The following is a 57,671-nucleotide window of genomic DNA, read 5'->3' on the forward strand; positions in this document are numbered from 1 at the left end:
TGAAAGTCTTGCCATGGCAGCAAACAAAAATGATTCACTTTATTTGGTGCCAGCATTTACTGGACTTGGAGCACCATATTGGAATTCTCATGCTAAAGCAGCAATAGTTGGCATGGATAGAACAACTAAGAAAAAAGAACTGGTTCGTGCAGCCCTCGAGTGTATCGCATACCAAATAACTGATATAATAAAAGCCATGGGTCAGGATGCAGGTGATGCTATATCAGAGCTTCGTGTTGACGGAGGCCCAACTAGAAATGGATATTTGATGCAGTTCCAAAGCGATATTTCAGGACTAAATGTTCAGGTCCCTAATCAGGAGGAGCTTTCTGGAATAGGAGCAGCCTACCTGGCAGGAATATCACTTGGCATGTGGTCCGATGAAATTTTTTCAAAGATGAAACGCAACACCTACAGTCCAGTGATGGATGAAAGGCTTGCAAAAGATAAATATGCTGGTTGGAAGGCAGCAGTTGAGAAGGTTTAGATAGGAGACAAAAATGGGGAAACTAGCGTATACAGTTCCAGATTGTAAAAAGGTTAGATATATTATTCATACAGATTGTAAAAACGAGGCAGATGATCAATATACAGTTGCACATTGTCTAATGACTCCGCTTTTGGATGTCAAGGGAATAATAGCAGCACATTTTGATAAGAGCTATGGCAGATATCCTGATGGTGCCACAGCTCAGGCCAGCTATGAGGAGATTTTGAGAGTCCTTGAAGCTATGGATTTGATTGGAGAATATCCAGTAAAGTGTGGAGCACCAACAGCAATGCCTGACGAACAAACCCCTATTGATTCTGATGGAGCCAGATTCATAATTGAAGAGGCAATGAAGGATGACCCAAGACCTTTGTTTATTGGTCTTCAGGGGGCAATCACTGATTTAGCCAGTGCAATTTTAATGGAGCCTAAAATATGTGACAGAATGACAGCAATATGGATAGGCGGTGGTGAGTATCCAAAGGGGGGAGAGGAGTTCAATCTTTCTCAGGATATTGCAGCAGCCAATGTAGTTATGAAATCTTCAATGCCACTTTGGCAGGTGCCTTCAAATATTTACAAGAATTTCGCAGTATCACTGGCTGAGCTCCAGTGTAAAGTAATGCCACATGGCAAGCTTGGTAAATACTTATTTGATGAGCTTACTGAGTTGAATGTTAATTTAGCTGAAATGCTCCCTGATTTTAATTGGCCTCACGGAGAGCTTTGGGGACTAGGTGATGAAGGTGTTGTGGCAGCACTTATGCATGAGGGACAGAGAACAGATTTATATCATGAGATAAATGCACCAGAATTCGATTACGAGACCATGGAATACAAGCTAGATACAAATAATAGAAAGATTCGTGTATACGATAAAATGGATTATAGACTTACTCTTGAGGATTTATTTTGCAAGCTTGCAATATTTGCGCAGTAAATGTCGGAAAATGAACAATTTTGGTCGGACACTTGGGATAATTGTAGTGATACAATTATCCCAATTCTTATATTAGGGGGATTATATCATGCGAGTAATAAATATTGATAGAGAATGGAAATTCAATCATGGTCTGTACGGCGGAATGGCTGCTCTTATGGGAGAAGATAGTTCTAGAGTAGTTAACCTACCACATGATTACATGATAGAAGAAAATGTGGAAAAGAATGCTCCTGCAGGACCAGCAAGTGGATATTTTACAGCTGGAGTAGCGTATTATACTAAAAAGATTCTCATACCTGAGGAATGGAAGGATGAGATAATATATCTTCAATTTGATGGAGTTATGATGAACGCTACCATTGATATTAATGGTGGCAAGGTGGCTTTACAGCACTATGGTTATTCTCCATTCAGCGTTGATATCACTCCTTACCTATATTTTGGAAAAGAAAATAGAGTGACAATTACTGTTAACCCTAGTATGCAGCCAAATAGTAGGTGGTATTCTGGTGCAGGTATTTTTCGTTCAGTAAATCTGGTGCATGTTCCACCTGTACATGTGGCAATTGATGGGATATACGCATATACGAAGTCTATAGACTGGGATGAGGCAGGCAAACCTAGAAGAGCCTTCCTGCAGACAGAGATAACAATTGAGAATAAGACTTTAGAGAATAAGATGGTACAAGTCCAGGTTTGTCTTAAGGATGATAAAACTGGACAAGTAGTTGTGGATAGAAAGAGTAAAATCCAGGTAAATCCAGTAAGCCATGAAACTGCCTATATTCCAATCACTGTAGATGAGCCAACCTTATGGGATTGTGATAATCCTAATTTATACAGGGTGTGTGCCAAAGTAACAGACTTGGGTCAGTTTAGAACTCATCATATACAGATTAATGATGGCACATGTGACGAATCAGATACTATTTTTGGTATTCGCACTATTTCTGCTGATTCCACAAATGGTCTTAGGATTAACAATAAATCGGTAAAGCTTAAGGGTGGATGCCTTCACCATGACAATGGTTTAATAGGAGCTGTTTCGTTATATGATGCTGAATATCGTAAGCTATCTATATTGAAAAAAATAGGATTTAATGCAGTTCGAACTACACACAATCCACCATCTAAGGCATTTATGGAGGCATGCGATAGAATCGGAATATATGTATTTTCCGAGGCTTTTGATGCTTGGGGAATTATGAAGCAGCCAGGGGATTACAATATGTTTTTTGAAAATGATTGGCAAAAGGATTTGTCTGCATTTATCAAAAGAGATAGATGTCATCCGTCAGTAATAATATGGTCTGTGGGAAATGAAATCCCTGAACGAGGAGGATTAGGTAACGGATATACGTTAGCCACTAAGCTTGTAAACTATCTAAGAAATCTAGATGCTAGTAGACCTATTTCTAATGGTATTTGTTCTTACTGGAGTGGGCTTGATGATGAGCTGACAGAGGAGGATATGAAAAAGCTTCGTACAATGCTAGGAGGCGAAGCTGGTGTTCAAAATGTAGATATGGGTGCTGAGGATTTATCATGGGAAAATTATTCTGAGGCATTCACAAATGGTCTTGACATTGTTGGCTACAACTATATGGAGGATAAATATAAAAGAGATCATGAGCTTTATCCTGAGCGTGTAATTCTTGGTTCAGAGAATTATCCAAAGGAAATCGGCAAACGATGGCCAATGGTTGAATCTACAGACTATGTGATAGGTGATTTCACATGGACCGCCTTTGATTATATTGGAGAGGCAGGCATAGGAAAAACTGTTTTTGTGGAGGAGAATGACCCAAGGATAAAAGCAGGTCCTTTTGCCCTTATGTCCCATTCATCAGAATTTCCATGGAGACTAGCCAATGATGCTGATGTGGATATAAATGGTAATATTCTTCCACAGGGATACTATAGACGTGTGGTTTGGGGGTCGAAAGAAACACATTTATTTGCATATGACCCAAAAACCTACGGAAAGACAGAAATTGTTAGTATGTGGGGATTTACCGATGTTTCAGCTAACTGGAATTGGAAAGGCTTTGAAGGTAAGCCGATAAAGCTGTTAGTATTTAGCAATGGTGATGAAGTAGAATTAGTCGTAAATGGAAATTCAATAGGTAGGAAAAAGCAGGGAGAAGCCCTTGCAGTTGAGGATTTACCACTTAGCTTTATCTTTGAAACAGTGTATACTCCAGGAGAGGTGGTTGCCATCAGCTATAAGGATGGAAAGGAAATCTCCAGAGATACTATTGCAACAACAGGAGAGGCAGTAACAATTCAGGTAAAACCAGAAAAAGAGGTAATAAAGGCTGACGGAAAGAGCCTGCTTTATGTACCTATAGAGCTAATTGATAATAATGGAGAGCTTGTAACACATCAGGATATTGAGCTTTCTATAGAGGTTTCAGATAATGTGGAGCTTCTCGGTTTTGGCTCATCAAATCCTATCACTGATGAAAACTATAAAATAGGAAAAGCTAAGACCTACAAAGGTCGTGCAATGGCAGTAATTCGCAGTGGTATAACAAAGGGAGAAGCAAATATATCAGTTATTGGAAACGGCTTGAACAAAGCTGAATATACATTTACTATAGACTAATCACCGTTTATATGCGGTTAAGTTGGTTTTGAATTGGAGTTAGGGGTAATGTCTTTACAAAAAAGTGCAAAGTATGCGGTGGTAATAGTTTCCGGTCTAATACTTTTATTTCTGGTTACGTTGATATGCTATGAATTTGTGGATTATCAGAAAAATATAAAGCTAAATGTTGATAACATTATGTATCAATATTCCCAGAAGGCTGCCAAGGATTTAGAAGCGATTAATTCTGAAATGTATGATATCTATTCATATGATGACAACTTCGATTATTTACAGTATTCCGAAGGGGTTGATAGTATGCAGGCGGCCTATGGTCTCAGCGAAAGACTAAAAACCCGACTAACCATGCAGGAACGTTCTAGTGGATATATTTTCTTTTACGATGATTTTGGTCACAAGAACTATTATTTCAGACAGGAAATAAGTGAAGTAGATGATTTAGAAGAATTAAAGGAAATCGCATATGCGGTAGCAACTGCCGATTATACAAATAAAGCTTGGTTTTATAATGATGTAAATGGCAGTACCTATGGAGTTTGTGTATATCGCTCTGGAAATATTGCTCTTTGTGAATACTATCGATTGTCGGATTTGAAAGAAGATATGATAAATGAAATCGGTATTGACGGTGTTCAAATATTCTTCCAACAAAATGACAAGATATTAGGAGAAGAGGGGGTATCATCTGATTTTTCAGAAGTAGATACTAAAACTGATAGTCTGAATGGTTATTATATTTTTCATAAAAGTGTACCAAATTCTGGAGTGGTAATATACGCTGCTATGCCAATTAACTTTTTTACACTGGTAAATGTTCAGTTGATGGTACTTGTGGGATTTACTCTTTTGGTTATTGTACTTGCCATTATTGCTTACAAGAATCTAGAGAGGCAGCTTCTAATGCCTTTAACTCAGTTAATTGGTGAGATGAAAAGGATTGGGGCCGGAGATTTATCAAATAAGATTTTATCCAAATCAAGATTCAGTGAAATACAGACAGTTATTGATACCACTGATAAAATGATTGATGAGATTCAAAAGCAAAAAATGGTAGCATACGAAAATGAATTGGATGCCCAGCGTGCTCATCTTCAGTATTTGTCATTACAGCTGAAACCTCATTTTTATCTAAATGGTTTAAAAACCCTAAATGTCATGGCAATGAATAAGGATACTAGAAAGATACAGGATGTTATCATGCATTTATCTACGCATTTACGATACCTTTTAACCCTGGAAAAACAACTGGTGCCACTTCAGTCAGAAATAGACTATGTGAAAAACTATGTAGCTCTTCAGCAGGAAATGACAGATAGAGTAATCAATATTCAGTGGCAGGTAAAGGTGGAGCGTTCAGATTGGCTTGTTCCTAATCTATGCATTCAAACCTTTGTGGAAAATAGTTTTAAATATGCAAAGCTGGGAAACAATAGCAATGAGCTGATTATTTATATTTCTATAAATGAATTGGATGCAGATGAAGAGCAGATTTTAGATTTATACATTCGAGATAATGGAGAGGGGTATCCTACTCAGGTACTTGATATCATAAATGATGAGCCTAAGGAAGGGCTTGAAAATGTAGGTATTAATAATCTTAAAAGAAGATGTAAGCTATTATATGGTAAGAGCTTCGAATGCATTTTTGCAAATGATAATGGAGCTGTGAGCAATTTGTTTTTGCCGTATTTGGAACAAGGGGTTGAGAATAATGAATTTGTTAATTGTTGATGATCAAAGAGTTGTAGCAGATAGTTTAGCTAATAGCTTAAATTATAGGAGTGTAGGCATAGATGAGGTTTATACTGCTTACAGTGCTATGGAAGCTAGACTTGTTATGCTTAATTTTGACATTGATATATTACTTACAGATATTGAGATGCCAGAGGAGGATGGTATTTCATTATTTAGGTGGATGAGAAAAAAGTTTCCCAATATAGTTGGACTGTTTTTGACTAGCCATGCAGATTTCGCCTATGCAAGAGAAGCAATTCAGCTAGGTGGCTTTGACTATATTTTACAGCCTGCTAGATATGAGGATGTGGAGGCTGCTCTTGCTAAGGCAGTTATTGAGGCAAATAAAAAGGTCAGAATTCACAAGCTGGAACAGGCTTCGGAAATCTTGGAGGATCAAAGAGATTCTCTTATGGAATTATTTTTGCTGAAAGCTAAGGCTGGGGAGCATGCTGAAGCTGAAAAAATTTATGTAAAAATGAGAAATACCTTTTTTGATTCCTTTGAAAAGCCAGTGTACCATCCAGTTTTAATCAATATTCTTCGCTTTGAACAAAAAAAGAATAAGTGGAATGAAGCCTTACTAAAGCTGGTATTTAGAAATGTTTTAGAGGAATTGTTAGAGGAATATAGTGTAAAGGTTATCATTACAAAAATGGATTTACAAAACTATATGCTTATTGCAGTTTCTGAAGGCAATGTATTACCGGTGGAGACATGGTGTAAGAGCATAGATAGTTTTGGCAGTTTTATCAATACCAGAATGGATTTCAGGGTAGCAGTTTATCCCAAAAAGCATGAGCTCACTCAGTATTGCAACGACAGCTTTATGGAGCTAAAAAGAAGACGTGATGCTAATACCACAAGCGATTATGGAGTATTCTGGGAAGTGGCGCCAGAGGATTTTGGCGTTGTTGATAATGTGGAGAGGATTCGCAAGGCTGAGGATTATATTAGAGCCAATATCACAAGCGGAATTACTAGGACGGAAGTGGCAGAGTATGTTCACCTGAATGAGGATTATTTCACCAGAGAATTCAAGAAATATACAGGTCATACCTACAAGGATTACGAGGTGATGATCCGTATGGAAATGGCAAAAACAACCCTAACTAAAACCAATTTGCCGGTTAGTATTGTTGCCTCAAAGGCTGGCTTTGATAATTTCTCACATTTTTCAAAATCTTTTAAAAAGTACACGGGCATGACACCACAGGAGTATAAAAAGACTAGTCGGAAAATGACAAATGGAAATCGTAAAAAGAGCGGAAGATAACCGCTCTTTTTTATATGATTATTTCATAAAAATTAAAAGCGTAAAGCTTTTGTAGGGAGGGTTTACATGAATACTACAGTTAGTAAGCTTAAAAGGTATTGGCCACTATATGCTATGTTTCTACCTGGTGGCTTGTATCTTTTGATTAACAATTATATTCCAATGGCGGGAATTATCGTTGCCTTCAAGCAATACAATGTTAGGAATGGTCTATTTGGAAGTGCTTGGATAGGACTTAAAAATTTTAAGTTTTTATTTGCAACACCAGATGCATTTGTGATAACAAGAAATACTATTCTTTATAATTTTGTATTTATTATTTTGAATACCTTGTTTGGAATCATATTTGCAATTTTTATTTGTGATGCTGTTAACAAGAAGCTGAAAAAAACATATCAAAGTGCAATATTGTTCCCATATTTGATGAGTGCAGTTATTTTAGGATATATCGTATTTGCGTTTTGCAGTCAGTCGAATGGTATTTTGAATAGCACTATTCTACCAGCACTTGGAATTGACCCAGTCAATTGGTATTCAGATCCGAATGTATGGCCATTTATATTAATTTTCACCAATACATGGAAGGGTGTTGGCTATGGCTGTTTGATTTATATCTCCGCAATTAATGGTATTGATCCTTCATTGTATGAGGCCGCCTCCCTTGATGGAGCAACAAAATGGCAGCAGATTAAAGCAATAACATTGCCATCACTTATACCAACAATTATTACTCTGACTCTTATGAGTATAGGTAGAATCTTTTACTCAGATTTCGGATTATTCTACCAGGTTCCACGTAACTCTGGAGCTGTATATGCTACTACAAATGTAATTGATACCTATGTTTATAGAGGACTTATGGAACAGTCAAATATTGGCATGTCAGCTGCAGCAGGATTCTATCAGTCGGTAGTTGGATTTGCACTTGTAATAATTGCAAACTGGGTGGTTCGAAAAGTAAGTGAAGAAAATGCTTTATTCTAGGGGGAAATGTAATGCGAGAGAAACCTTTTTCAAAATATCAGGTAATGTCAAACCTGATAATGATCATATGGACAGTACTTATAATATTACCGTTTATATTGCTATTGATGTCATCAATCACTGAAGAAAATACTTTGGTGGCAAATGGATATTCATTTTTCCCAAAGAAATTTTCAATAGCTGCTTATACATATATTTTTCAGTCAGGTGACAAAATTATCAAGTCATATGGAATCAGTATTTTAGTAACCGTTGTGGGTACTTTTGTAAATGTATTACTGTCAGCAATGATGGCATACACATTATCTGTAAAGAAGCTTCCATTTAGAAAAGCATTAAATTTTTATGTATTCTTCACAATGCTTTTCAACGGTGGAATTGTACCATCATATTTGCTTTGGTCATCACTTGGTGTAAAGGATACACTTTGGGCACAGCTACTACCTAACTTTTTAGTTAGTGCCTGGAACGTAATGATGATTAGAACATATTTTACAACAAGTATTCCTGAGTCATTGTACGAGGCAGCAGAAATAGACGGGGCAACACAGTTTCAGATTTTTAGAAAAATAGTACTACCACTTGGCAAACCAATTCTTGTAACAATGGGAACCTTTGCAGGTCTTACATATTGGAATGATTGGACAAATGGACTTTATTACATCACAAGAAACAAGGACATGTACAACGTACAGAATCTTTTGAACCAGATGGTTAGCAATATCCAGTATCTGGCATCTAGTTCAAACAGTAATGTGACAGCGGCGGCTGCCAGCCTTCCATCAACTGCAATACAGATGGCTATCGCATTTGTTGCCATTCTACCAATTATGCTAATCTTCCCATTCTTCCAGAAGTACTACTCAAAAGGATTGACATTAGGAGGGGTTAAAGGATAAGGAGACGGGAGGGCCCCCGAAGGGGAGTTGCCCGTCTCCCACAGCACACCCCATGCCGAAGGCATATACAATGGGTGTGCTTTCACGCAAAATCCCGGGCCGTGCTTTCACGATTGTTATTTACCAAGTAACACTTGGTTTAGTAAAATGATTTATTTAGGAGGAGAAAAAATGAAAAGAAAGTTAGTGAGTGTTTTACTAGTAGCTTCTATGGCAGCTTCGGCACTTGTGGGGTGCGGAAGTAGTAGTTCTGGCGGGGGACAGACTACAGGAGCAGTGAGCGCAGATGGTGTAACAACAACTTCATATGGTGAGTATACAAAGGATGATCCTTATCATTTGGTGTTTGAGTACATCGAATTCTATGAACAGGATGATGCAGCACGTACTGCAGTGCAGGATGCACTTAATGATTATATGATTGAGAACTATCAGATTGAGGTTGAGTTCCTTCCAGTGTCATATGCAGATTATCAGACTACAACACAGCTGATGCTTTCAGGTGGTGATGAGCTTGATGTTATTCCTATTTTTTATTCTTATGCTCCAAGCTGGGTAAACATGGGTGGAATCTATGATATGACAGAGCTTTTGAATACAGATGATGGTGCAAAAATCATCGAGGCACTTGGCAGTGAGGAAACAGCAAAGGTTGGTAGTGTAAATGGTGTATTATTTGGCTTCCCAGCTAACAAGGAATCTGTAGAGCTTGGTGGTCTTTGCATGAGAGCAGATATCTGCGATGAGCTTGGTCTTACAGAAAAGTATAACCTTGATGCAGAAAACTCAGACACATATACAGGTAAATCAATTAGATGGGATGAGGCAGAAGAAATCTTTGCAGCAGTAAAGGAAGCATATCCAAATATGTATCCACTTTATCTCTATAATTCATCTCAGTACAACAGATTCACTGAGTTTGATACATTGGTAGATAGCTTTGGTGTAATTGACCTCAGTGAGGACAGAGAGAACACAACTGTTGTAAACATGTTTGAAACTGAGCAGTACAAAGAGTATGTTACAATGATTGCTGATTGGTATGATAAGGGATACATTTATCCAGATGCAGCAACAGATACTCAGGGTACAGCTACAATGATGAAGGCTGGAAATACATTCTCATATGCTACAGCTATCAAGCCTGGCTTCTTGGCAGAGGCTAATTCAGCAAACGGCTGTGAATGCTATTGCTTATATATCAACCCTTCAGATGATGGATACTTATCAACAACTAATATTTCGTTCTTTGACACAGGTATTGCAAACAACTCAAAGGACCCAGAAATGGCCTTTAAGTTTATCTCAGCTTTATACTCTGATCCAACAGTTTACAATCTATGGCAGTATGGTATTGAGGGCGTAAACTATCAGGTACTTGATGATGGTACAGCATACTTTGTTGATGGCGAGGATGGAAGCAATTATGCATATCACCAGAATTCCGGCTGGTGCTTAGGCAACCAGTTCCAATCATATGTATGGAATGACGGCACAAAGACAGCTGATTATTGGGATTTATTAAAGTCTCATAATGACTGGGCATATTATCCAGCAACATATGGTTTCATGTGGGATAGCTCAGATTACTCTACAGAAGTAACTGCACTTACCAATGCATATGAAACATATAGAGCAACACTTGAGACTGGCTCAGAAGGCTCAGCAAAGGTTCAGGAAACACTTGATGCATTAAATGAGGCTTTATATGCAGCAGGACTTGAAGATGTTATGGCAGCCAAGCAGGAGCAGCTTGACGAGTGGCTTGCTACACAATAAAAAATGTCGGTTAAATAGTAAAAAAAAGAAGTAAGATTGAAACCGCAAAACATTATAATGGCTGTCAGAGTTGTCAATTCTGACAGCCGTTTTTGAAGGAGGAATATAATGGAACAGATTTTTAACCCTTATTTGCCTTTGACAGAGTATGTTCCAGATGGGGAACCACATGAGTTTGATGGCAGAGTTTATATCTATGGTAGTCATGATAAGGCTCAGGGAAAGGTGTATTGTGAGGAGGATTATGTAACATGGTCTGCTCCAGTAGATAACCTTAGAGATTGGAAGTACGAGGGTGTTATTTATAGAAAAGAGCAAGACCCTTCTAATGCTGACGGAAAAATGCAGCTATGGGCACCAGATGTAACTAAGGGACCAGATGGAAGATACTATTTATATTATTGCTATTCGTTCTATCCAGAGATAGGTGTAGCAGTAAGTGATAGTCCAGCAGGACCATTTGAATTTTACGGTCATGTGAAATACCCTAAGAGTCTTCATGATGGAAAGACATTAGATGATCATATGCCTTTTGACCCAGCAGTACTTACAGATGATGATGGAAGAGTATATCTATATTGGGGATTTGCACCAGCATGTGAAAAGGAAATGATTTTGCCTGATTTTTCTGATGAGGAAATCGCTCAAATGCCACCAGAAAAACAGGAAATGATGAAAACTATTAAGAGAATAAAATTTGTTGTAGATTCTCAGGTTGCAGAGCTAGAGTCTGATATGCTAACTCTTAAGGAAGCGCCAAGAAAGCTTATTCCTAGCGGAAAGACATCTGAGGGAACAGGCTTTGAAGGACATGCATTCTTTGAGGCATCCTCTATTAGAAAGATAAAGGGCAAATATTATTTTGTATATAGCAGTCATAAGAGCCATGAGCTTTGCTATGCCGTTTCTGACAAACCAGATAGAGATTTTGTGTATGGCGGTACAATCATTTCAAATGGTAATATTGGTCTCGACGGTAATGATAAGCCTACATATACACTTAGCAATAACCATGGTGGAATAGTAAAGGCCGGTGATGATTACTATATTTTCTATCATAGATGTACAGATGGAAATGAGTTTTCGCGTCAGGGCTGTGCAGAAAAAATCGTTATAGAGGATGATGGAACAATCAAGCAGGTTGAAATGACTAGCTGTGGATTAAATGGCGGAGCGCTCAGGGCTTCTGGAATGTATCCAGCAGGTATAGCCTGCCATATCACTTCTGCTACTACAATGAGTTCCATTGATTTTAATGACCCAATTATGCAAAAACAGACTCGTATGGTTGAACGTCAAAATACAACTTACATTACTGATATCGAGGATGGTACAACTGTCGGATACAAATACTTTGATTTTGATAATGTAAAAGAGGTATTGCTGGAGGTCCGTGGAGAGTTTGGTGGAGTAATTGAGCTTTCGGGAGATTTTGATTTAAAAGAAAAATATGCTTCATCAAGAATCAATATTGATGCTGATAACTGGCAGCTTGTTAGCATTCCTGTTGAGATTAGTGCAAAAAATAAGGCGCTATACATTAGCTTTACAGGTAATGGTAGTCTGGAACTCAAGAGCATCGGCTTTAGATAAAATATGTCGGATATTTAAAAATTTAATCTGTGTAATTAATAATTCCTTGAAGTTATGCTAGATAAAAATAGCATAACCGAAAGGAATTTTTTTATGAAAGCAGTTATTTTTGATTTGGACGGGGTAATTTGTTTTACAGATAAGTATCACTATATTGCATGGAAGAAGTTGGCTGATAAGGAAGGCATCTATTTTGACGAGACGATTAATAATAGACTTCGCGGTGTTTCTAGAATGGATAGTCTTGATATTATCCTTGAAAAGGCTACAAAGAAATATAGCCAGGCTGAAAAGGAAGATATGGCAGCTGAGAAGAATGCCACTTATGTGGAGCTTTTAAAGGAGATGAGTCCTAGTGATTTATCTGATGAGGTTCGTGGTACATTAAATGAACTTCGAAATAGAGGCTACAAGCTTGCAATTGGTTCATCAAGTAAAAATACAAAAATGATTTTAGGACAATTAGGACTTGGTGATTTCTTTGATGCAATTTCAGATGGAACAAATATCACAAAGTCTAAGCCAGACCCAGAAGTATTCTTGAAGGCGGCAGAGTTTATTGGCGAAAGCCCAGCAAATTGCCTTGTAGTAGAGGATGCCAAGGCTGGTATTCAGGCTGCATATGCCGGTGGCTTTGAAAGCGCAGGACTTGGGGAAGCAACAGAGCATCCTAATGTGACATATAAATTAAAGTCATTTAAAGATCTATTGGAGGTATGTAAATAATGGATAATGGACCATCTTTAGAAGAAATCTTTGGTAGTTATATGCCTTATAAAATAACAGATGATACATGGGTACTTAGTTTTATGAACGGTAGTGAGTACATGTATCTCCTTGAGGGCACTGAAAAAGCACTACTCATTGATACAGGCTATGGAGCAGGTAATCTGAGAGCTTGTGTAGAAAAACTGACAGATAAGCCGGTAATGGTTGTGAATACACATTATCACCCAGATCATTCTGCCGGCAATGGGGAGTTTGAAGAGGTAATGCTTTCTGGTGGTTGGGAGATTGATGCTCCATCAGTTAGCACACCAGGATTAATACCATTTGATATATCAAAGTTGCCATATCCTGATTATAAAAAGGTAATAATAAAGGGTGGCGACATTATTGATCTAGGCGATAGAAAAATAACTGTAATTGATGTTAAACCAGCTCATTGTAATTCTAGTTTATTCTTCTATGATGAGGCTAACGGCATGATTTTTGTTGGAGATGAGCTTGAACCAGGTCAGGTAAATCTATTTGATAATTCATATAATCCTGATGCACCATATGATGTGAGAGAGAGGCTGGATAATTTTAAGAGCAACACTGAAAAGGTTTTATCATTGCATGCTAAGTATATTTGCCCAAATCACAATGGAACTCCAATGGCAGAAAGCTATCTTCATGAATTTTTAAATATGGTAGACAATATTTATAATGGCACAGCGACAGTTGAGGACAAGCTAAATCATAAATATATAGAGATGGATCCAAAAGCACCGACTCTTTGTAGAGTTAGAAATGGCAATGCAAGTATTTTTATTAATAAAGAGTTGCTGATGACTGTATACGGCAAATAAATGTCGTAATTCGCAATAAAAAATGACGGCTTTTTCAATTGAAAAAGTTGTCTTTTTTTAGCATAATATAAATGTTCGGAATCGGACAAATTAGTATTGGAGGTTATCGTAAATGCGAATTGAAACTATTAAACTATGGGAAGATAGAGACGATGTTGAGCTTACAGCTTTTTTAAATCTCAATGATCCATTCCTGAAAATCAAGAGAAAGAGACCAGCTATTATTTCTGTTCCAGGTGGTGCATACCAGACCTGCCCTAGACATGGAAATGAAGGAGACCCAGTTGCAATGTCATTTGCAATTGATGGATATCAGGCATTTGTTCTTGAGTATTCTAATGCTACAAAGGCACCTGAGGGAAAAGCATTATTCCCAGCCCAGACTATTGATATGGCAAAGGCAATCCTTACTATCAAGGAGCATGCAAAGGAATGGGATATTGATCCAGAGCAGATTTCTATTGTAGGATTCTCTGCAGGAAGTCACGTATGTGGAATGTATGCAACTACTTACAATACAGAGAATAAGGATTTATTAACAGAAAAATTTGGATGCACAGTAGATGATTTGAGCATCATGTCAGCTCTATGCATCTATGGTCTTCATGATTATGAGCTACAGGAAAAATTCAATGAAGAGCACCCTAACTTCATGTCAGATGGTAAGGGCAACATTCCTATTTTTGGAAGTGCTCATCCAGATAAGGCTACTTTGGATAAATACAGCCCAGTGGTACAGGCAACAACAGCTATGCCACCAATGTTTTTGGCACACGCTCTTGATGATGGCTTAGTTCCAGCAATGCACACCATCAAAATGGCTGAGAGATTACAGGAGCTTGGTGTACCATTCGAGTGCCACCTGTTCCAGTATGGCAACCATGGCTTTGCCCTTGGACGCAATGTTTTCGAGCCATTCAAGGACAGCCTGGAGCATGACGCCTCAGATTGGCTTCCACTTGCGAAGCGATTCTTGCAGCACCAGATTGATGAGACTACACTCGTGAAGGAAGAAAATCCTTTTAAGGATATGCCATTTTAATAATTTATAATAAATTATTGAGTTACATAGTTTAAATAAGCTCGGAGAATTAGAGTCCTTGGAAACTTTGGTTTCTAAGGACTTTTTAAATATAATCATATTTCGCTGTATCACGTCGAAAGTGTTTAATTAGGTCATTATAAGTTTTAATGGCGTCAAAATAACTAAAAATGACGCTATTGGGACTATTGACGACCAAATTAATTAAGTGTATCATAATAAATATCAATTGGGTCATTTTAGTTTTGAATGACCGCGTTAGAATTAGAAAGAGGCTATTGAATGCGTAACTATGATTATAGAGAAAAATGGCAAAAGTTGCTGACTCCTGAGATTGTGAGGAAGCTAACTCTTATTAATGAATATAAGGGGGAGCAAAGGCTATTTATAGAAGCACATAAGGATGAACTAAGAGAGCTTATAGAAATTGCAAAGATTCAAAGTACCGAGGCTTCTAATAGAATTGAGGGAATATTTACAGCAGATGATAGATTAAAAAATCTTGTTCAGGAAAAGACTACTCCAAGAAATAGGGATGAGTCTGAAATAGCAGGATATAGGGATGTACTCAACACAATTCATGAGAGCTATGAATATATTCCTATTAACGCTAATTATTTCCTACAGCTTCATAGGGATTTATATAAGTTTTTGGGAAGTGTTGACGGTGGTGTTTTTAAAACTGGTGACAATATCATCAGAGAAAGAGATGAGGCTGGAAATGTAAAGATTAGATTTGTTCCGGTCCCTGCATGGGAAACTCCAGGTGCTATAGATGAATTGTGCAAGTCATATAGAGATGCTAAACAGGAAGTAGACCCACTGATTTTGCTTTGTATGTTTATCTTGGATTTTTTATGTATTCATCCCTTTAATGACGGCAATGGCAGAATGAGTAGATTATTGACATTACTGCTACTTTATCAATCAGGATTCATTGTTGGAAAGTACATTAGTATTGAGAAGCTGATTGAAGAGTCTAAGGTGACATATTATGAAGCACTACAGGATAGTTCCCAGAATTGGCATGAGAACGACAATGACTATAAGCCATTTGTTAATTATATGCTTGGTGTTATTATCAGTGCATATAAAGAGTTTGAGTCTAGAGTGAAACTTGTTACTAATCCTGATTTTTCTAAGCCGGATAGAATTAGAGAGATTATTAAGAATCATGTTGGCACAATAACAAAAGCAGAACTTTTGGATATGAATCCAGATATAAGTGATACTACAGTTAAGAGAACTCTTACTGATTTAGTTAAGAGCGGAGAGATAAATAAAATCGGCAATGGTCGTTATACAAAATATGTATGGAACGCGGAGGAATAGAAATGATTACAGGCGAATTAAAAAACAAAATAGATGGACTATGGGATATATTTGCTGCAGGTGGGTTGGTTAATCCACTTGAGGTTATAGAGCAGATTACATATTTGATGTTCATCAGAGATTTGGATGATGTCGACAATAAAAAGGAAAAAGAAAGCGCTATGCTGGGGCTTCCTTATAAAAGCATTTTTGCGGATGAAGTAAAAATTGGCGAGCGTTCAATTGATGGAAAGCAGCTCAAGTGGTCTGTATTTCATGATTTCCCAGCGGGCAGAATGTATACAGTAATACAGGAGTGGGTGTTCCCATTTATCAAGAATCTTCATAGCGATAAGGATAGTGCATATTCTAAATATATGGATGATGCCATTTTCAAGCTACCCACACCACTGCTTTTATCCAAAGTTGTTGATTCATTAGATGAGATTTATGCATTGATGAATGTAGCTCAGGCTACTGATATCCGCGGCGATGTATATGAGTATTTGTTAAACAAAATAGCATCAGCTGGTAGAAATGGTCAGTTTAGAACACCTAGACATATTATTAGAATGATGGTCGAGCTAGTGGACCCAAAGGCTGATGATGTGATATGTGACCCTGCTTGTGGTACATCAGGTTTCTTAGTATCTGCAGCTGAGTATTTAAAAGAAAAAAAGAAAGAAGAAATCTTCTTTGATAAAGATAAGAAAGACCACTACATGAATTCTATGTTCAATGGATTTGATATGGACAGAACAATGCTCCGTATTGGTGCTATGAACATGATGACACATGGTATTGATAATCCATTTATTGAATATCGTGATAGTTTGTCAGACCAGAATGCAGACCATGATAAGTATTCACTTATATTAGCAAATCCACCTTTCAAGGGAAGCCTTGATGCTGATGCTGTATCTGGTGACTTGTTAAAGGTTTGTAAGACGAAAAAGACTGAGCTGTTATTCCTTACATTATTCCTTAGAATTCTCAAAGTGGGTGGTAGATGTGCTTGTATCGTACCTGATGGTGTACTATTTGGTTCATCCAAGGCGCACAAGGATATAAGAAAAGTAATTGTTGAGGACAACAGACTTGAGGCTGTTATTTCAATGCCTTCTGGTGTATTTAAACCATACGCAGGAGTTTCTACAGCTATTCTTATATTTACCAAGACTGGACATGGTGGAACAGACAATGTTTGGTTCTATGATATGACAGCAGACGGATATAGCTTGGATGATAAGCGTACTCCTGTAAATGAAAATGACATTCCAGATATTATTGCTCGTTTCAAAAATCTCGAAGCAGAATCAGAAAGAAAACGTACAGACAAGTCATTTATGGTTCCAAAGCAGGATATTGTTAATAATGACTACGACCTTTCTATTAACAAGTACAAGGAAGTGGAATATGAAAAAGTGGAGTATCCACCAACATCAGAAATTATGGCTAATATCCGTGAAATCGAAATGGAAATCGGCAAAGAAATGGATGAGTTAGAAAAATTGTTAGGCTTGTAGTAGGAGTAATGATTAATGGAGAATAAGATACAGTTATTTGAAAATCAGCCAGTAAGAACCGCATGGGTTGAGGAAGAAGAGGAATGGTATTTTTCTGTAGTCGATGTCATTGGTGTTTTGACTGAACAGAAAGATTATGATGCCGCAAAAAACTATTGGAAGGTAACAAAAAAGCGTCTTAAAGATGAGGGAAATCAGTTGGTTACAAATTGTAACCAACTGAAAATGAAATCGCCTAAAGATGGAAAGAGATATAACACTGATGTAGCCAATACAGAGCAGTTGCTTCGTATTATCCAGTCGATTCCTTCAAAAAAAGCAGAACCATTTAAAATGTGGTTAGCACAAGTTGGGCGAGAAAGAATTGAAGAAGTTATTGACCCAGAGCTCACCATTGACAGAGCCTTGGAGACATATGCAAAGAAAGGCTATTCAAAGGAATGGATTAATCAGCGCTTGCAGGCAATTCAGGTCCGAAAAGAGCTTACTGATGAATGGGACAAACGCGGTGTAAGCAAAGGTATCGAATATGCGATATTAACAGATGAGATTACCAAAGCTTGGTCAGGCATGTCTACTCGTCAGTATAAGAATCTAAAGGGGCTGAAGAAAGAAAATCTTCGAGACAATATGTCCACACTTGAATTAGTTCTTAATATGCTAGCTGAGGCAACTACAACAGAAATATCTAAGCAACAGCAGCCAGACACATTTGAAGATAGTAGACAAATTGCAATAGAAGGCGGAGCTATAGCTGGAGAAGCCAGAGAGTCTATTGAGAAAAGAACAGGCAAGCCAGTAATTACAAACAAGAATGCAGAACAGTTACAGGGATTAGTTGCTGACTTGATTGAGAGTGTTGGAATTAGCGAAGAGGAAGGAAAAACAAATTGAGATTTGTAGGGATGATAGATGGCTAAACTAGGTGAATATGCAAGCTTTATAATGGGACAGGCACCAGCTAGTTCAGATTGCAATACTGATGGGGTGGGAACTCCTTTTGTTAAAGCAGGACAATTTGGTAAATCAGTACCAATTATTGATGAATGGACGACTAATCCATTAAAAATGGCAAGCAGCGAAGATGTTTTAATTTGTGTGGTAGGAGCTACAAGTGGAAAACTTAATCGAGGTGTCGATTGTGCTATAGGAAGATCAGTAGCAGCTATACGACCAAATAGAGAGGCAATTAGGGATTACATTTATTATGGACTTCATCCGTGGATACAAAGGCTTAGAGGTGGATCGCAGGGAAGTGCGATAGGTGTTATTACCAAAGATATGCTTGATGTAGTTGAGATGCCTTTTCCGGATGTGAAGCGACAAAAAGAGATAGTTCAAATCTTGAGTTCTATAGAATGTATTATAAAAAAAAGAGAAGTGGAATTAGGGAAATTAGATGAACTCATCAAAGCCCGATTTGTCGAGCTCTTTGGAACTCTAGATAATCCTTCTCAGGAATATGAGAAGGCTACTTTAAAAGAGTTATGTAACAAAATAACTGATGGGAAGCATGGTGGATGTGATCAAGAAGAAGGTACTGATCGTTATTTTGTAGGTGCAAGAGAAATATTTGATGACGAGGTACATTATGAAACTGCACCACAAATAAATATTGAAGAATTTGAAAAGGATTATAAACGTTGCAATGTTGAGATAGGCGATTTTTTGATTGTTAATACTGGAGCAACAATAGGTAAATCTGCCATTGCCTCAGATATTAGAACTGAACATACACTTTTACAAAAGAGTGTTGCGTTGCTCAAAGTAAAGCGGGAAGTATTAAATCCGGTATTTCTAAAATGGTGTTACAGGGTAAATACAAAGATGTATTTGGTCGAAAGCGCTTCAGCTCAACCGAATTTATTGTTATCAAAGATAAATTCAACAGTCATTTATGTGCCAGATATTAGTTTACAAAAACAATTTGCAGATTTTGTAGAACAAGTCGACAAATCAAAAGTTGTGGTGCAGAAGGCATTGGATGAAGCGCAGTTATTGTTTGATAGTCTTATGCAGGAGTATTTTGGGGAGAAGGGAGATTAAGAATGACATTGATAAATGCAATTATTAGTTTAATTGGGGCTGTGATATCTGGTGTGCTAGCTACAATTATAACGATATTTATAAATCATAAGAATGAAATAATGAGAGAAAAGAAAACTGTTGTTGCGGAAATATTTGGATATCGTTTTCTTCTGAATAGACAAAGAGACGCAGAAAAATTTTATGCTGCGCTAAACAGGGTTCCAATAGTATTTCATGATGATGAGGAAGTTCTTCAAGCGTACGAGGAGTTATTAGCAAATTCATTAATAAAAGATTGGAATGAGCGAGGGAAAAAAATGAATGATTCATTGGTGACATTGTTAAAAGCTTTGTGCAAAGCGACAGGTATAAAGTGTAATGATTGGAATGACAGTAAAGTTTTAAATGTATTTGGAGTTTAATATTATAGTTGGTTGCAGGGATGCTGGTAAAGAAAGGATTACCAGTATGGAAGAAAAGATTGTAACTATTTTAAATGAGATGTCGGAGTATCTTTCGATTGCACAAATGAAGAAACTCCAAGAAGTAATGTTGGATGCTTTTTCAGGGAAAATTGCAAAGCAAAAGCAAATATCGAATCAGGAATATTTAAAGTTGTTTTTGGCAGCAAAAACTATAGAAGGTTGCTCGAATCGAACGATTCAATACTATGGGGTTACGATAGAAAAGATGCTCACTATTATAAATCTACCGATTCGTAAGATTACTACAGAGGATATGCGAAGCTACTTGAGGCAATATCAAGAATGGAATGGATGCAGCAAGGTGACGGTTGATAATGTTCGTCGAAACATATCTAGTTTCTTTTCGTGGCTTGAAGAAGAGAATTATATTCTAAAAAGCCCAATGCGTCGGATTCATAAGATAAAAACAAATCTTCAGGTGAAAGAAATAATTACGGATGAGGATATAGAAAGACTTCGCGATTGTTGTAATTGTAAGCGAGATCTTGCAATGATTGATTTGCTCTATTCAACAGGGATGCGTGTCGGAGAATTGGTGAATCTGAATATTTCTGATGTGGATTTTGAAGCCAGAGAGTGTGTTGTTTTTGGAAAGGGTGGAAAAGAGCGGAAGGTGTATTTTGATGCTAAATCAAAGTTGCATTTGCAAGCGTATCTTTCTAGTCGTGTAGATGATAATAAGGCACTATTTGTAACATTAGATGCTCCGCATGATAGGTTGAAAATTAGCGGAGTAGAAATAAGAATGCGTTCCTTGGGGCGAAGTAATAACTTGACGAGAATTCATCCACATAAGTTTCGACGAACAATGGCTACGAGAGCAATTGATAAAGGTATGCCAATAGAGCAGGTGCAAAAAATTTTAGGACATTCACAAATTGACACGACAATGCATTATGCGATGGTGAATCAGAGTAATGTGAAGACTTCACATATGAAGTATATGGGGTGATAGGTAATATGGAAATAAAGACTTCTTACAAATACAAGGCGGAGTTTAAAAAGCTTATATCTGGAGAATGTTGGATAACAGATGATAAAATGATGAATCATTTTGGTAGTATGACGGACCATTGTGATTTGAGGGGGACTAAAAGTTTTTATAGATATAGAAGCTTTAACGAGTATACGCTCGGGGAGATAATTAATCAACAGGTGTATCTTGCAAAACTTTCAGAATATGATGACGCCTATGAAGGAAGATATCTTGTTGATGAGTTTGATTTGAAAAATAATATTAACCAATTTGATGTTGATAGAATTAACAACTTTTACCGTGAAAATGTGAGATGTGCGTGCTTTACAACAAATAATAAGAATATTCCTATGTGGTATTATTATGCAGATAAACATCAAGGTATTTGCATAGAGTACAAATATAGGGATTTCCGGTTGAATGAAGATGCTATCTTTTTACCTATTATTTATCCTAGAAATTATGAAGAACATGATTTTAAGTTTTTACCAAAAATTGAAGAACAATACAAGTTTGGTGCTATAGTTACTTCCTTGGTTAAGAATCGACTTTGGGATTTTGAAAATGAGTGGAGAATTCTAAAGGTAACGGATGAAAAGAACCCATTATATGTACCATTGAAAATGGACAAGATTCATTTGGGGGCAAATGTATCACAAGCTACTAAAGAAGTTATAAAAAATGTAATAGAAAAAAATAATCTGGACATAAAGCTGAAAGAAATGGTTTTAACAACATCAGGATTAGCATCTTTTGATGAAGGTATTATTCCAGAAGACCATAAGACTAGACTTTGATAGTTATTCTTGATGTGCCCAAATTGAGATTTGTAGGGATGATAGATGGAGAAATTACTATTAGAAGATTGCTGTGAAATACTGGATTCTATGCGAGTGCCAATTACCTCTTCAGATAGAGTAGAAGGACCATATCCATATTATGGAGCTAATGGGATTCAGGATCATGTAGCAGACTACATTTTTGACGACGAATTGGTTCTTCTAGCAGAGGATGGAGGTAACTTTGGTTCAAAGGAAAGACCAATTGCTTACCGAGTCTCTGGAAAGTGTTGGGTTAACAATCACGCTCATGTGTTAAAACCTAAAGAAGGGCTAGATGTAGACTATTTGTGCTATTCTTTGATGTTTTATAACGTTGGTGGGATGGTAAATGGAGCTACTAGGCAAAAGCTTACTCAGGCAGCAATGAGGCAGATGTTAATTCCTAAAAGAACGATGGAAGAGCAGAAATATATAGTTGATTTGCTAGTAAAGGTCGTTGCTGTAAAAGAAAAAAGACAACAGGAACTTACTGAATTGGACAACCTCATCAAAGCCCGATTTGTCGAGCTCTTTGGAGATATAAATATTAATGATAAAGGTTGGGATATTGAGCCACTTGGAAACTTATGCACTATTGTTAGAGGCGGATCTCCAAGGCCTATTGAACAATTTTTGGGTGGAGATGTTCCTTGGATTAAGATTGGTGATGCGACTGATGGAGATAACATATATCTAAATTCAACAAAGGAGCATATTATACAAGAAGGAGTAAAGAAAAGTAGATTGGTTAAAGCTGGTAGCTTGATTTTTGCAAACTGTGGAGTATCACTCGGGTTTGCTAGAATCATTACTTTTGACGGATGCATTCATGATGGATGGCTTGCAATGGAAGATATTGATGAAAGACTTGATAAAGTATTTTTGTTACAAACATTAAATCAGATGACAGAACATTTTAGAGCAATAGCTCCAGCTGGAACTCAGCCTAATTTGAATACAGCAATAATGAAAGCGTACAGGCAAGTATTGCCTCCGCTTGAATTACAAAAAGAGTTTATTGCTTTTGCTAAACAAGTCGACAAATCAAAAGTTGTATAATAAATAAATAAATTAAAGGAGAAGGATTGATGGGAGAGATAGTAGAAGAAATTGTTAAAGATGCTGGTGGGGTTATAACAGAAGTTTATAAAGATGGTTTGAGCCAATCTGTAAAACCGATAGGAACGATGCTTAGTTATTTGCCGAGAACCGTAAGATTGGCGCTAGCTAAATGGGAAAAGTGGATTGTAAATGGGGAAGAGAGTTTAAGATTGACTGGTGAAGCGCTTAAAGATAAGGTGGATAAAATACCAGATGAAAAATTGTGTGAACCAGAACCATATGTAGCAGTTCCCGCTATCCAACAAATATCGTATTGTTATGATAGTGCAGATTTAAGAGAAATGTATGCTAATTTATTGGCATCTTCAATGAATATAGATAAGAAGTGGACCGTTCATCCTAGTTTTGTAGATATAATAAAACAAATAACTCCTGACGAAGCTAAGTTATTAAATATATTTCCGAAAGATAGTTTTTCAAGTGTACCCTTAGTGGATGTGAAGATTGTGTTTAGTAAAATGAACGATTTTATTACTTACGCTAAGAATATATTGCCTGATAAATATTATGATATCTGTGATAATCCTGATAATATGCGTGCTTATATAAACAACTTGGAACGACTTAAGATAATACATATACCAGCATGGGTGTCTATTGTGGATAATGATTTCTATAGTGATATTGAGAAAAGTGAACGCATTAAAAAAATTAAAGAACAGGTTGTATTGTCAGATGAACAACATTATGAATTGGTTAAAAGGCTATTTTGTATGACTGATTTTGGAATAGCATTTGTAAAATGTTGTATTGAAGGTTAGTAGGTTTAGAATTATAAAATGTCTTTTTATAGAGGTGACTTAAATGTATACAAATTTTGATTATTTAAGGTTAGAACCTAAATTTTATACATTTGCTGATGTCGCAATCTCGGCTGAGCGCATCATACTTATGGACCCTGAGGCCAGTATCATAAACAGCCGCAGGGCAATGGAGTTTGCGCTTAAATGGATGTATTCAGTTGATAAGGAATTGGAAATGCCTTATCAGGATAATCTTCAAAGCTTGATGAATGCTGAGGAGTATCGTCAGATAATCGGTCAAGATTTGTGGAAACGAATGGATTTTATTCGTAGATGCGGTAATAATGTGGCTCACACTGGGAAGAAGCTCGGGCGAGATGAGGCTATGCTTTGTCTTGAGAATCTTTTCATTTATTTGGATTATATTTCTTATTGTTATTCTGATTTATATGAGGAACGTACATTTAATCCTAAACTTATAGAGGATAGAATAAAAAAGAGTAAAGAGAATCGTGAGCAGGCTGAGGCAACTAAGGCAGAGTTACAGAAGGAAATTGAAAATTCAGCTCAAAAGGATTTGGATTTACAAAAGCTTCGCGAAGAGAATGAATCATTGAAAGAAGCTTTGTCTTCTCGTAGAGCTGAAAAGCAGCACACCTATGTGCCAAAACCTCTTGATTTATCAGAGTATAAAACTAGAAAAATCTATATTGATTCTATGCTTATAGATGCTGGCTGGGTAGAGGGCAAAAACTGGCTCAACGAGGTTGAGCTTGAGGGAATGCCTAATCAGTCTGAGGTGGGATTTGCTGACTATGTACTTTATGATGATTCCCACAAGCCTCTTGCTGTCGTCGAGGCAAAACGAACTTGTGTAGATGTTGCAAAGGGACGTCAGCAGGCTAAGCTCTATGCGGATATTATTGAGAAGGAATCTGGTAGAAGACCAGTTGTATTTTTGACAAATGGTTTTGATACTAGAATTGTTGATAATCAATATCCTGAGCGAAAAGTTGCTCAGATATATTCGAAACGTGATTTGGAGAAACTATATAATCTTCAGTCGATGAAGACTAGTTTAAATCATGTTTCTATAGATAAAAATATAGCAGGTAGATATTATCAGGAGGCAGCCATAAAGGCTGTCTGCGATGCATTTGATAAAAAGAATAGAAGAAAAGCGCTTCTTGTAATGGCAACAGGTTCAGGTAAAACTAGAACAGTAATAGCCCTTTGTAAGGTGCTTTTGGATGCTGGTTGGGTAAAGAATATTCTTTTTTTAGCTGATCGTAATTCGTTAGTAACACAGGCAAAGCGTAGCTTTGTGAATTTGTTACCTGATTTATCATGTACAAATCTTTGTGAGGAAAAAGATAATTACAATTCACATTGTGTATTTTCAACATATCAGACGATGATAGGCTTGATAGATTCAGCAAAGGATGAAGAGGGTAAGTTATTTACATGTGGTCATTTTGATTTAGTGATTTGTGACGAGGCGCATCGCTCAATCTACAACAAATACAAGGATATCTTTACATATTTTGACGCACCATTAGTAGGACTTACTGCTACACCAAAGGATGAGATTGATAAAAATACATATTCGATTTTTGAACTTGAAAATGGTGTTCCTACTTACGGATATGATTTGGCTCAGGCAGTTACAGATAGATATCTTGTAGATTATGTTTCTGTTGAAACAAAGTTTAAATTCATTGAGCAAGGTATTTGTTACGACGAATTGTCTGAAGAAGATAAAGATATTTATGAGAACACTTTTGAGGATGAGAATGGAAATCTTCCAGAAAGAATCAATTCTTCTGCAATTAATACATGGCTGTTTAATGAAGACACTATTCGCCAGGTACTTCATATTGTTATGAGAGACAGTTTGAAAATTGAATATGGAGAGAAGATTGGAAAGACCATTATTTTTGCAAAGAACCATGATCATGCAGAGAAGATTCTTGAAGTATTCAATAAGGAATATCCAAACCTTGCCAAAGGCACTAATGGTCAGGCATTTGCAAAAGTTATTGATAATTATATGACTTATGCCCAGAGTGCCATAGATGAATTCTCTGATGCAAAGAAGTTGCCACAGATTGCTATATCAGTTGATATGCTTGATACAGGTATCGATGTACCTGAGGTTCTTAATCTTGTTTTCTTTAAGAAGGTTATGAGTAAGGCAAAGTTTTGGCAGATGATTGGTCGTGGTACTAGATTATGCCCAGGTCTTATTGATGGTGAGGATAAATCTAAGTTTTACATCTTTGATTTCTGCGGAAACTTTGAGTTTTTCCGAATGGGTGAAGGTCGTCCGACTGCAAATATGATTGCATTACAGGGAGCAGTATTTAATCTGGAATTTCAGATTGCCTATAAGCTTCAAGATATTAACTACCAGGTAGAGAGGTTAATTGCATATAGAGATAAGCTTGTAGAGATGATGACGGGTAAGGTTCGTGAACTAAACCGTGATAATTTTGCAGTACGCCAGCATCTCAAATACGTTGATCTGTATTCTTCGGAAAGTAACTATCAGACACTTTCATATGAAGATACATTGCTGGTTCGAGAGGAATTAGCTCCGCTTATTTTGCCAGATAGTGATGAGGCTTCTGCTGTAAGATTTGATGCTTTGATGTATGGACTAGAATTGGCTCAATTAGCTGGACGCAAATACGGAAGACTAAGGTCTGATTTGATAAAAAAAGTTAGCGGTATAGCATCTGTTGCTAACATTCCTGAGATTCAGGCTCAAAAAGAGTTGATAACTAAGATTCTCAATACAGATTATGTTGATAGAGCAGGCATTGAGGATTTTGAATATATCAGAGAGAATTTAAGAAATCTGATGAAATATATGCCTCATAATAAGCTTCGTTACGATACCGATTTTACAGATGATATTTTAGATGTTAATTGGAATGAGTCCGAACTTGATAATGACGAATTGAAAAACTACAAAGCAAAAGCAGAGCATTATATTCGTCAGCATCAGGATAATATTGTAATTGCGAAACTAAAGACTAATCAACCACTCACAGTATTGGATATCACCGCCTTGGAGGATATTCTTTGGAAAGAGGTGGGAACCAAGGAAGATTATGAGCATGAGTATGGACAAAAACCACTAGGTGAATTTGTTCGTAGTATTGTGGGGCTCGATATGAATGCTGCTAAGGAAGCATTCTCAGAGTTTTTAGATGAGACGAATTACGATAGTAGACAGATTTATTTCGTAAATCAGATTGTGGAATATATAGTACATAATGGAATGCTTACGGATTTATCTGTTCTTCAGGAGTCGCCATTTACAGACCAGGGAAGTGTTGTGGATATCTTTACAGATTTGTCAGTTTGGGCGTCTATAAGAAAAATAATTGATAAGATTAACGCAAATGCGGTAGCGTAGTATATTGTTGTAGAGATTATTTAAGGCTAGCCTCAATTGGGGCTAGCCTTTTGAATTATGACAATTCGTTTGCCATTCTATAAACTCTTGTTGCGTTCTGCTGTATCTGCTTGCGTGAGATGGAGCCGTCCTTGATGCCTGAAAGGATGCCTTCGTAATCAGATTCGCAGCCCGGCATGAATAGATCGCCACCAGCTTTTACAACCTCTGGTGCAATAGCTCCACGGTATTTGTTGTCAGCGCCTGAAAACATGTCGATTACCCAGTCAGTCATTACAATTCCTTTAAATCCGTACTCGCATCTAAGTACGTCTTCGATTAAACCTCTATGCTCTGAAGTATGAATTCCATTTAAAAGATTGTATGAAGTCATAACAGCCTTTGGCTGAGATTTTCTAACACAGATTCCAAATCCCTTTAAGTAGATTTCACGCATAGCACGCTCTGAAACATGGCTGTTGCTATTGTAACGATTAGTCTCAGCATTGTTTGCAGCGTAGTGCTTGATTGTTGTGCCACAGCCCTTATGCTGCTGAACACCCTCTGTAATTGCTGCAGCAAACATACCGGCAACGAATGGGTCCTCTGAGTAGTACTCGAAATTACGACCACAAAGAATGCTTCTGTGGATGTTGAGAGCAGGAGCAAGCCAAAGCTGAACATGGAAGCGCTCCATTTCATCACCAACAATATCTCCATATGATTTTGCTAATTCGTAGTTAAAGCTCTGAGCAATAGCTGTACCAATTGGAATAGCTGTTGCATATTGGTACTGGATTTCAACGTCTGTTGGAGCTGCCTTTATAGCTGCGGCAAGACTAGCTTTTTCCTCGTCGCTCATGTAATCAATCATACTTTGTGGCAATCCACCACCAACACCATGGGCTACTCCTTCCTCATCACGATAGAATTTCTGAGATAGTCTAAGTCCAGCAGGACCGTCAGCCATTACAATGCTCTTGATACCCTTTGAAGTTAGTTTTGTTGTAGTTTCACCAGCGGCACCTGCAACAGCAAAGCCAGCATTTCCGATGATAGATAATCCCTCTGCTGAAGGAGCAAATGCACCAGTGTTAATAAGAGCTAAATCTTCGTCTGTGAGGTTTGTAACTACATCATCAACAGGATAATCAACATCATATGCGACTGTAGTAGTGTTAAAATCGCTGGCTGATAGTGTAATAGTATTATCTGTTTTATATTCTGGTCTGGCTGTGGTTGGTACATAATCCTTAAAGCCAGAATCTCCTAGACAGTTGCGAGTCTTAATAGTGCAAACATTTTCAGAAAGAGTTACTGTTGCAACTGGAGTAACATTATCACTGCTGTTGCCTACGAGAACATAGTAATCACCCTTATCGAGAATGTATGCAGCCTCAGCTTCATCATATGAAGCCAAATCAGAAAGCTTGAAGCTAGCTGAAACAACCTGGCTTTCACCTGGTGCAAGTAGGTCTGTTTTTACAAAAGCTGCAAGATCCTTAAATGGTTTGTCGAGTTTTCCATTAGGGCATGAAACATAGATTTGTACAACCTCTTTGCCAGTCATATTACCTGCGTTTGAAACTTTCGTATTTACGGTAATTTCCTGACCATTGTTTGTGACACTCTCGTTTTCTAATGAGAATGTTGTATAGCTAAGTCCATAGCCAAATGGGAACATAGGCTTTTTCTCAGAAACTGTATCGAAATATCTGTAGCCGACATAGATACCTTCCTTGTAATTTACATCGTCCTTGTCGCCAAAATCGCCGATTTTGCTGTAATCATCAGATGTTGCCCATGTAGTGGTAAGCTTACCAGATGGATTAGTTTTTCCGAGAATGATATTTGCAAGAGTAGTACCAGTAACAACACCAAGCTGAGAGAGGAGAAGAATGTTTTCAACCTCAGCTACAGGAGATAAATCAACAGGTCCGCCTACGTTTAAAACAAGAATGAATTTATCAAATTTCTTGTTTAAAGCAAGAATATCTCTTATCTCTGAGTCTGTAAGTAAAACATCACCCTTTTCAAAGTTTCTATCGTTTCCTTCACCAGAATTTCTAGCGAGCACATAGATGGCTACATCACCATCTCCGTCAAGGCTGAGCTGGTGCTCAGGTTCAGGCTGTACTTTTCCCATTCCATACATTGCAGGCATCATGCCAGCAGCTGCGGCTTCAGCCTTTACTCGTTCTACAAATGCTACATGTTCTTCAGTAAGGACATTATCAAAAGCATCTAACCAGCCTTTTGTGGTCAATTCAAAACCAGCATCCTCAAGACCCTGCTCAATACTAACCCAAAATCTACTGTTCACCTCTCCAGAGCCTGTTCCACCTTTTATAGTGTTTCTAACGCCGTTTCCAAAAGCAGCAATCTTACAAGGCTTATCAATTGGAAATACATCGTTTTTCTTCAAGAATAATGTACATTCTGAGGCTGTTTTCTCAACAAAATCCAAGTGTTCTTTTTCGTATTTTTCCATTATTGCTTCTCCTATTAAATCGATAGTTTAAGTTGAAAATAGAATAACATTTTTTTAAAATACACATATATGATATCGAATATTAATAAATGAAATCGAATATAAATGAGGAAACCATATATGGAAAAAAAGGAGTACACGGCAAAGGAATTATTTGAATTAATAAGTAGAGAAAGTACAAACATTTCAAGCCAGCCCTTTGTGCCTGACGATTCCATTGCTGACATTAGAAATAAAATATTAATAGGTTTTAACTCACAGGTATTTTTGGAAATGGAGAGAGATGATGACTCTGTTTCATACAAACGTGCTGGAGAAAAAGCGATTAATTATTATATTTCAACAGGAAATGTAGGAAAAATAAAAGGCATAATCGAATCCTTATTTCCTGGGGAAAATCATTATAATCCAGCATCATTTGTAGATGTGGGACAGCTTTCGGACAATCCTCTTCAGCAGGCTATAAGCATGTTTGTTTGTGGTATCACAGTTTATACCAGAGCAGCCCTGGATGGTGGATTGCCAGATCATATTGCATATGCCCTAAGTGACAATTATATATGGCATGGTATTCGTTTAACCAACATCATGCAGCTGAATCATTTGCAAAACTGTGCGCTCTATGATTTTACAAATCAGGTATATCAATATAAATACAGAAATTGCGGACAGACCGTCAAGAGATGCTGCGACTACATACTTAGACATTTACATGAAAAGGTGACTCTTGAGGAATTAACGAAAATGTCTGGCTATAGCGGAGGATATATTTCCAAATTGTTTGAGGAAGAGCTGGGTGTTAGACCCTCAGTATTCATTCGTGAGCAAAAGCTCGAATATGCAGCAAATGCCCTAGAGATGACGGATATCCCAATAGGCGCTTTAGCAGAAGTGCTGGCATTTCCTAGCACTAGCTCATTCATAGGTTATTTCAAAGCAAAATATGGTAAAACGCCATTGGAATATAGAAATAATCATTAAATATATTTTAAAAAGTCCTTCAATAATTCGTTGCTCCTTTGAGCTTCAGAAGTATAAGCAAACAGGATTGATGTTTCAAGAGATTTTGCCTTTATAGGTAGTACTGTTAGCTCATTTGAAAATTCTAGAGATAATGATTTAGGAAAAACTGCTACAGCCTTGCCATTTTTTGCCCAAAGCAAAGATGTCCTTGTGTCATCACATATGCTAAAAATATTTAGCTCTAGGCCTTGCTCCGTAAAAGTATCATTTAAAAGCTTTTGGTATCTTCGATATGTGGAGATAGGGTATTTCGATAATTGCTCCAATGACATAGAGACAGCCTTCGAACTAGATATTGAGCTATCTTGTGTCTTTGGAATGGCACATACCATTGGCTCCTTTTTTATTTCGATTGTTTTAAAATCACCAGAGGCAAAGGGGGTACGAAGAAATGCTGCATCGATTACTTTTGTATCAAGTAGATGCTGCAGTTCAAATGTGGAGCCATCATAGATTTGGAAACGAACATCAGGATTGGCATCGGAAAATCTCGCAAGCATGTTTAATACAACAGGAATAGTAGATGGTGTGAGTCCCAGGGAAAAGGTCTTTTGCAAACCTGCCTTTGATACTTCTACCGCGGTGTTTTCAGCTAGCTCAAGGATTCTACATATTCGTTGGTAAAAGATTGTACCTGCATCTGTTAGAGTTACATGCTTTGTTCCTCTAGTGAAAAGTGAGGTGCCAAGCTCTTCTTCTAGCTTTTTCATGGACATGGAAAGTGGAGGCTGGCTCATATGAAGTAGCTTAGCAGCCTGATTAATACTACCGGTATCAACAATAGTTTTAAAGTATTCCATTTGCTTTAGATCCATAGTGGTGCCTCCTATAACTAGATATATAAATTATATATAGTTTATCTATATTTTTGATATTTTACATATAACTAACAAGAGTATAAACTATATGCAGTATTGAAATCAACGGAGGAGAAGAATGAGCGCAGCAAATGCAGATTTTTTAAAGGGATTTTTTCAAAAACAGAAGGATGAGAAACTAGAAAGATATAGTCATTTGAATCATAACGTAAAGAAGGGGCAAATACTTTTTGTGGGCTCATCTTTAATGGAGCAATTTCCAATTAATGAAATAGCCATGACACACGGATTGATCAACATCATTTACAATAGAGGCATTGGTGGATATACAATTCCAGAAATGATTGATTCCATGGATACGCAAATATTTGATCTAGAGCCTTCGAAGATTTTTATTAATATAGGCACAAACGATATTAGTATTCCAGACGAAACCAAAGACAAATTGGTGGATGACTATAAAACAGTTCTGACTGAGATAAAGCATCGCCTGCCAGAGACCAAGGTATATTTGATGGCATATTATCCAGTTAATATGAAGGTGGCTGAAAAACAACCATGGCCAGATGCTAAAAGGGCTGTACAGCTCAGAAAAGAACGCTTAGAGGAAGCCAACAAAGCCATAGCAGATTTAGCCATGGAATTTGGTTATAAATATATTGATGTTAATAATGGTTTAACAGACGAAAATGGGGAAACAAAAGAAGAGTATTCCATTGACGGAATACATATGTGGTCTGATGCTTATGAGGTGGTTTTTGCAAATATGAAGGATTATATCCTGGAATAATTGGAGCTTATAAGCGATGAGAAAAGTAGATTTTGAACATGGACGAACACTTACAAATATTATGGCTACGGCAATTCCAATGCTAGTAGCTCAGATATTGAATCTTCTCTACAATATTGTAGATAGAATTTATATTGCACGAATTCCAAAAATTGGAACAGTTGCATTGGGTGCAGTAGGACTTTGCTTTCCAATAGTAATTCTCGTCACCGCATTTACGAATATGTATGGTGGCGGTGGTGCACCTCTTTTTTCCATAGCAAGAGGACGCAAGGATGAAAAGGAAGCTGCCCGTATTCAAAACACATCATTTTTATTGATACTAGTAACAGCCGTAGCTTTAATCTTAATTGGTGAATTATTTGGTAGGGGCATTCTTACAGTATTTGGAACCTCAGACAATTCTATGGTATACGCACTACCTTACCTAAGAATCTACCTGTTAGGTACAGCATTTTCCATGATTGCAACAGGAATGAATCCTTTTATCACAGCCCAAGGCTTTTCCGTTGTTGGAATGACAACTGTTATTGTTGGTGCAGCAGCTAATATCATTTTAGATCCTATATTTATTTTCTTATTTGGACTTGGAGTTCAGGGCGCGGCTATCGCAACTGTTATTTCTCAGGGATTATCAGCTTTATATGTAACACGATTCCTATTTGGTCCAAAATGTGACTGTAAGCTTGAAATAATGAGTATTGACGAGATTCAAAAATGCGGTCCTGCTGCCAAGAGAATCATCACACTTGGTACAGCTTCATTTATGACTCAGTTTACAAATGCAGTAGTTCAGATTTCCTGCAACAATGTACTTGCCAATGTAGGTGGTGACATTTACGTTTCTGTAATGACCATCGTAAACTCTGCAAGACAGATGATGGAGACACCAATCATTGCCATAACAGAGGGTTCTTCTCCAGTAATCAGCTACAACTACGGAGCAAGAAAGTACGCCAAAATTAAAAAATCTATTGTCATCATGTTTGCCCTCACCATGGGTTACACCCTATGCATGTGGGCAGTAATCAGACTTGCTCCAGCTATGATTATCGGAATCTTTTCAAGTGACAAAACAATACTTGGGGATGCAGTACCTGCATTTAACCTATACTTCTCAACCTTTGTATTCATGGTATTCCAATACTGTGGACAAATCGTATTCAAAGCATTAGGACGAAAGGGACACGCTATATTCTTCTCCCTATTCCGAAAGGTTGTAATTGTAGCCCCACTCACCTACATACTTCCATACGCTTTTCACATGGGCACCAACGGAGTGTTTGCCGCCGAACCAATAAGTAACGTAGTGGGTGGTATGGCATGTTTCATCACAATGCTACTTACAGTAAGGGTTATGTTCCAACGTGAACAGAGTCTCGCCCAACTACAATAAGGGGCTGTGAATAGTAAGAATTAGGGGTTTGGGTTGGGCGAGATGCCCAGCCTTATTTTATGTCGTATTTTGACAAAAAGATGTCGGGTTTGCCTACGTGAATAAGAGGGGAAATCGTGTTATAGTTCAAAGTAAGGATATTTTTGATAGTTGGAGGAGACTTTGAAATGATTATAACACGTGCAAAACTCAATGGAATCGTGAATCCTTTGGGATATAATTTTGAAAAATTGATTGCTAGCTGGAATGTTGAGCAGGCTGAAAGTAAGACATTAAAAAATGGCGCACTTGAGGTAGCTAGCGATATCGCATTTACGGATATTCTATATAGAAAAGAATCTGCTAATCTGGATCAGATAGGTGAAGTGATTGATATAAAGCTTCAGCCTAGAACTAGATATTACTGGAGGGTGACTATCACTGGAGATACAGGTGAAGCTGCAACCTCAGAGATACAGTGGTTTGAAACTGGAAAGATGGACGAGGCATGGACAGGTAAGTGGATTGCTGCTGAGGAAAATGCAGAGTTTCACCCAATATTTGAAAAGCAGATTGTTTTAAAGGATAAGCCAGTGAAGGCACGCCTTTATGTGAGCAGCCTAGGTGTATTTGAGGCGTATATAGATGGCAATAAGGTAGGAAATGAGATTCTTACTCCATATATCAATGACTATGAAACTGGCATGGAGATTATTGCTTTTGATGTGACAGAGCAGCTTGAAAAGGAGAATACTCTTGATATACAGGTTGCCAAGGGCTGGTACATGTCAAACTTTGGTCTAGAGGGAGGCTACAATTTTGGCGATAGAATGGCTGCTATTGCAGAACTTCATGTTGAGTATGCTGATGGTACTACAGAGCTTATAGGAACTGATTCTAGCTGGAAGGTACTAAAGAGTGATGTGACAGAGTCAGGTATTTATTATGGTGAGGATTTAGACAGAACTGTTGGCACACCAGAGGTTGGCAACGCAGTGGAAATCCAGCCTAGGGAGAAGCTTCTTGATAGATATAGTATTCCTGTTGTTGTAAAAGAGGTTTTAAAGGCAAAGGAAATTATTAAGACTCCTGCAGGTGAGACAGTTATTGATTTTGGTCAAAACCATGCAGGCGTTATGGAAATTGATGCCGATTTTCCAGCAGGAACTGTTATTACTATTGATTGCGGTGAGGTTCTTCAGGGTGGTAATTTCTACAATGATAATTATAGAACTGCTCGCTCAAGATTCGTGTATACCTCTGATGGACGTAAGGAAACCGTGCATCCTAGATTTACATTCTTTGGATATAGATATATTAGAATCCAGGGCTGGGTAGGAGAGTTAACACTTGATAAGGTTCGCTCTAACGTAATCTATTCTGATATGGAGCGCACAGGTTTCATCGAGACAAGTAATGAAAAAATTAATAGATTATATGAAAACTGTATCTGGGGTCAGAAGTCAAACTTTATTGATATGCCAACAGACTGTCCACAGCGTGATGAGAGACTTGGCTGGACTGGTGATGCCCAGGTATTTTCACAGACAGCCAGCTACAACATGGATACAAGAGCGTTTTATAAAAAGTTTTTACGTGACCTTAATTTAGATGCAAAGCGTCATGAGGGTGCAGTGGCTAGCTTTTTGCCAAATACAGCAGGCAATCTTGCTGGAGGAGCAAGTATCTGGGGTGATGTTGGAACCTTCGTTCCAAACGTTGTCTACAATACCTTCGGCTCACTTGCAGATGTGGAAGAGTACTACGAGATGATGCGAAATTGGGTTGAGTACATGCATCGTAATGATAAAGAGCATGGAGATAAGGGATATTTCTTGCTTCCATTCCAGTTCGGAGATTGGTTAGGTCTTGATGGCATTACAGAGCAGAGCTTTAAGGGCGGCACAAATGATGATTATCTTGCATCGATTTATTACTATCGCTCAACATTAATCACAGCTCAGATGGCAGAAAGACTTGGTAAGAAGGATGATCAGGAAAAGTATGAGGCTCTTGCTGCAAAGATTAAAAAGGCTGTGTTGGATGAATATTTCACACCAACCGGAAGACTTGCTTGTGATACACAGGCAGCGTACATCGTAGCATTAGCATTCGATGTTTATGTAGATAGGGACAAGCTGGTAGAACAATTTATTGATAGATTAAAGAAGGATTCATTCCAAATTAAATGTGGATTTGTGGGAGCTCCACTTCTTTGCACAACTCTTGCAAAAATTGGACGCATGGATTTGGCATATCACTTCTTGTTTAATGAGGGCTTCCCTAGCTGGCTCTACTGTGTAAACTTAGGGGCTACAACAATTTGGGAGCGTTGGAATTCTATTTTAGAGGATGGCAGCATTTCTGGAACAGGAATGAATTCTCTCAACCACTATTCATACGGAACAATCGTCCAGTTTATGTATGAATACATCGGAGGAATAAGACCTGCTTACCCAGGCTTTAGAAAGGCTATCATTGCTCCTGAGCCAAGCATGAAGTTTAGATATTTTAATTCAAGCATTAACACAGCATCAGGAAGATATGCTTCTAATTGGAAGATTAGCGAGGATGGCTTACTCACATTAAATATCGAAGTGCCATTTAATGGAAAGGCAGAGGTGATTCTTCCTAGATTTAGCACAAACAAGCTAAAGGCTGAGGGAGTGGACATTTCAGAGATTTCTGAGGAAGGTAAAATTGAGGTTTCGGCTGGTTGCTATAATATCAGCTATATGCCATCACAGGATTATCGCAAGGTATACTCAAAGGCTACAAGACTTGCAGAATTAGAATCAGATGAGGAAGTAATGGCAATTCTTGAAAAAGAGCTACCTGCAGCCTATGGAATAATTGTCAGCCATGATAAGGAAAATGGAACTGTTACACTTGGAGAGCTTCCATTTATCTTCTACCTTGGCTGTACACCAGAATTGGTAAATCCTATAGCAGACAGAATTTGCAATTTAACTAGATGGTAATAAATGAGAGGGTAATTTAGATGTTAAAAACAAATTGGAATGATAATTGGTTATTTTGGAACAGTAAGGATGCATTTGCTCTTGTATGGGATATACCAGAGATGGCAAGAAAGGTTACACTCCCACATGATGCCATGCTAGAAAATGAGCCTAATCCTGATTCTTTGAATGGAAATAATACAGGATTTTATGATGGTGGTTCTTATACATATGTAAAAATGTATGAGTCAAAGCCGGGGGATAGACAAAGAAATATTATGCTTCAGTTTGACGGAGTTTATATGAATACTTTTGTTTATGTAAACGGTCAGCTTGCGGTCAACAGACCTTATGGCTATTCACAGTTCTATGCACCAATTTCTCATCTTCTTAAGGAAGAGGGGGAAAACGAAATTCGCGTGCAGGTCAGAAATGGTGCCATGGGAAATTCCCGCTGGTATTCAGGAAGTGGCATTTATAGAGATGTGTATCTGTTAACCTCAGGTCCTACCTATATAAAGGAAGAGGGGCTAAAGGTAGTTACAGAAAATTGCAATAAGGATGAGGCTACCATCAAGCTTACAGCAGATATAGTTAACAAGGATTTTGAGGCAAAGGAGCTATATGTTCTATATGCAGTATTCGACAAAGCTGGCAAGCTGGTAGGTGAAGAAAAATCATTCATTTTTGTAAAAGGTGGAGAGTCCAAGCAATCAGTTGCAAGAATCCATATCGATAATCCAGATCTTTGGTCAGAGGATACGCCTGATTTATATAGTGTTAAAGTTACACTTATAGAAAATGAAGGTCAGATTGATTCAGATGAAACAACATTTGGAATTAGAACATTATCATTGGATGCAGCTCATGGTCTTAGAGTTAACGGAAATACGGTAAAACTAAGAGGAGCATGTATTCATCATGATAGCGGAGTGCTTGGAGCCAAAACATACTATGAGGTTGAGTATCGTCGTGTGAAAATCTTGAAGGAAGCAGGATTTAACGCTATAAGAATGGCTCATCAGCCAGCAGCGCCAGCTCTACTTAGAGCCTGTGATGAGCTTGGAATGTACGTAATGGATGAGACCTTTGATATGTGGACCAGAGCAAAATCTGATTACGATTACAATCTTTTCTTCACAGATTGGTGGGAAAAGGATGTTACTGCTATGGTGATGAAGGACTACAATCATCCATCTGTTATCCTTTATTCTATCGGAAATGAGATTCCAGAAATCGGAACAAATGCAGGTTCAAGCTTGGCAGCTGAAATTAGTGAGCTATGTCATAAGCTGGATAATAGCAGATACACTCTTGCTGGTATTAACGGCGTGTTTGCTGCAGGAGACAGTGTTCCTCAAATAACAGCAGACGTAGCCGGAGAGGTTGCAGCCACAGATGATTCTGTAAATGTAAATGATTTCATGACAATCATGGATAAGTACATGGATAGAATTGTTGTACATCCATGTATTACAGCAACTCTTAAAAAGGCGTGTGCTGCTACAGATATTGCCGGCTACAATTACATGACAGCTAGATATGCTCTTGATGCCAAGGAAGAACCAAATCGTATCATGGTGGGCTCAGAAACATATCCACCTGAGATTGCTACAAACTGGAAAGAGATTATGAAATTTCCTCAGGTTATTGGTGATTTCACATGGACAGGTTGGGACTACCTTGGTGAGGCTGGCGTTGGCATTCCAGCATACAAATGGGGCGAAGGTGGATTTGGAACCCACTATCCAGCAAGACTTGCCTATACAGGTGATATTGATATTTTAGGTTTCCGTCGCCCGCTTTCATACTATAGAGAAATCGTATTTGGTCTTAGAAAGGCTCCTTACATTGCGGTTCAGGATCCTAATCACTATGGAGAGAATCTTATCAAGACTCCATGGGTAATGAGTGATTCCACATCTAGTTGGAATTTCAAGGGCTGTGAGAATAAACCGGTTATCGTAGAAGTGTACTCAAATGCTGATGAGGTTGAGCTTTTCTGCAATGATAATTCTATTGGTAAAAAGCAGGTAACAGCTGAAGACAACTGCCGCGTATTATTTGAAACAACATATCAGCCTGGTACATTGAAGGCAGTTAGCTATGTGGCTGGCAAAGAAACCGGAGAATATGAGATTTCTACTGCTTCAGGCAATGTGCGTCTCAAGGCAGAGTTTGATGAGAACACAAATGAAAATTCTAATATCGTATTTGTAAATCTTACACTTGAGGATGCAGCTGGAAATGTATTTACAGATGCTGATGTGGAAATCAATCTTGAACTTGAGGGTGATGGTGAATTACTTGGATTTGGTTCGGCTAATCCAAAGGCACTTGATGATTATACAAGTGGCAAAGCCTCTACATTCGAAGGTAGGGCTATGGCAATCATTAGAAGAGCTTCTAAGGAGAAGCTGGTTCTAAAGGCTAACGCCGGCGAAACAATAAAAACAGAGCTTACAATTTAAAATAAAACTATAGAACGATTAAAAGCTAGGAGCATATCAAATTGATATTTCTCCTGGCTTTATTTTTTTTATAGCAACTATTTCTATATAGTCAGGGTATTCCTAGTACAAAGAAACACAAATACGAATTTTTCACACTATGATGATATATTAAGCGTAGATGTAGCTAATTTCGCAGGAGGTAGAGGATATGCCAGGTTATAATAAAAATGATTTGACAACAATTAGAGCTATAGAGATAGCACTTTCAAAAAGACTTGATGGCATAGATATTGAAAAAGTTAAATCTAAAGATATACAGGTATATCTAGGCGTAATTTATGCCTATACCGTAACTAGAAAGGCTGACTGGGATGCGACCATGAAAGAACTTTCTGCTGATAAAGAAAAAAATGCCGAAGTATTAGATTCTTTAGAAAAGATTCTTAGAACTCAAGATCTCCTAGAAAAGGAGTTTCAGAAGAAACGTGAAGCAACTGAAAAAAGATATGAGGAATTGGCAAAAGAATATAATTCTCCAGAGGAGTTAGAAAAGCAAAAACAAATTTTGGAGGCAGATTTAGCTAAGCGTGAACAGTATAAGAGAAACCTTATTGTTAATCCACCAGTAAGAGATAATAATCCAAAACCTCGTAAAAAAAGAAGTGATAAGTTTGTATACAAGAACGATAATCCAAAACCTAGTAGTCAGTTAGAACACAACGTAATGAAGGAGGCTTCATATACAGATGAAAAAAGGAGACAGTCAAAGAAGGCTAAATACGATGAAGCGCTTCTAAAATACAACCTTACCGAGAAGCATCAGGGACTTGCAATCAGAAAATATAAATATGAAGATATAATTAAAAAGGAAGACCAAATATTATTCTCAAAGAGAAATTTTACAGAAATGGTTGATGTTGTATGCGCAGAAGTTGAAGAAGGCTTGAACGAATCAATAATAAGTGCATCACAAAATAAAGATAATAAGATAAGTCAAGCAGAAAAAGACTATAGAAAAAAGATAGACAACATTATAAATGAGGATGAATACAAAAAGGCTTCAAAGGAAGAAGCACCTAAAATATTAGAAAGACGAACTACTGAGATATATGCACAAATGAATAATGATCCCCAATTAAAAGCAAAGAAGGAACAGATAGAGGCGGAATGGACTGAAAAAGTTAATAAATATGTCAAAAAAGCAGATGATGCAACTAAAGAATTATGGGCAGAGTCATTAACCCATTCACTGGAAAGTAGAAAGAATCGACGTAGAGAGTATGCGAAGGATTTCTGGGATGAAGTAAGACATGAATGGGGCATTCTTAATAATAAAAAGGGGTTTGAAAAAGTAGAAGTTAAACATTTGAAGTCAGCTATTAAAGCTGATGCTGATACTAGAAAGGAAAGGATAAAGAGGGCAATAGATAATAAGGAGGTAAAGGTTGTTCCTAATGTAATTGGTGCTAACAAGACAGAATTCAAAAGTGCAGAGATTAAGCCTTCGGTATCTAATGTTTTTCCTAAACTTGAATTTGAAACTAGAGTGGTAACAGTTAATGATCAAAGAACAACAATTGAACTACAGCTCGCTGAAAAAAAACAAGAAGCGGCTAAAGATGATGTTAAATTAGAGAAAAAAATAACAACTAATCAAGAGCACGCTAGCGGGGAACAAAAAAAGGCTGTAGAAGTTGTAAAATTAGAGGAAAGAATATCAACTAATAAAGGGCTCCTTGGAAGAATAGAAAAAATGGCTAATGATGATGTACATTTAGATAAAAACATGTATTACAAAGCAAAAGGTGGATTTGTTGGGGATGAAAAGACCACTTATGTTATGTCAGGTATCAATAGCTATAAGAGAATTTCTCAAAGGGAAGTAGCTGCATGTGAATTTACTTTTTATCAAGATAAAAAAGAGTTCAGAATTGGAAAAGAGGATCATTTTATTAGACTACAAGCCATACATAATCTTCTAAGAAAGAATAAAAAATTTGGTTTAACATCGAATTCTAAGGAGTATGAAGATGTACTAAATAAACTAGACGAATTTGAAAAGGCGGTCAAAGAAAACGGTTGGGATAGATTGTTGGCACCAGATAAGCAAGATATTACTAAACTATCTCCTGAAGAGCTGCAGGCTAGACATAAAATGGTTAATAAGCTACATGAAGTGTATATGACTGGCAGAGATTATATGATTGCCAAAGGACCACAAGCAAAGAGTTGGGGACATGGTCAAGCTAGATATGAACTTATGTATATGCTTTGTAATGAGATATATACTTTTGGTGGGCATGCAGCAGAAGCTGAGTCTAGACTTAATGTAGTTTATAAGGCTATTGATGAAGATAAAATCACATTAAGCACTTATACTAAACAGATTAGTAATCAGGCTGATGCAACTGAGAGACTTAATATAAAGTACCGAAAATACATATCTGACGAAATTAAGAAGATTAACAGCAATAAAGTAATACCTAATGATTTAGACAATGTAGCTAATAATCAAAATAACAAGGAACAGATTAACAACATTAATAGAAATCTTATTATGTAATCAAAAGCAATTTATAGAAGAAGCAGGGAAAATGGTTCCCTGCTTCTTTTTCTAAATTAAGTGCTTCATCTAAAAATATGTAGGATTCTATAGAAAATATAACATTAAAAGTTGGCGGAACCCATACTATAATCCTAGTTACAAGGAAGAAAACTATAGAACTTGTGGAGGTTAAAAAATGTCTAGAATTAATTTATTCACGGTAATGCTTTTATTTATGCAGGCAATGAATTTGATGACACTGTTTGTTTCAGTGCCTGATTTTTCTTCAAGCCAGAATATAATTAAATTCTTTTGGCCAGGGGGACTTGCATTAATCGCTTTTATTTTTGGCCAACTGACAAAGCCTAGAGCATAGAGGACTGTAGTTTTAGAAAAAGAAGGAGAAAAACTTATGGGAAACTCAAATCAAAAACCTGAAGTTTCAAACGCTTTTGCATGGTTCCATGCAACTTCAGTGAATGGTGGCGCAATGGCAATCGCCGCTACAATTGCTACTTATTTTTCATTGTACGTTCAGGAGACAATTGGAATTACAGCAGCACAATTGGCAGTTATCATGTTTATCTGCACACTTTGGGATGCTATTAATGATCCAATCATGGGTGTTATCTGCGATTCTTTCACTCCAAAGTGGGGTCGCTATAGAACTTGGTTTACATTTACACCAGTATTCTTATTGGTAGATATGTTCTTATTGTTCTCAAACCCTAGCTTCATTCAGGGCAGCACAACAGCAAAATGTGTTTACGTGTGTATAACATATATGTTCTATGGAATGATTGTTACTGCATACACAATGCCTCAGATGGCTATTCTTCCTGCTATGACAAAGAATGATCAGGAAAGAAATAGCGTTATCGCTAAGGGCGCTGGCGTTTGCGCACTTATGTTTACAATCGCTTCTACATTCTCAACACAGCTTGTAGAAATTTTTGGAAGCTATCGTAACTTAATGTGCTTCTATGCAGTATTTGCAGTTATCTCATTCTGGGGATTATTCAAGACTTCAGAGGAAAGATACGTTCTTCCTAAGGATCCAAATACAACAGGTATCAAGCAGCTTGGATATGTATTCCGTCATAAGGAAGTTTGGCCAGTAATGCTTTGCTGGTGCTTAGCTTCTATCTCTTATGGATTTATGTTTTCATCATCTGTTTACTATGCACAGTACATTCTTGCAGCTGACAAAATCAATGCTGGACTTGCAACAGGAGCATATCAGACAGAGGAAGAAATCGGTGGTTTTATCGGTAGCACAATCGGCTCAACAATTTCTACATACATGGGATTTATCTCAGTAGGTGCTTTAGTTTCAATGGTATTTTTAATGCCAATTTTCTTAAAGACCTTCAAGACAGGTTGGAAGACACTTTTAGTATCACAGGTTGGTACAGTAATTTGCTACGTAATTCTTTTCTTCACAGGAAGAATGAATTTCTTATATTGCTGCATCCTTTCATTTGTAGCTACAGTAATCGGTGCTATGGTTAATGCAGTTGTAAATGTACTTGTAAATGACACAATCGACTTTGTCATGCTTAAGGAAGGCAAGCAGCTTTCAGGTGTAGTTTCATCTATAAAGGGATTTGCTCAGAAGTGTGGTAATACTGTAACAAATTCAGGTATGCTTGCAATTCTTGCTATCTGTGGCTTTGATGCACAGAATGGACCTTTAGGTCAGGTGGATTCAGCAATAGTTGGTACAAATGTAGTTCGTTTCCTTGTACCAGCAATTGTTTCAGGAATCATCATTTTATTAATGGTATTCTATCCAATTAAAAAGTATTTCCCTGAAATTGAGGAAATGAAGAAAAATATGCACGCTACAGGCGCTTTGGAGGAAGACTAAAAGTTATGAATTTTGCAATGCTTAAAAATGCACCATTTTCGCTGAATGATTCTCAGATAGAATGGGTAAAAACAACAATTGAAAAAATGTCGGATGAAGAGAAAATAGGTCAGATTTTTTGTCCTATAAGTGGAGATACAGAGCCAGAGAAAATCAAGGCATTTGTAGATGAATTTCATCCAGGCGGAGTATTATACAGACCAATGCCAGCAAAGGTAATCCAGAATTGTCATAGGAGTTTTCAGGAAAATTCTGATATTCCAATGCTTTTGGCAGCAAATCTGGAGTCAGGTGGTGTAGGCATTGCAAGTGATGGTACATATTACTCTAGACCTATGGGAGTAGCAGCTACAGGTGATAGTAAAAACGCCTATCGCCTTGGCTATATATCAGGAAAAGAAGCAAAAGCTGTAGGCTGTAACTGGTCATTTGCACCTATTTGCGATTTAGATAAAAATTATTTGAATCCTATTATGAATGTGCGCACCTTTGGTGATAACGTAAATGCGGTAATTGAATGTGTAAAAGAGCAGCTAAAAGGTCTTTCTGACAATGAAGTTGCAGCTGCAGCAAAGCACTTTCCTGGAGATGGAGTTGATTTCAGAGATCAACATTTGGTTGCTTCAGTCAACAGTCTTTCTGTTGAGGAATATGATGAAAGCTATGGAAAAATCTGGCAGGAGGTAGTTAACACAGGAATCTTGTCGGTAATGGTTGGACATATTTTACAGCCAGCCTATAGCAAATATTTTAATCCAGAACTTAAGGACGAGGAGATTCTTCCAGCAACACTTTCAAAGGAGATTCTTCAGGGACTTCTTAGAGGAAAGCTTGGATTTAATGGAGTTATCGTTACAGATGCAACCCCTATGTTAGGATTTACAGCATCAATGAAGAGAAGTGAATCACTTCCAGCATGTATTATGGCTGGGTGCGATATGATTCTTTTCAACAAAGATATCAGAGAAGATTATCAGTATATCAGGGATGCCCTTTCAGATGGCCGTCTTACAAAGGAACGACTTGATGAGGCAGTTTTAAGAATTCTTGGAATGAAGGCTGCTATGAATTTACCTGAGAAAAAGGCAGATGGCATAATCGTTCCAGGTGATGAGGCTCTTTCAGACGTAGGCTGCAACCAGCATAAGGAATGGACAAAGCAGTGCGCAGATGAGGCAGTGACACTAGTCAAGGACACACAGAAGCTATTACCTATTTCACCTGATAAATATAGGAAAATTCGTCTTTATTTAATTGAAGATAGAGTCGGTGGTGGATTTAAGGATGGAGATAGTGAAATCAATCGATTCAAGGAATTGCTTGAAAAGGAAGGATTTGAAGTCAGTGTTTATGACTATAGCAAGCCTGATTTCTACGAGATGTTTGAGTCCGGAGTGGGATATGCAAAGGAAAAGTTTGATCTTGCAATATATGTTGCCTGCATCGATACAGCAAGCAATCAGGCAGTTCGTCGTATTGACTGGTTGCATTTAATGGCAGCAGATGCGCCATGGTTTGTGGAAGAAATTCCAACAATGTTTATATCTTTGGCAAATCCTTACCATCTTGTGGATGCACCAATGGTAAAAACATTTATAAACGCCTACACACCTACAAAAGAGGTATGTGAGGCAGTAATTGAAAAGATTATGGGTCGCTCAGATTTTAAAGGACAAAACCCAATTGATCCATTCTGTAATATATGGGGTAGTAGATTTTAAATAAACTATTAAGCTCTTTCTTCTTGTTCTGTAGAGAATGGGATGAAAGGGCTTTCTTTTTTATAATTCTTTCTATACTCTGCAGGAGAGCATTTGTAGGTCTGGCGGAAAACTCTAGAGAAATGATCTGCAGAGTTGTAACCGATTTGTTCAGCAATTTCATTAATTTTCAGGTCAGTATTGATTAGGAAGCTGACCGCATCCTTCATTCTGAGATTCTTAATAAGTTCTGTAAATGTTTCCCCTGTATTTTGCTTAATCAATGTACATAGATGAGGCTCGCTATAATGGAAAAAATCAGCCAGCGAAGACAGAGTAATATTTTGATAGTTGTGCTGGATGTACTGAAGCACAAGTGAAAAATCTGAGCCAATCTCATAATTGTAAAAGGCTATAGTTTTGCTGTAGTTTCTAAGAAGGTTACAGAAAAATAAATTAATAATACTAATGCAACAGCCGTTACTGTATTCATCATTTTTGGCTGATTCAATCATCAATTTTCTAAGGAGAATACGACACTCTAAGTTGTTTCCAGTAAAAAGCATTAGGTAATTTGAACGTCCATCATTTTTTAGCATTTGTCTAAAGAAGCCAGAAAGCAAATCCTGATGACTCATTATAGATGAAAAAGTACTATCAAAGGTACTGCGTCTAATGCAGACAGTATGAACGATAGAGGTTTCATCATTTATTAAAAAATCATGCTTTGAGCCTGGGGCAATAATACATACTTCCCCTTCATGCATAACATGCTTTGTTTCTTCAAAATAAAATTCAGCCTCGCCCTTTACTACAAAGTCCAGTTCGAAATAATTGTGTGAATGTGAATATCGGCGTGTAAATCTAGGATGTCTTATGGTAAAAACATCATAGAAATTAGGAATCATTTTTTCTTCTAATACAAGAGGATTGTTGGCGTCCTGTGGGCGCACTGAAATAGGCATAGTATCTACGATTTTATCAAATTCTTCATCGGACATTCCCTGAGCCTCGTCTGGAATACGAACTCCAATTGGGGAAGCTTCCATTAAACCTTTCTGTTCCATGCGAGAAATCATCTCCATGAACTGAAGGTTTAATCCAGTTCGCTTATGGTACTCATTCATTTGTTCCTGAAATTTGCCGTATGTAGTATAGCCTTGCATAAATCCTCCAATAGCTGAAAAAATATCGTATGTTTAGAAAATACCTGTACATATAATAACATAGAAAGCTTATTTTGATTACTTTTTCAAATATATTGATTGATTATTTCATGTGAAAAATGGTCGGATGACAATAATATGATACCTGAAGCATTTGTTTGTATAGATTGGGAGGTAGTGGAATGTTAGGAATCAAATCGATAACTGTTAATTATCAGTGTGAGCCTTCTGGGATAGTTGGTCCTATTCAAGTAGGCTGGAAGCTAAAAAGTGATGAGAGAAATGTAAAACAGCTTGCTTATCACTTATTAATCAAGGATGGGGATAAAACAGTATATGATAGTGGAAAAGTAGAAAGCGAAGAGTCTGCTCATGTTTATATTAATGAGAAATGGGATGATATTCGTAAATACGATATCGAAGTGAAGGCATTCACGGAAAAGACAGAAACTGATTGGGCTAAAAGCTATTTTGTTTCAGGTTATCAGGATATTAGCGCCTGGACAGGAGCATTTGTAACAGCAGAGCCTTTGGCTGATGCAGATGAAAGCTATGGAACCCTAGTACGAGATGAATTCACAGTAGAAAAGGAAATTGACAGAGCTTATTTGGTAAGTACTGCCCATGGACTTTATCGTCCATTTATTAATGGAAAAAAGGTTGGAGAGGATGAGTTGACTCCAGGATGGACATCCTATAATAAAAGACTTCAGTATCAGACTATTGATGTGTCGAACGTGATAAAACAGGGGCGAAATGCATGGGGCGCAATGCTTGGTGCAGGCTGGTTTAAGGGTGACATGAGTTTTAACCACAAGCGCAACCTATATGGAAAGCAGACAGCTTTTGGTGGTCAGATAATTATTGATTATAAGGATGGAAACAGAGAAGTTATCTCTACAACAGATAAATTTAAGGGTCATAAATCTCCAGTTATTTTTTCAGAGATATATGATGGTGAAATCTATGATGCGAGGCTAGAGGAAACAGGCTGGTGTGAAGCAGGATATGACGACAGCAGTTGGATTAAGACTGAAGTTGTTGCAAGAGATATAAAAACCTTGGTACCACAGGAAGGACATGGGGTTAGAGTTATTACAAAGCTTCTTCCTAAGGAAATCATTACAACTCCTGAAGGTGATACAGTAATTGATTTTGGACAGAATTTGACTGGCTGGGTTGAGTTCTCTGTGGAAAATGCAAGTGAGGGTGATGAGGTAGAGCTAAATTGCTTTGAGGTATTAGATAGCAAGGGAAATGTGTATCTAGATAATCTTAGAGGAGCTAAGGAAACCGTAAAATATACATGCAAAGGTAGCAAAAAAGAAACATTTCACCCTAATTTTACTTTCATGGGATTTCAATATGTAAAAATAAATAAGTTCCCTGGTGAGATAAAAAAGGAAAACTTTAAGGCATACGCAGTTCATAGTGATATGACAGAGACAGGATTTTTTGAGTGCTCAAATAAACTGATTAATCAATTACAGCACAATATCAAGTGGGGAATGAAAGGAAATTTTGTAGATGTTCCAACTGATTGTCCTCAAAGAGATGAAAGACTTGGCTGGACAGGTGATGCTCAGATATTCTGCAGCACAGCTACATTTTTGATGGATACATACTCATTCTATAGTAAGTGGATGAAGGATGTTGAGGCTGATCAGGCTGAGGATGGTGCCGTTGCCCATGTAGTCCCAGATATTTTGACAGGATACAGTGAAGGGGACTGGCTTATGAAAAATGGTACAGCAGGCTCTTCTGCATGGGGTGATGTTGCCGTAATAGAGCCATGGACAATGTATCTGTATTATGGCGACACTTCTATAATAGAAAGACAATTTGATTCCATGAAGGCATGGATTGACTTTATGACCGCACATAGTAAAGAGGACGTTTTATTTAACTATGGTCTTCAATTTGGAGATTGGGTAGCTCTTGATGCCGAGGAGGGCAGCTACTTTGGAGCTACACCAGTAGAATACACCTGCAGTGCATATTATACATATGTGACAGGTTTGTTTTCTCAGATGGCTAAGGCAATCGGCAGAGATAAAGAGGCAAGTGAGTATGGCGCGCTTTATAATAGGTTAAGAAAATCATTTAATGATCACTTTGTAAACGATAAAAATGAGATTACTGTTGAAACTCAAACTGCTCAGATAGTAGCTCTGTACTTTAATTTAGTTGATGGCGAAGTTAGAAAAAATGCAGTGACAAAGCTTAAGGAATTGCTTGATAAAGAAAATGGTCATTTGGTAACAGGCTTTATTGGAACTCCATATATTAACCATGCACTTAGCGAAAATGGTTGTTTGAAGGAAGCTTATGATTTGTTACTCAAGGATGATTTTCCAAGCTGGCTGTATCAGGTAAAAATGGGTGCCACTACTGTATGGGAGCATTGGGATGGACTCAAGCCTGATGGCACAATGTGGAGTCCTGACATGAATTCTTTCAACCATTACGCATATGGATCTATTGGGGATTGGATTTATAAGGTAATAGGTGGAATTAAACCTGATGAGAGCAATCCTGGCTTCAAACATTTTTGTATTGCGCCTGAAATTGGTGGAGCTTTAGAATTCGCAAATACGAATTATGAAAGTGTTTATGGTACTATTGGTGTTAATTGGAAAAAGAGTAGCGATAAGGTGCAGCTACATATAACAGTGCCAGTAAATACTACGGCTACAGTTATTCTCAAGCATGCAAAAGAGGTTGAAAATTCAGATGGACTATCATTTACAGTTAATGCAGCAGGCTATATAGCTGAGGCAGGATCTGGAGAATATAACATTACCTATATAGAATAATAATAGAGTGATTTTTCAAGTGAAGTGATTGATTATTCCATGTTGATTATTTTTTACAAATGCTAAAGTTTATTCATAAGTTAAGTAGTTAATCCGCAGGATTACGAAGAAGAAATGGGAGGGTATTACATGAGAAACAAAAAGAAAATGTTAGTATTTCCTTTAGTTGCAGCAATGTCATTATCAATGGTTGGCTGCGGCTCAACAGAGGGAACAGAGGCTACAACAGGGGGCGATTCAGAGACAGTAGTTGCATCATCAGACGGTAATTGGAACTACGAGGAGGGTACTACAATTACAATGCTGATTGATACAGATATTACAGACACAGGTATTCTTGCTGTTTGTGATTTGGCTGAGGAGAAGCTTGGAATTAATGTAGAAATAGAGTATCGTCCAGGCGGTACAGATGGAGATAACATTGTAAAAACAAGATTAGCTTCTGGGGAAATGGCTGATATTTGTGGTTATAATTCAGGAGCTCTTTTATCAGCTCTTAATCCATCAGAGTATTTTGTAGACCTTTCACAGGATTCAAATATCATGGACAGACTTGATGAGACATATGCTTCATCAGTTACTGTAGGAAATGCTACATATGGTATTCCAGTATGTGCTTCACAGGCTGGTGCTGTAATGTACAGCAAGCCATTATATGAGAAATACAATTTGGAAGTTCCTCAGACATGGGATGAGTTCATGTCAAACTGCCAGGTACTTCAGGATGCTGGCGAGACAGCAGTAATTGGTTCATTTGCAGATAGCTGGACAACACAGGTTGTTTTCCTTGGAGACAATGCAAATGTAATGAACAAAGATCCAGAGTTTGCTACAAACCTTGCAGCAGGAACAACTACATATTCAGATAGTGAGTATGCTTTAAGATCATTTGAGAAGTGTACAGATCTCACAAAGTTCTACAACTCAGATTATCTTTCAACATCTTATGATGATGCTTGTGACATGATTTACAACGGCGAAGGTGGTCATTGGATTTGCTTAACACAGGCACTTTCAAATATCTATGAGTTATATGGAGACAACAGTGATATCGGTGTATTTGCAGTTCCAGCAGATACAGCAGAAGACACAAGACTTACAACTTGGATGCCAACATCTTTCTATGCAAATAAAAATAGTGAGAACTACGATGCTGTTATGGCGTTCATGGAGTTCTATATCAGTGATGAAGCATTAGATTGCTACACTAACGTAATCCTTCCAGATGGCCCATACTGTGTAAAGGGATACGAGTTACCAGACAATGCTTATCCAGCAGTTGCAGATGATATGCAGAAATATTTTGAAGATGGTAAGACTGGTCTTGCAATGGAATTCATTACAGATATCAAGGGCGCTAACTGTGCACAGATTTGCCAGGAAGCAGGCTCAGGCCAGACAACTGCAGCAGAGGCAGCAGAGAAATACGATGCAGATTGCTTATTACAGGCTCAGCAGTTAGGTTACGATTGGGCTCAGTAAATAGATTCAACAAATAGTTTTTCATTGAGAGGATGCATGAAAGTGCATCCTCTTATAAAAAGAGGGTAAAGGAAGGGTAATGTTATGGATAACAAAAGAATTTATCCAATATGGTTTTTAGCACCAGCAATGGTGATTTTCACAGTCTTTTTCCTTATACCAATTGCAATGTCTTTGATTTTTAGCATGATGAACTGGACTTTTACCGGTATGTCATGGGCTGGATTTAATAACTATATAACCTTTTTCAATGACTATTCCATGACAATTGGTATTAAGAATACTATCATTTATGCTTTTGCCACAATGGCAGCAAAATGTGTTTTGGGATTTTTGCTTGCTGTATTTTTGACAAGCAATATCAAATCAAAACATTTTTTGAGAAGCATCGCTTTTTTTCCAAATATTGTTTCAACAATCGCAGTAGGAATTACATTTACAGCATTAATGCATCCCTCAAAGGGCTTGATAAATAAGGCTCTTGCAGTATTTGGTATAACAGGTCCTGACTGGCTTGGAAATATTAACATCGCTCTTGGCAGTGTAATAGCAACAGATGTATGGAAGGGTGTTGGTGTTGCAACTGTAATTTACATTGCAGGAATCACATCAATAGATAAAAGCTACTACGAGGCAGCTTCAATAGATGGAGCAACTTCATTTCAACAGCTTATAAAAATAACAGTACCTCTTTGTAGACCATCAGTGAATTCGGTAATCATTTTAGCACTTACAAGTGGTATGAGATGTTTTGATCTCATTTGGTCAATGACAGGTGGAGGTCCTGGATTTGCAACAGATGTTATGGCATCAGTTGTTTATAAGAAATATGCAGCAGGCTATTACGGTCTATCAACAGCAGGAAATGTAATTATGTTTATTCTCATAGCTGTTATCGCATTTCCGTTACAGAAATTCTTACAGAGCAGGGAGGCTGAATAATGAATACATACAAAAAGAAACATCTCTTTGCCGATATAATTGGAATAATCGTAGGTTTTATAATATTCGTAATTCCGTTTTTATTTATGCTTGTTAACTCATTAAAGGAGCGAGTTGAAGCAAACCTACTTGACATAACAATACCAAAAACATTTGCTTGGTCAAATTTCGCAGAAGCATTTACTGCAAAGCACTACCAGATACTGACAGCATTCAAAAACAGCTTATTGCTAACTTTTTTTTCATTACTCTTCTTGATTGTGGTTGGTTCTATGGCAGGATATGTTATACAGCGTAGGAAGGATAAGCCAGTAACAATAATCAGTATGATTATTACCACAGGTCTTATGATTCCTGCAGCTGTAATGCCAACCATATGGTTACTCCAGGCGCTTCACATCTACAAGACCATGTTCAGCATGATTATGATTGAAACAGCCCTACAGATACCATTTACAGTTCTACTATACAGAGGCTTCATGTCTTCTATTCCTAGGGAACTAGAAGAGGCAGCTTACATAGATGGATGTAGCACCTTACAGCTTTTCAGACAGATAATATTCCCTCTGCTAAAGCCTGTAACCGCAACAATAATCATCTTAAATGCCTGCACAATATTCAACGATTTCACAAACCCATTGTACTTCCTTCCGGGTGCCGAAAACATTACCGTGCAGCAGACCCTATACAACTTTATGGGGCAATATTCCAGCTCCTTCAACCTACTATTTGCTGACGTAATTATAATCACTATCCCAATGCTAATAGTCTTTATCGTATTTAATAAACAGCTGGTAGCTGGCATGGTTGCAGGGGCAGTAAAAGGATAATTTTCGCGACGTTACAATTCCTATAAATTGTAACGTCGCGTTTTTGGACTTTACGCTTTTTGGTATGCTTGAGGTAATGTATAATGGCTGTGCTAGGAGTTTAAGGTTATGACATTTAAGAAGAGGTTTTTACGGATTTTATATAGTTTTGCAGGAGTAGCATGTCTGTTCATGGTGGTGGTGTATGGTTACATTGCAGGAAGAAATCGGACAGTTGAGACATATAACCTTTTGGAGCAGAATGCAATGGTGGTTTCTAATTCCTTTGCGTCGATTATTGATACCTCTAATAGTGCTATAAATTTGGTAATTTCGGAGCCTTCTATTTTGACGGCTATTAGGAATTTGAGTTCGGGGAAGACTGCAAGACTGACTGAGACAGAGAAATATTATAGTGATGAGTATACGTTGCTTAGGGAGCGTATTAATCTCTATTTTTTATATAAATATTGTTATAGGGTGCTTTTTTACAATTGGTCTGGAGATGTTATTGCCAGTAATTATTCAACTGGAAATAATCTGAATGTTGGTGTGGATATCAATGATGTTGATGGTGTGGAAGATTTGGCTGCAGGTGAGATTGTTGTTCTGCCAATGCATGATGATCAGTGGAATGTCAGGAATAAGCAGCAGGTAATATCTGTTGTTAAGAGGTTGGCTGGCAATAATATGGGTTACTTTGAGGTGCAGTGGCTTGAGAGTGATGTTGAAAAACTGATGTTGCCCTCAGATAATGAGTACCAGATTAGGGTCTTTGCTGAAAGCGGAGATGTTGTTTACTCAAGTGATGAGACCCAAATAAATGATTTTGATTTAATAGTGGATTCAGGAAAGAAAAAGGGTGTAATACGAACTGGCAATACACTTTTAGCTTATGTGAATCAGGATGGATATTATACGGTTATATCAACAGAGCTAAGTTTTTGGGAGACTATAGTGTTTCCGATTTTGCCTGCACTATTTCTTTTGATTGTTGTATTTTTAGGTATTTCGATTATTTTTGCAAATGTGGGTGCGGCTGCATTGGGAAGACCTATTAGTACATTGCAAAAGGCTATTACAAAAACGGATTACGATAACCTACTAAGGCAGACAATCGATGATGATGAAAAAGCGGATTTACAAAAGGTAAGTGAAATAGAAAATACCTACAAGATTTTTGAGTCAATGGTTGAGAGACTAGACGAATCAAAAAAGACTGCAGAGAAAATGTCATTCCTACAACTAAGAGCGCAGCTGGATTTGATGCAGGCTCAGGTGAATCCCCATTTTATATACAATGTTCTTAATATTATTTCTGCAAAGGGGCTTATGGCTGATGATGAGAGCATTTGCGATATGTGCGATAACCTTAGCAAAATCCTTAGGTATTCGACGAATGTCAAGGAGAAGGAAGCTACAATTCATGAGGAAATGGAGTATCTTCATGAGTATTTGATGCTTTTAAAAGCTAGATACGAGAGCCGCTTAGAGTATCATATCGAGGTGGATGACAAAATAGAAGATGAGATTATCCCAAAACTGGCATTACAGCAAATTGTTGAGAATGCTGTAATTCATGGTTTTTCTGATACGGCAGAGGTCATGCGTATTGAGATTCAGGGTAAACAGAGAAACACAGGTTGGGAAATCGACATCAGAGACAATGGTAAGGGAATAGAGCAGGACAGCCTTGCTGTTATGAAACAGCGAATAAATGAATTGAAAATTCAACTGGATGAAGGCAAGGAAAATGTGGAATTTGAAATTGGTGGAATGGGAATATATAACACATTTTCCAGATTATATCTTTTGTATCGAGAGAATCTTGTTTTCAAAATTCGCTCAGATGATACGGGAACAGTAGTAAAAATTGGTATTGAGAGAAGGGGTTAAATGATAGAGGAAACAAAACTATCAGCAGAGTGTAAATATCAGGTGTTGGTTGCAGATGATGAACCTGCAGCAGCACAGATGATAGAAAAAATAGTTAACACTAGAAGTAATGATTTTTATGTAAAGGGAATTGCACTAAATGGGCAGGAAGCTTTAGATTTTGTGGCAAATAATTATGTGGATTTGATTATTTCTGATGTGAGAATGCCTATGGTGGATGGAATATCACTTGTGACTAGGCTTCAGGAAAATCGACCAGAAATCGAGTCCATTATTGTAAGTGGATATCAGGATTTTGAATATGTGCAGGGGGCTCTTAGAGCAGATGCAAGTGATTATATTTTAAAGCCGATTACTCCTACCAAGATTATGGAGGCTCTTGAAAAGGTAAATAAAAAAATAGACAAGGCATACTATCAGCGTCGAAACAAATATTTAAAGATGATGGTAAAGGGACATAAATGTGCTGAAATCGCAGATTTTAATAGAGTATTTTGGTCAGACAATTATTATGTAGCAGTTGCAAGAAAAAATGGACTTATAACTAGATTTAGAGGTGGTGCCAATAGAGAAATATTCTCAGAGCAGCAGGAACAAATGATTATTTATGGTCGTGATGAACAGGAGATGCTTTTCATTTATCCCCAAGAGCTTGTATACACTGATTATGATTCTATGATGAATCGACAGTATAACAAAATGCTTGAGGATAACTCTTTTCTGACGATGGTGGTTTGTGAGGAACCAGTTGCAACATGTGATTTGGCTGACTATGTTTACCGCATATATCAGACCATGGATAGAGCCATCATTATTGGAAAAAACCAAAAGCTAGGACTTTGTGATAATGTGGTCAAGGAGGAGACAAACGAGGTCTCAAAGGAAAAGAAGAAGCTACTCCTTGAAATATCCACCAATAATTTGTCTAGATTGAATACAGAAATCAAGAGCCTGGTGGATGTTCTGGGGAAACAGGAGTTTACTCAGCTTTATGTGGAAAGTACTATCCGACATATTTTATATGAATTAAAAAATAACGATATGCTCACAAATTGGGATGAGCATTGGCTTGATGATATTTTCTGCGATGTCATTTCTATGGATGACTTAGCCAATAATGTAATTGACATCATCGACAATAATTTGAAGAAAACCAATTCAAATACTTGTTGTGATAAAAAGAGCTTGTATGAGGATATTGTAGGGTACATGGAAAAACATCTGAAGGATGATCTGTCAGTACAGAATGTCTGCAAGGCAAAGGGTATTTCACAGGCAACCCTTAATCGTTTATTTAGACAGTATGGAGACGATTCCTACAAAGGTTTTCTAACAAAGCTTAGAATTCAGGAGGCAGTTAAAATACTAGAGGACGTTCCATCTATGTCTATTAAAGATGTGGCTATGCAGGTAGGCTTCAATGACCAGTTCTATTTCAGTAGAGTTTTTAAAACAATTATTGGGAAAAATCCTAGCGAATATACTGGTTAAAAGAAGTATTTCCTCTGAAATTCTGAAAAAAATGTGAACGTAACATAATACACACAAATAGGATTTATAATTGTGCCTATAAAATTGAGTAATTATCCACGCTTTTTCGAGTAATGGAGGGATGACAATGAGGAGTAAGAAAAACCCGAATGGCACGATAGCTGGCGCTTTAAGAGAGTTTTCAGGAGGAACTATACGTATCTTCCTTGAAAGTGCCACTGTAATGATTGTATTTTTAGCAGTCATTTTCTACAATCTGTACACTTTCTACAATGTTCAGTTTGTAACTGAAACATATCAAATGGAGATTCGTAAGGATGTACAGACAATTAACAAACGACTTTTGTTTGCTGTGGCTTCTGATGACTCAGAAGTAACAACTGCCCAGAAAGAGGATTTGGAAGGTCGTTTCCCTAAAATTGAGGGCTACTTCTCCACTATTTCTTCTAACCTGAACAATGAGGAGTTAGGTTCTAGATTAGATACTAACTGGAAGGCATTTGAGGATGCATCATTTGAAATGCTTGCCATGGTAGAAGCCGGAGATATTAATGGCGCCTTAGAATATTACAATTCTACATTGAATGATGTATCTGAGACACTTGCAGATTCCCTTGATGAGACTGGTGAGCTAGCAAGTAGCGCTGCAGCCAACAAGTATCGAGCAATTCTTATAATCATAGCTGCAACTGTTATAGTTCTTGTGGTAGCAATTATATTTATCATTATGCTCAATAAAAAACGTAGTTCTGCAATGATTAAGAATATTGAAAATGATCTAGATATTCTTGCAGATGCTGCCGAAGAAATTGCCAAGGGCAATGTTCATGTAGACATTGACTATGACAATGACAACGAAATTGGACGCGTTGCCAATCAGTTAAAGATTGCAGTAGAATCCCTCACATACTATATAGATAAGATTGGCGAAGTAATGTCAACAATGGCAAATGGTAACTTCAACATTGGATTTGAACGTGATTTCTCAGGAGACTTCAAAGACATTCAATCTGCTATTGAGAGCTTCTCAAAACAGATATCAGAGTCAATGACAGAAATCATGGAAGTATCCGACATGGTATCCGATGGTGCTAACCAAATCGCAGGAGCTGGACAGAACCTTGCAGACACTGTTACATCACAGGCCAACATAGTTGAAGACCTTTCAGTAACAGTGAAAGACATCACAGACCAGATTTCAAACAACTCTACTGATGCCACAGCAATTTCAAAGGAAGTTGAAGTTGTTGCTCAAAACATCGTGGAAGGAAATCAGCGAATGCAAGATGTTGTAAACGCAATGGATGCAATTTCAGAGTCATCTCAGGAGATTTCCAAAATCATCGATACAATCAACGCCATTGCAGACCAGACCAACTTGCTATCTCTTAATGCATCAATCGAAGCAGCGAGAGCTGGCGAAGCCGGCAAGGGCTTTGCAGTAGTTGCCACCGAAGTATCACAGCTGGCAGGCCAAACAGTAGAAGCTGCTCAGAACACCGCAGGCCTCATTGGAGCATCCCTTAAGAGCGTCGAAGAAGGTATCGCAATAGCCAACGACACCGCCGAGAAGCTCAACGAAATGGTTACTCAGGTTCAAGGCATTGCTGAAAAGGTTAAGACTATTGCCGAGGCCTCAAACTCACAGGCCGTATCCGTCAAGGAAATGTCTTCAAACATCAACGAAATCTCATCCGTTGGTCA

Annotated in this window: 41 protein-coding genes (2 of these 41 cut by a window edge); 38 read left to right on the forward strand and 3 right to left on the reverse strand. The window is 37.5% G+C overall.

The genetic code is table 11. From position 1 onward, the window contains the following. The 22 genes from E7276_RS02960 to E7276_RS03065 form a co-directional block, all read left to right on the forward strand. On the forward strand, positions 1–487 hold the 3' end of the coding sequence (locus E7276_RS02960; RefSeq protein ID WP_294213553.1) for an FGGY-family carbohydrate kinase. It extends 986 nt beyond the left edge of the window; only the last 487 of its 1,473 coding nucleotides appear in the window; its start codon lies off the left edge, out of view; the stop codon is at positions 485–487. 13 nt (positions 488–500) lie between these two features. Next, complete coding sequence (locus E7276_RS02965) at positions 501–1,430, forward strand: nucleoside hydrolase (protein WP_294213555.1); 930 nt, start codon at positions 501–503, stop codon at positions 1,428–1,430. Between the two features lie 88 nt (positions 1,431–1,518). After that, on the forward strand, positions 1,519–4,041 hold the full coding sequence (locus E7276_RS02970) for a glycoside hydrolase family 2 TIM barrel-domain containing protein (protein WP_294213558.1): 2,523 nt from the start codon (positions 1,519–1,521) through the stop codon (positions 4,039–4,041). Between the two features lie 48 nt (positions 4,042–4,089). Continuing rightward, entirely contained in the window at positions 4,090–5,775 is a 1,686-nt protein-coding gene (locus tag E7276_RS02975) for a sensor histidine kinase (protein WP_294213560.1), read from the forward strand. Then, complete coding sequence (locus E7276_RS02980; RefSeq protein ID WP_294213561.1) at positions 5,756–7,054, forward strand: helix-turn-helix domain-containing protein; 1,299 nt, start codon at positions 5,756–5,758, stop codon at positions 7,052–7,054. The genes E7276_RS02975 and E7276_RS02980 overlap by 20 nt, the downstream gene beginning before the upstream one ends. A gap of 66 nt (positions 7,055–7,120) precedes the next feature. Continuing rightward, positions 7,121–8,038: an ABC transporter permease gene (locus tag E7276_RS02985; protein WP_294213564.1), complete on the forward strand. Its 918-nt coding sequence runs from the start codon at positions 7,121–7,123 to the stop codon at positions 8,036–8,038. Between the two features lie 11 nt (positions 8,039–8,049). Next, positions 8,050–8,937, forward strand: coding sequence for a carbohydrate ABC transporter permease (locus E7276_RS02990; protein WP_294213567.1), 888 nt, complete (start codon positions 8,050–8,052; stop codon positions 8,935–8,937). A gap of 171 nt (positions 8,938–9,108) precedes the next feature. Then, a complete protein-coding gene (locus E7276_RS02995; protein WP_294213568.1) occupies positions 9,109–10,716 on the forward strand; it encodes an ABC transporter substrate-binding protein in 1,608 nt (535 codons plus the stop codon). A gap of 108 nt (positions 10,717–10,824) precedes the next feature. Then, entirely contained in the window at positions 10,825–12,309 is a 1,485-nt protein-coding gene (locus E7276_RS03000; protein ID WP_294213571.1) for a family 43 glycosylhydrolase, read from the forward strand. 93 nt (positions 12,310–12,402) lie between these two features. Next, entirely contained in the window at positions 12,403–13,035 is a 633-nt protein-coding gene (gene pgmB, locus E7276_RS03005; RefSeq protein ID WP_294213573.1) for a beta-phosphoglucomutase, read from the forward strand. After that, on the forward strand, positions 13,035–13,883 hold the full coding sequence (locus tag E7276_RS03010; RefSeq protein WP_294213574.1) for an MBL fold metallo-hydrolase: 849 nt from the start codon (positions 13,035–13,037) through the stop codon (positions 13,881–13,883). The genes pgmB and E7276_RS03010 overlap by 1 nt, the downstream gene beginning before the upstream one ends. A 112-nt stretch (positions 13,884–13,995) precedes the next feature. Further along, complete coding sequence (locus E7276_RS03015; protein ID WP_294213576.1) at positions 13,996–14,925, forward strand: alpha/beta hydrolase; 930 nt, start codon at positions 13,996–13,998, stop codon at positions 14,923–14,925. A gap of 282 nt (positions 14,926–15,207) precedes the next feature. Further along, positions 15,208–16,257 carry a Fic family protein gene (locus E7276_RS03020; protein WP_294213579.1) on the forward strand — a complete coding sequence of 350 codons (1,050 nt, stop codon included), beginning with the start codon at positions 15,208–15,210 and terminating at the stop codon, positions 16,255–16,257. 2 nt (positions 16,258–16,259) lie between these two features. After that, positions 16,260–17,762, forward strand: coding sequence for a type I restriction-modification system subunit M (locus tag E7276_RS03025; RefSeq protein ID WP_294213581.1), 1,503 nt, complete (start codon positions 16,260–16,262; stop codon positions 17,760–17,762). 15 nt (positions 17,763–17,777) lie between these two features. Then, on the forward strand, positions 17,778–18,656 hold the full coding sequence (locus E7276_RS03030; RefSeq protein WP_294213583.1) for a BRO family protein: 879 nt from the start codon (positions 17,778–17,780) through the stop codon (positions 18,654–18,656). Between the two features lie 18 nt (positions 18,657–18,674). Further along, positions 18,675–19,808, forward strand: a complete 1,134-nt coding sequence (locus tag E7276_RS03035; protein ID WP_294213586.1) for a restriction endonuclease subunit S — start codon at positions 18,675–18,677, stop codon at positions 19,806–19,808. A gap of 2 nt (positions 19,809–19,810) precedes the next feature. Next, on the forward strand, positions 19,811–20,212 hold the full coding sequence (locus E7276_RS03040) for a DUF6680 family protein (protein ID WP_294213589.1): 402 nt from the start codon (positions 19,811–19,813) through the stop codon (positions 20,210–20,212). Positions 20,213–20,258: 46 nt separating this feature from the next. Beyond that, a complete protein-coding gene (gene xerA, locus E7276_RS03045) occupies positions 20,259–21,227 on the forward strand; it encodes a site-specific tyrosine recombinase/integron integrase (protein WP_294213591.1) in 969 nt (322 codons plus the stop codon). 8 nt (positions 21,228–21,235) lie between these two features. Further along, on the forward strand, positions 21,236–22,048 hold the full coding sequence (locus E7276_RS03050; protein ID WP_294213593.1) for a DUF2971 domain-containing protein: 813 nt from the start codon (positions 21,236–21,238) through the stop codon (positions 22,046–22,048). 45 nt (positions 22,049–22,093) lie between these two features. Then, positions 22,094–23,131 carry a restriction endonuclease subunit S gene (locus E7276_RS03055; protein WP_294213595.1) on the forward strand — a complete coding sequence of 346 codons (1,038 nt, stop codon included), beginning with the start codon at positions 22,094–22,096 and terminating at the stop codon, positions 23,129–23,131. Between the two features lie 29 nt (positions 23,132–23,160). Then, a complete protein-coding gene (locus E7276_RS03060; protein ID WP_294213597.1) occupies positions 23,161–23,955 on the forward strand; it encodes a DUF4393 domain-containing protein in 795 nt (264 codons plus the stop codon). A 43-nt stretch (positions 23,956–23,998) separates the two neighbouring features. After that, entirely contained in the window at positions 23,999–27,361 is a 3,363-nt protein-coding gene (locus E7276_RS03065) for a DEAD/DEAH box helicase family protein (RefSeq protein WP_294213600.1), read from the forward strand. Between the two features lie 55 nt (positions 27,362–27,416). Here E7276_RS03065 and E7276_RS03070 read toward each other — a convergent pair whose 3' ends face one another. Next, complete coding sequence (locus tag E7276_RS03070; protein WP_294213601.1) at positions 27,417–29,831, reverse strand: glycoside hydrolase family 3 N-terminal domain-containing protein; 2,415 nt, start codon at positions 29,829–29,831, stop codon at positions 27,417–27,419. 120 nt (positions 29,832–29,951) lie between these two features. On the opposite strand from E7276_RS03070, the gene E7276_RS03075 reads away from it, so the two are divergent. Beyond that, positions 29,952–30,812 (forward strand): helix-turn-helix transcriptional regulator, encoded by an 861-nt coding sequence (locus E7276_RS03075; RefSeq protein ID WP_294213603.1) that lies wholly within the window; start codon positions 29,952–29,954, stop codon positions 30,810–30,812. Here the strand turns inward: E7276_RS03075 and E7276_RS03080 are convergent. After that, entirely contained in the window at positions 30,809–31,669 is an 861-nt protein-coding gene (locus tag E7276_RS03080; RefSeq protein ID WP_294213605.1) for a LysR family transcriptional regulator, read from the reverse strand. The genes E7276_RS03075 and E7276_RS03080 overlap by 4 nt on opposite strands. A 121-nt stretch (positions 31,670–31,790) precedes the next feature. Between E7276_RS03080 and E7276_RS03085 the strand changes: the two genes are divergently transcribed. The 8 genes from E7276_RS03085 (at position 31,791) to E7276_RS03120 (ending at position 45,386) form a co-directional block, all read left to right on the forward strand. After that, the gene (locus tag E7276_RS03085) at positions 31,791–32,462 is read left to right on the forward strand and encodes a GDSL-type esterase/lipase family protein (protein WP_294213608.1); all 672 of its coding nucleotides are present in this window, start codon (positions 31,791–31,793) and stop codon (positions 32,460–32,462) included. Between the two features lie 16 nt (positions 32,463–32,478). Continuing rightward, positions 32,479–33,858 carry an MATE family efflux transporter gene (locus E7276_RS03090; RefSeq protein ID WP_294213610.1) on the forward strand — a complete coding sequence of 460 codons (1,380 nt, stop codon included), beginning with the start codon at positions 32,479–32,481 and terminating at the stop codon, positions 33,856–33,858. 167 nt (positions 33,859–34,025) lie between these two features. Continuing rightward, the gene (locus E7276_RS03095) at positions 34,026–36,818 is read left to right on the forward strand and encodes an alpha-L-rhamnosidase (protein WP_294213613.1); all 2,793 of its coding nucleotides are present in this window, start codon (positions 34,026–34,028) and stop codon (positions 36,816–36,818) included. A 20-nt stretch (positions 36,819–36,838) separates the two neighbouring features. Further along, on the forward strand, positions 36,839–39,268 hold the full coding sequence (locus E7276_RS03100; RefSeq protein ID WP_294213614.1) for a DUF4982 domain-containing protein: 2,430 nt from the start codon (positions 36,839–36,841) through the stop codon (positions 39,266–39,268). A gap of 190 nt (positions 39,269–39,458) precedes the next feature. Continuing rightward, positions 39,459–41,813, forward strand: a complete 2,355-nt coding sequence (locus E7276_RS03105) for a hypothetical protein (protein ID WP_294213616.1) — start codon at positions 39,459–39,461, stop codon at positions 41,811–41,813. 178 nt (positions 41,814–41,991) lie between these two features. Then, positions 41,992–42,171 (forward strand): hypothetical protein, encoded by a 180-nt coding sequence (locus tag E7276_RS03110; protein WP_294213618.1) that lies wholly within the window; start codon positions 41,992–41,994, stop codon positions 42,169–42,171. A gap of 36 nt (positions 42,172–42,207) precedes the next feature. Continuing rightward, on the forward strand, positions 42,208–43,665 hold the full coding sequence (locus E7276_RS03115; protein WP_294213619.1) for an MFS transporter: 1,458 nt from the start codon (positions 42,208–42,210) through the stop codon (positions 43,663–43,665). Positions 43,666–43,670: 5 nt separating this feature from the next. Continuing rightward, positions 43,671–45,386, forward strand: a complete 1,716-nt coding sequence (locus E7276_RS03120) for a glycoside hydrolase family 3 protein (protein WP_294213620.1) — start codon at positions 43,671–43,673, stop codon at positions 45,384–45,386. Positions 45,387–45,394: 8 nt separating this feature from the next. Here the strand turns inward: E7276_RS03120 and E7276_RS03125 are convergent, their stop codons facing one another. Further along, the gene (locus tag E7276_RS03125) at positions 45,395–46,531 is read right to left on the reverse strand and encodes an AraC family transcriptional regulator (protein ID WP_294213622.1); all 1,137 of its coding nucleotides are present in this window, start codon (positions 46,529–46,531) and stop codon (positions 45,395–45,397) included. A 182-nt stretch (positions 46,532–46,713) separates the two neighbouring features. Between E7276_RS03125 and E7276_RS03130 the strand changes: the two genes are divergently transcribed. The 7 genes from E7276_RS03130 to E7276_RS03160 all read left to right on the forward strand — a co-directional run. Continuing rightward, complete coding sequence (locus E7276_RS03130; protein ID WP_294213624.1) at positions 46,714–49,347, forward strand: glycoside hydrolase family 78 protein; 2,634 nt, start codon at positions 46,714–46,716, stop codon at positions 49,345–49,347. A 129-nt stretch (positions 49,348–49,476) separates the two neighbouring features. Further along, positions 49,477–50,829 carry an ABC transporter substrate-binding protein gene (locus E7276_RS03135; protein WP_294213626.1) on the forward strand — a complete coding sequence of 451 codons (1,353 nt, stop codon included), beginning with the start codon at positions 49,477–49,479 and terminating at the stop codon, positions 50,827–50,829. A gap of 84 nt (positions 50,830–50,913) precedes the next feature. Then, complete coding sequence (locus E7276_RS03140) at positions 50,914–51,771, forward strand: carbohydrate ABC transporter permease (protein ID WP_294213628.1); 858 nt, start codon at positions 50,914–50,916, stop codon at positions 51,769–51,771. Further along, the gene (locus E7276_RS03145; protein WP_294213630.1) at positions 51,771–52,601 is read left to right on the forward strand and encodes a carbohydrate ABC transporter permease; all 831 of its coding nucleotides are present in this window, start codon (positions 51,771–51,773) and stop codon (positions 52,599–52,601) included. The genes E7276_RS03140 and E7276_RS03145 overlap by 1 nt, the downstream gene beginning before the upstream one ends. A 108-nt stretch (positions 52,602–52,709) precedes the next feature. Continuing rightward, entirely contained in the window at positions 52,710–54,476 is a 1,767-nt protein-coding gene (locus tag E7276_RS03150) for a sensor histidine kinase (protein ID WP_294213632.1), read from the forward strand. Further along, positions 54,477–55,967, forward strand: coding sequence for a response regulator transcription factor (locus E7276_RS03155; RefSeq protein WP_294213633.1), 1,491 nt, complete (start codon positions 54,477–54,479; stop codon positions 55,965–55,967). It abuts the gene before it with no gap. Positions 55,968–56,094: 127 nt separating this feature from the next. Then, positions 56,095–57,671 carry the 5' portion of a methyl-accepting chemotaxis protein gene (locus E7276_RS03160; protein WP_294213635.1) on the forward strand. The gene runs 106 nt beyond the window's last position, so 1,577 of the gene's 1,683 nt are visible here — the first part of the coding sequence; the start codon lies at positions 56,095–56,097; its stop codon lies beyond the right edge, outside the window.

Origin of the sequence: Pseudobutyrivibrio sp. (assembly GCF_015057185.1) — a bacterium.
Taxonomy (GTDB): domain Bacteria; phylum Bacillota; class Clostridia; order Lachnospirales; family Lachnospiraceae; genus Pseudobutyrivibrio.

What these genes read in the sequence shown, in the direction of transcription:
- E7276_RS03040 (WP_294213589.1), top strand. Translation starts at nt 19,811, where the DNA reads ATGACATTGATAAATGCAATTATTAGTTTAATTGGGGCTGTGATATCT.
- E7276_RS03145 (WP_294213630.1), top strand. Translation starts at nt 51,771, where the DNA reads ATGAATACATACAAAAAGAAACATCTCTTTGCCGATATAATTGGAATA.
- E7276_RS03015 (WP_294213576.1), top strand. Translation starts at nt 13,996, where the DNA reads ATGCGAATTGAAACTATTAAACTATGGGAAGATAGAGACGATGTTGAG.
- E7276_RS03095 (WP_294213613.1), top strand. Translation starts at nt 34,026, where the DNA reads ATGATTATAACACGTGCAAAACTCAATGGAATCGTGAATCCTTTGGGA.
- E7276_RS03085 (WP_294213608.1), top strand. Translation starts at nt 31,791, where the DNA reads ATGAGCGCAGCAAATGCAGATTTTTTAAAGGGATTTTTTCAAAAACAG.
- E7276_RS03025 (WP_294213581.1), top strand. Translation starts at nt 16,260, where the DNA reads ATGATTACAGGCGAATTAAAAAACAAAATAGATGGACTATGGGATATA.
- E7276_RS03030 (WP_294213583.1), top strand. Translation starts at nt 17,778, where the DNA reads ATGGAGAATAAGATACAGTTATTTGAAAATCAGCCAGTAAGAACCGCA.
- E7276_RS03010 (WP_294213574.1), top strand. Translation starts at nt 13,035, where the DNA reads ATGGATAATGGACCATCTTTAGAAGAAATCTTTGGTAGTTATATGCCT.
- E7276_RS03055 (WP_294213595.1), top strand. Translation starts at nt 22,094, where the DNA reads ATGGAGAAATTACTATTAGAAGATTGCTGTGAAATACTGGATTCTATG.
- E7276_RS02980 (WP_294213561.1), top strand. Translation starts at nt 5,756, where the DNA reads ATGAATTTGTTAATTGTTGATGATCAAAGAGTTGTAGCAGATAGTTTA.
- E7276_RS02970 (WP_294213558.1), top strand. Translation starts at nt 1,519, where the DNA reads ATGCGAGTAATAAATATTGATAGAGAATGGAAATTCAATCATGGTCTG.
- E7276_RS03110 (WP_294213618.1), top strand. Translation starts at nt 41,992, where the DNA reads ATGTCTAGAATTAATTTATTCACGGTAATGCTTTTATTTATGCAGGCA.
- E7276_RS03150 (WP_294213632.1), top strand. Translation starts at nt 52,710, where the DNA reads ATGACATTTAAGAAGAGGTTTTTACGGATTTTATATAGTTTTGCAGGA.
- E7276_RS03075 (WP_294213603.1), top strand. Translation starts at nt 29,952, where the DNA reads ATGGAAAAAAAGGAGTACACGGCAAAGGAATTATTTGAATTAATAAGT.
- E7276_RS03035 (WP_294213586.1), top strand. Translation starts at nt 18,675, where the DNA reads ATGGCTAAACTAGGTGAATATGCAAGCTTTATAATGGGACAGGCACCA.
- E7276_RS02965 (WP_294213555.1), top strand. Translation starts at nt 501, where the DNA reads ATGGGGAAACTAGCGTATACAGTTCCAGATTGTAAAAAGGTTAGATAT.
- E7276_RS03125 (WP_294213622.1), bottom strand. Translation starts at nt 46,531, where the DNA reads ATGCAAGGCTATACTACATACGGCAAATTTCAGGAACAAATGAATGAG.
- E7276_RS03120 (WP_294213620.1), top strand. Translation starts at nt 43,671, where the DNA reads ATGAATTTTGCAATGCTTAAAAATGCACCATTTTCGCTGAATGATTCT.
- E7276_RS03050 (WP_294213593.1), top strand. Translation starts at nt 21,236, where the DNA reads ATGGAAATAAAGACTTCTTACAAATACAAGGCGGAGTTTAAAAAGCTT.
- E7276_RS03140 (WP_294213628.1), top strand. Translation starts at nt 50,914, where the DNA reads ATGGATAACAAAAGAATTTATCCAATATGGTTTTTAGCACCAGCAATG.
- E7276_RS03020 (WP_294213579.1), top strand. Translation starts at nt 15,208, where the DNA reads ATGCGTAACTATGATTATAGAGAAAAATGGCAAAAGTTGCTGACTCCT.
- E7276_RS03065 (WP_294213600.1), top strand. Translation starts at nt 23,999, where the DNA reads ATGTATACAAATTTTGATTATTTAAGGTTAGAACCTAAATTTTATACA.
- E7276_RS02985 (WP_294213564.1), top strand. Translation starts at nt 7,121, where the DNA reads ATGAATACTACAGTTAGTAAGCTTAAAAGGTATTGGCCACTATATGCT.
- E7276_RS02990 (WP_294213567.1), top strand. Translation starts at nt 8,050, where the DNA reads ATGCGAGAGAAACCTTTTTCAAAATATCAGGTAATGTCAAACCTGATA.
- E7276_RS03090 (WP_294213610.1), top strand. Translation starts at nt 32,479, where the DNA reads ATGAGAAAAGTAGATTTTGAACATGGACGAACACTTACAAATATTATG.
- E7276_RS02995 (WP_294213568.1), top strand. Translation starts at nt 9,109, where the DNA reads ATGAAAAGAAAGTTAGTGAGTGTTTTACTAGTAGCTTCTATGGCAGCT.
- E7276_RS03070 (WP_294213601.1), bottom strand. Translation starts at nt 29,831, where the DNA reads ATGGAAAAATACGAAAAAGAACACTTGGATTTTGTTGAGAAAACAGCC.
- E7276_RS03105 (WP_294213616.1), top strand. Translation starts at nt 39,459, where the DNA reads ATGCCAGGTTATAATAAAAATGATTTGACAACAATTAGAGCTATAGAG.
- pgmB (WP_294213573.1), top strand. Translation starts at nt 12,403, where the DNA reads ATGAAAGCAGTTATTTTTGATTTGGACGGGGTAATTTGTTTTACAGAT.
- E7276_RS03000 (WP_294213571.1), top strand. Translation starts at nt 10,825, where the DNA reads ATGGAACAGATTTTTAACCCTTATTTGCCTTTGACAGAGTATGTTCCA.
- E7276_RS03130 (WP_294213624.1), top strand. Translation starts at nt 46,714, where the DNA reads ATGTTAGGAATCAAATCGATAACTGTTAATTATCAGTGTGAGCCTTCT.
- E7276_RS03135 (WP_294213626.1), top strand. Translation starts at nt 49,477, where the DNA reads ATGAGAAACAAAAAGAAAATGTTAGTATTTCCTTTAGTTGCAGCAATG.
- E7276_RS03155 (WP_294213633.1), top strand. Translation starts at nt 54,477, where the DNA reads ATGATAGAGGAAACAAAACTATCAGCAGAGTGTAAATATCAGGTGTTG.
- E7276_RS03060 (WP_294213597.1), top strand. Translation starts at nt 23,161, where the DNA reads ATGGGAGAGATAGTAGAAGAAATTGTTAAAGATGCTGGTGGGGTTATA.
- xerA (WP_294213591.1), top strand. Translation starts at nt 20,259, where the DNA reads ATGGAAGAAAAGATTGTAACTATTTTAAATGAGATGTCGGAGTATCTT.
- E7276_RS03115 (WP_294213619.1), top strand. Translation starts at nt 42,208, where the DNA reads ATGGGAAACTCAAATCAAAAACCTGAAGTTTCAAACGCTTTTGCATGG.
- E7276_RS03080 (WP_294213605.1), bottom strand. Translation starts at nt 31,669, where the DNA reads ATGGATCTAAAGCAAATGGAATACTTTAAAACTATTGTTGATACCGGT.
- E7276_RS03100 (WP_294213614.1), top strand. Translation starts at nt 36,839, where the DNA reads ATGTTAAAAACAAATTGGAATGATAATTGGTTATTTTGGAACAGTAAG.
- E7276_RS02975 (WP_294213560.1), top strand. Translation starts at nt 4,090, where the DNA reads ATGTCTTTACAAAAAAGTGCAAAGTATGCGGTGGTAATAGTTTCCGGT.